Here is a 57,671-nt window from a genome sequence, read left to right on the forward strand (position 1 = left end):
GTCACACCCGTTCCCATCCCGAACACGGAAGTTAAGCTCTTCAGCGCCGATGGTAGTTGGGGGTTTCCCCCTGCAAGAGTAGGACGTCGCCGGGCGCAAGGTCATTGCCAATAGGTAGTGGCTTTTTTTGTGTTTAAAAAGTAATTATGCCATTAAATAGTGTAAAGCGCCTTGATTTTTAAAAATCAAGGCGCTTTTATTTATACTAAATTATAAAAACTCGAATTGTGGATAAGTTGCAACGTAGAGATTTTGCGTCTAGGCTCCAGTGCCTAGCCCCTCTAGTCGCTTCAGTGCGGAGGGATTGATGAACTGTATCTTCCTACTTGTCGGGGCTGAACAGGCGCTTGCGCTTTTGTTCTCTACTTGAATCAATTTCATAATTACCTATTACGTTTAAAAACCCGAACGATTATAGGACTATTCATTTAATCCATCGCCAATATTACCTACTACTTTCGTTGATTGGAGAGAAAGGCAGCGAGTCCAGCGAGAACAGCGCAAGCTGAAGAACCCACAGGAAGAGCCGTCAAGTAGAACGGCTTTTGCGACCAAAAGCAAAGCGTTGGGAGCAGCGAAACAGATGCCTTAATTTCTGCAAAAAAACGCAAAAATACGGCCAATCGAACCCTGCGCTGTTCGATTGGCTGAAGCCGTGCCCGCAGGAAGCGTAAATCAACCTTGTTCGGATATTAAGTCCAATATCTCTATTATGAAATTGATTCACTCGCATTGATATTGCTGGTAGTTGGAAAGTACTTGATTAAACGCATGGTAATGTTTGTGGGAATACTTAGTTGGAATAAGAATTATGGGGGCATAATTAGAAGTACAGTGGGGCATCGAGGGTATAAGAATAGATGAATATCTGTATAAACTGAGAACAGGCACCTTACAGTGGGACTGAGCGGCATAAAATCCGTAGTCAGAAGGGAAGTCAGCTTGATGGTGGAAGGAATCCTCCTTACTTATAGTAGGAACCTGTGAAGATATTGACTGAATCACTTCTAGAAGGCGCGGAAAAGTTATACAAACTGCTCCCTTCGTTGTCCTGTTCATACCACTATTATCAATATTCATTCAACTATTTGTCATTCTCCCCTTGAATTCACTTTCTAACAACGATAGGATAACAGTTATGCGACGAAAGGAGAAATAGCTATGCAAATGGTGCTGATCATATTCGCAATAAATATTGTCTACGTCACTTTCTTTACAGTACGCATGATTTTGACGATGAAAGGGTACAGGTATATTGCCGCTACCGTTAGTATGGTGGAGGTTGTTATTTATGTGGTAGGACTTGGTTTAGTTCTTGACAATCTTAACCAAATTCAAAACTTAGTTGCTTATGCATTAGGTTATGGGTGCGGTGTGATTATCGGTACCAAAATCGAAGAGAAGATGGCATTGGGTTACATTATGGTGAATGTGATTACTGCGGAGAAAAATTTGAAATTGCCAGCTATACTAAGAGAAAAGGGGTTTGGAGTGACAGATTGGTCCGCCAATGGTCTTGATGGTGATCGATCAGCCCTGCAGATTCTTACCCCACGTAAATCTGAACTGAACCTTTATGTGACAATTAAAGAGATTGATCCGAAGGCATTTATCATTGCATATGAGGCAAAAACGATACACGGTGGTTTCTGGTTGAAATCGGTGAAGAAAGGGAAGTTAGAAAAATGAGCCAAAAGAAAACAGTGTGGTTTGAAGTAGGAGAAGAAGAGAGTATCGATGATTGTTTGAAAAGAATGGCTGCTGATGGATACATGGTTGCTGGAAGGAAAGAAGAGCCGCTGTTTACGGAAGTGAATGGGCAATACGTTCCGGTACGGCAACTTATCAAGTTCAAAGGAATACTGACTGAGTGATAAAATGACAGAAATACGAACGATTAAAATAAAAAATATATTAACGTTCGGTTTTTAGCGTTGACGAAAGCGAAAAGTCTTGATAAAATGTGTATAGAGATAGAATCCCCATATATACTGAGGAATTGGCCTTAGTGTTTCTACCAGGGCACCGTAATGCCCGGACTATGCGGGAAAGCGACTTTTCAGGAAACGTAGCGAAAGGTGTGTGGATACCTATGGGTAAAATCATCTTAACGCATAAGTTAACGTCCTTGAATAATCTGCTTTTCATGCGTGGTGAAGAGCGGTTTATTCAAGGACGTTTTAGTTTTTTAAAAGGAAGTTCATCGATTTAGAATGACATAGGGCTTTTAGTTGGCTTATGTTCATATCGTTGAACTTTGATTATAAAGGAGCGGATTATAAGTGGAACCGAAAATCGGTGTGATCATGGGAAGCAAGAGTGACTGGGAAACAATGAAACATGCATGTGACATTTTGGACGAGCTTGCTGTTCCGTATGAGAAGAAAGTTGTCTCAGCGCATCGTACGCCTGATTTCATGTTTGAATACGCAGAACAAGCCCAGGGACGGGGAATACACGTGATTATCGCTGGAGCGGGTGGGGCAGCTCATCTTCCTGGAATGGTTGCTGCGAAAACATTACTTCCTGTGATTGGCGTGCCGGTTCAGTCTAAAGCGTTGAATGGGATGGATTCACTTCTGTCGATTGTTCAAATGCCTGGAGGCGTACCAGTTGCAACTGTTTCAATTGGTAAAGCGGGTGCTGTGAATGCTGGACTGCTTGCGGCTCAGTTCCTAGGGGTCAATAATCCTGAATTAATGAAGCGTCTTGAAGAACGTCGTCATCAAATGCGCGATATAGCATTGGAAAGTAGCGGTGATTTAGTATGAAAACCATTTTGCCTGGACAGACAATCGGAATTATCGGTGGGGGACAACTTGGTCGTATGATGGGGCTTGCCGCGAAGGAAGCCGGATTCAAAATCGCCGTACTGGATCCTGTTATGGATTCACCTTGTGGTCAAATTGCCGATATTCGAATCGTTGCTCCTTATAACGATGAAGCAGCACTTGAAGAGCTAGGCGAAGTCAGTGATGTCATTACGTATGAATTTGAAAATATCGATTATGAAGGTCTTAAAAGGCTTAGCCAAATTGCACACGTGCCACAGGGCGCTGAGCTTGTCCGGATTACACAGAACCGCATTAATGAAAAAGCGGAAATCACGGCATCGGGTGCACCTGTTGCCAACTATGTGACAGCACAGACGTATGAAGAGCTAACGTCAAAAATTGCAAGCGTAGGCTTCCCATGTATCGTCAAGACAGCATTTGGTGGTTATGACGGGAAAGGGCAAGTGAAGATTGCTTCAGAAGAAAGTTTACATGAAGCAGAACCGCTTTTTGCACATTCGGCGTGCATCGCAGAAGCATTTGTACCGTTCACAAAAGAAATTTCTGTTATTATCCAGCGCAATGCGGCAGGTCAATCCTATTGCCTACCTGTTGCTGAGAATATTCACGAGAACCATATCTTACACGAGTCCATTGTTCCTGCACGCGTAAGCCAGGGCGTTATCGCACAAGCTGAAGAGGCAGCGACGAAAATTGCTGATTATCTTGAACTTGTAGGGACATTGGCGGTTGAAATGTTTGTGCTGGAAAACGATGAAATTATCATTAATGAGTTAGCACCAAGACCTCATAATTCAGGACATTATTCAATTGAGGCTTGTAATGTATCACAATTCCATCAGCATGTCCGTGCAGTATGCGGTTGGCCACTTCGCAAGCCGAAACTATGGGCGCCATCCATTATGGTGAATGTACTTGGTCAACATGTTGCTCCACTCAAGAAAGTTGTTACGAATCATCCTGATTGGTCGATTCATCTATACGGTAAAGAAGAAGCAAAAGATAATCGTAAAATGGGCCATGTGACCATCATGACTGACGACATTGAAGAGCTGTTACAAGAGATTGAATCCACAGGTATTTGGGCTTAATAGGGGGATACTTATGATTGAGTGTTGCACACATCAGTCTATCGAAACCAATTTCAAACGGCTCCGTCTTGATTAAAATAAATTATTGACGCAGCTTTGCAAACAATCTAATTCCATTTGGGAGGAAAAAAGACATGACGAAAGTAAACGTATACGTAACACTCCGTGAAAGTGTTGTTGATCCACAAGGAATTGCAGCAAAAGAAGCGCTTCAAACGATGGGTTATCAGGAAGTCGAAAACGTCCGCATCGGAAAAATGATTGAACTTGAACTAGCTGGTTCAGCTATAGAAATCGATGCACGTGTCAAAGAAATGTGCGACAAGCTTTTAGTCAATAAAGTTATCGAAGATTACCGATACGAAATCGGGGAGGTCGCGGGCAAATGAAGTTCGCTATTCTAGTTTTCCCAGGATCGGGCTGCGATATCGACATGCATCACGCGGTAAATGAAGTACTGGGCAAAGACGCACACTATGTATGGCATACAGAAGCTAATCTTGACGGCTTTGACGCAGTCCTCATTCCAAGTGGCGCATCATATGGCGATTATCTTCGTCCGGGTGCTTTGGCGCAGAGTTCACAAGCGATTGTTAGCTTAAAGGAATTTGCAGCATCAGGTAAACCAGTTCTTGGTGTAGGTAACGGTTTCCAAATCCTTGCGGAAGCAGGTCTTCTACCAGGAGCATTCCTACGCAATAAAGGATTGAAATTCAGATCAGGCAAAGCGAAATTGACAGTCCAAAACACGGACTCTAATTTCACAGCTGGTTATGAGAATGGGCAAGAAATTACCATCCCATTTGCTCATGAATTCGGCAACTATTTTGTGGATGAAGATACTGTAGCAGATTTGAAGAATAATAACCGTATCGTCTTTACATATGCGGATGGCAATGCTGATGGTAGTACAGAAGCTATTGCGGGCGTTTTGAATGAACAAGGAAATGTACTTGGCATGATGCCGCTTCCTGAACGTGCTGTTGAGGAAATTATCGGAGGTACAGACGGATTGCCTCTATTCAATTCAATCTTGAAAAGGTGGAGTGAAAACAATGTCAGCCAAGCATGAACCGAACGCTCAGCAAATTAAAGATGAAAAGTTATACCTACAATTGGGGATGACTGACGAAGAATTCTTACGTGTAGAGGAAATGTTGGGTCGCCTTCCGAACTATACAGAAGCGGGTCTGTTCTCTGCTTTATGGTCAGAACATTGTTCATATAAAAGTTCTAAACCGGTACTTCGTAAATTCCCAACTGAAGGAACACGCGTCCTTCAAGGACCAGGTGAAGGTGCTGGGATTGTAGATATCGGTGATAACCAAGCGGTTGTATTCAAGATGGAATCACATAACTCACCGTCTGCAATCGAACCGTTTATCGGCGCGGCAACAGGTGCGGGTGGAGTTTTACGCGATGTCTTTTCTATGGGGGCACGCCCTGTAGCACTAGTTAACTCATTGCGTTTCGGGGATCTAACAGATGCACGTGATCGTTTTCTATTTGAAGAAGCGGTTGCAGGTATTGCTAGTTACGGAAATATCGTTGGTGTTCCGACGATTGCTGGCGAAGTCCAGTTCGACAACTGTTATTCCAAACGACCACTTGTAAATGCGATGGCTGTTGGTTTGTTAAATCATGAAGATATTCAAAAAGGTATTGCTTCCGGTATAGGGAATATAGTGATGTATGCAGGTGCTACAACGGGCCGTGATGGTATTAACGGCGCAACGATGTCTTCAGTTGAAGTAACAGTCGATGAAGAAGCGGAACTCCCAGTAATGCAAGCAGGGGATCCATACCTTGAAAAGCTTTTGATGGACGCATGTCTTGAACTTGTTAAATCAGAAGCGTTAATTGGGATTCAAGACATGGGAGCGGCGGGACTTACTTCGTCAGCGGCTGAAATGGCGTCAAAAGCAGGTTATGGTGTTGAATTAAATCTTGATCTTGTTCCACAACGTGAAGAAGGAATGACGGCGTATGAAATGATGCTGTCAGAATCACAGGAGCGTATGCTACTTGTTGTAAAACAAGGACGTGAACAAGAAGTTATAGATCTTTTTGCAAAATATCACGTCGAAGCGGTGTCAATTGGTAAAGTGACGGACGATAAAATGCTACGCTTACTTCATAAAGGTGAAGTGGTTGCGGAAGTTTTGGCAGACGCACTTGCGGAAGATGCACCGGTTTATCATAAAAAATCAGAGGAACCTGCTTACTTTAGAGAGTTCCAAGCAATGGAAAAGACAGAGCCTGTCGTTGCCGATTTGGATGAAACACTGAAAGCATTACTACAACGACCAACGATTGCTTCGAAAGAATGGGTTTATAACCAATTCGATACACAAGCACGTTCCAACACGATTGTTGCACCAGGTTCATCTGCAGGTGTTATCCGTGTCGGTGGCACGAATAAAGGACTTGCAATGACTTCTGATTGTAACTCACGTTTTGTCTATCTAGATCCAGAAACTGGCGGTAAAATTGCAGTAGCGGAAGCAGCACGTAATCTTATTTGTTCAGGCGCAGAGCCGATTGCGATTACAGATTGCCTAAACTTCGGTAGCGCGGACAAGCCGGAAGTATTCTGGCAGTTTGAGAAATCAGCTGAAGGAATTTCAGAAGCATGTCGTAAATTGAATGCACCAGTTATTAGTGGTAATGTGTCATTATCTAATGAAGTGAATGGTGTTCCAATTTACCCAACACCAACAATTGGTATGGTTGGTATCGTCCATGACCTATCTGAAACGACAACAACTGCATTCAAAAACGCAGGCGATGCGATTTACTTAATCGGTGAAGTGGCAACTGAATTTGGAGGCAGTGAACTTCAACAGATGACAGATGGTACAATTTCTGGTCAAGCACCAGCAATCGACCTTGACATTGAAGCAGCTCGTCAACAACAACTTCTTGCTGCCATCCAAAACAAACTCGTTCAATCTGCAACGGATCTATCCGAAGGTGGTTTCGCAGTTGCATTGTGTGAAAAAGCATTCGATGCAGAAGGACTTGGCGCGGAAGTTACAATCGCGGGTTCTGCTGTAACAGCATTGTTCAGTGAAACGCAATCACGTTTCCTTGTAACTGTAAAAGAAGAAAATATGGTAGCATTTGAAAAAGCTGTGGCAGATGCCGTGAAAATCGGTGTAGTAACGGATAGTAATCAAATCGTTATTCATGGTGAAAATGGAATGTTAATCAACGGGGCGGTTGAAGAATACCGTTCTGCTTGGAAAGGAGCTATCCAATGCTTGCTGAACTCAGAGGCTTAAACGAAGAGTGCGGTGTGTTTGGCATTTGGGGGCATGAAGATGCGGCGCAGATCAGTTATTATGGTCTGCACGCTCTACAACACCGGGGACAAGAAGGAGCCGGGATCGTTACGAAGGAAGGCAAAAAGTTTCATGTGATTAAAGGCGAAGGCCTTGTTAATGAAGTGTTTTCCGGTAATGAGATTAACGATTTAAAAGGAAATGCGGCAATTGCGCAAGTTCGCTATTCGACGGATAACGGCCGTGGAATTGAAAATGTTCAACCGCTTGTTTTTCGCTCAACAACAGGTAGCCTTTCGGTCGCTCACAATGGAAACATTGTGAATGCGGTCGAACTACGAGAGCATCTTGAACGCCAAGGTAGCATTTTTCAGACGAACTCTGATACAGAAGTGTTGGCGCATCTAATTAAGAGAAGCAGCGGATCTTTAACGCAGCGCGACCGTGTGAAAAAAGCATTGTCGATGTTAAAAGGTGCGTTTGCGTTTGTAATATTGACTGATGATGGATTGATGGTTGCGCAGGATCCGAACGGTCTACGTCCACTGTCCCTTGGGAAATTGGGAGATGCGTGGGTCGTAGCATCTGAGACATGTGCGTTCGATATTATTGGCGCGGAATGGATTCGTTCGGTAGAGCCGGGAGAACTAATCATTATTAATGATAAAGGCCTTCAGTCGGACCGATTTGCTCAAGCTGCGGACTCAGCTATGTGTTCGATGGAATACGTCTATTTTGCACGCCCCGATTCGGATATTGACGGTATTAATATTCACATGGCTCGGAAGCGTTGCGGTAAACAGCTTGCACGTGAAATAGCTCATATTGAAGCAGATGTTGTCACGGGTGTACCCGATTCAAGTATTTCGGCAGCTATAGGTTTTTCTGAGGAAAGTGGAATTCCCTATGAACTTGGTCTTATTAAAAATCGTTATGTCGGACGGACATTCATCCAACCGACACAGGAGATGCGCGAAAAAGGCGTGAAGATGAAACTTTCTCCAGTTCAGCAAGTTGTGAACGGTAAACGAGTTGTCATGGTGGATGATTCGATTGTTCGCGGCACCACATCGAAAAGGATTGTCAATCTGTTGAAAGAAGCAGGTGCGACGGAAGTTCACGTCGTCATTGCGTCCCCACCACTAGTCAGTCCATGTTTCTATGGCGTTGATATAAGTACCGATTCAGAATTGATCGCGACAAACAGGTCAATTGATGAAATTCGAGAACTTATTGGCGCAGATTCGCTTACATTCCTATCTGCTGATGGGATGCTTAAAGCTATTGGACGTTCAGATAGTATGAAAAATTGTGGGCAATGTTTGGCTTGTTTCACGGGAGAGTATCCTACAGAAATCTATTCAGATACAGTACTACCACATAAAAAAGAAATCGTTTGATAGGGAGGCTTTTACATGTCGAAGGCGTATGAAAGTGCAGGGGTAAATATTGAAGCTGGCTACGAGTCAGTTGAACGGATGAAGTCGCACGTTGCACGTACTGCACGTAAGGGTGTTGCGGGAACATTTGGCGGTTTCGGAGGCATGTTCGATCTTTCTGCACTCGATTATAAAGAGCCGGTTCTTATTTCAGGTACAGATGGTGTCGGAACAAAGTTGAAGCTAGCATTTATGGCTGATAAGCATGACACAATCGGTATTGACTGTGTCGCTATGTGTGTCAATGATATTGTCGCGCAAGGCGCAGAACCGCTTTACTTCCTTGATTACATCGCACTTGGAAAAGCTGTTCCTGCAAAGGTTGAAGCGATTGTTAAAGGAATTGCAGATGGTTGTGTACAATCAGGCGCAGCGCTAATCGGCGGAGAAACAGCAGAAATGCCGGGTCTTTATGAAATCGATGAGTACGATCTTGCTGGCTTTGCAGTTGGAGCTTGTGAAAAAAGTAAAATTGTCACAGGTGAAAAAGTGGCTGTAGGCGACGTCCTTGTTGGGATCGCTTCAAGCGGTATTCACTCAAACGGTTACTCACTGGTTCGTAAAATCGTTCTTGAAGATAATGGCTATGCAATTGATGGTGTTATCGATGGGTACGAGGATCTTGGAACAGTTGGCGATGCACTTCTTGAGCCGACGAAAATCTATGCGAAGCCTGTTCTACAAATGCACCAAGAATTGGACGTTCATTCAATGGGCCATATTACGGGTGGAGGATTCTTCGAAAACTTACCACGTATGTTTGCCGATGGATTTGGAACAGAAATTGACCTAGGTTCATGGCCAGTGCTTCCTGTATTCAACATGCTGAAAGAAAAAGGTCAGTTGTTGGATAAAGATCTATACAGCGTATTCAACATGGGTGTTGGTTTTGCCATTGCACTTCCAGCTGATCAAGCGGATCGTGCGATTGCCATTGCTGAACAACATGGCGAAAAAGCGTACAAAATCGGTCGCGTGGTAGCAGGTGTTGGTGTAACGTTCACAGGCGAGCATGATGGAAGTCTTTCCAAATGACAAACAAAATGAAAATTGCCGTTTTCGCATCAGGAAGCGGCAGTAATTTTGCAGCAATCGAAGAGGCCAGCCGTAACGGTGAGCTGAACGCTGAAATCGTCCTGATGGTGACGAATAAGCCGGAAGCTTTTGTTGTCGAGCGTGCCGAAAAAGCGGGCATCCCAGTTGCAGCATTACGACCAAAAGATTTCGACTCGAAAGATACATACGAAGAAGCGATTCTTGAAGCACTTCGCGAAGCAGGCGCGGAATGGCTTGTCTTGGCGGGCTATATGCGCCTTGTTGGGCAACCGCTATTGGCGGCGTACCCTTCCCGTATTGTGAATATCCATCCATCGCTGCTTCCATCATTTCCAGGAAAAGATGCGATTGAACAAGCCGTTGAGCATGGCGTGAAAGTAACGGGTGTCACCGTTCACCTTGTGGATGAGGGAATGGATACAGGACCGATTCTTGCACAACGTGCGGTGGATGTCATAGACGGCGATGCAGCCAAGACTGCCGAAGCGATCCATGCTGTTGAACATGATCTATATAAAGAAACATTAAATAGACTATTTAGCCGGTAACTTTTTACCGGCTTTACTTATATATTAGTTGAGCTTATGGATGTGAATACCAATCCAGCGAAGGCGCCTACTTGGGGTAGCCGGAGTAAGAAGACGGACAGTGGTTTTCTGTCTGGCGTCTTGCGGGAGGCATCCCCTAGCGCCAAGCGAATTTCAGAGGAATCAATAATTCAACTAACCTTAATAAAACATATATTTCAGTACTACCAAAAATGGAGGGTTTATTCGTGAAAAAACGTGCACTGCTTAGCGTATCGGACAAAAGTGGTATTTTGGAATTTGCAAAAGTGTTGGAAGGTCTTGGGTATGAGCTATTATCTACAGGTGGAACAATGAAGCACTTGGCGGACAATGGCGTCGCAGTAACAGCTGTCGACGCAGTAACAGGCTTCCCTGAAATTATGGAAGGCCGTGTAAAAACACTCAATCCAATGATTCACGGCGGACTTCTTGCAAAACAAGACGATCCATCTCACCAAGCACAAATGGAAGAACACGGCATTCAGCCAATCGATATCGTTTGTGTAAACTTATACCCGTTCAAAGAAACGATTTCAAAACCAGATGTTTCGACTGACGATGCAATCGAAAATATCGATATCGGTGGACCAGCTATGCTTCGTGCTTCTGCAAAAAACCATGCGTACGTGACAGTAATCGTCGACGCGGTAGATTACGAGCAAGTTATTGCCGAGCTAACAGCAGATGGCAAAACGACACTTGAAACACGCAGACGTCTTGCGGCGAAAGTATTCCGTCATACAGCAGCATACGATGCGCTCATTTCCGGTTATCTAACGGATCTTGCGGGCGAAGAATTCCCGGAGCAGGTTACGTATACATACGAACTAAAACAACCACTCCGTTATGGTGAGAACCCTCATCAAAAAGCAGCATTCTATAGCCGTCCACTTGGTTCTGATTTCTCCATTGCCTATGCAGAGCAATTGCACGGTAAAGAGTTGTCGTATAACAATATCCAAGATGCAAACGCAGCGATCCAAATCGTTAAAGAATTCGAAGGACCTGCTGCTGTTGCCGTGAAGCATATGAATCCTTGTGGTGTTGGAACGGGCGAAACGATCTTTGATGCGTTCAATAAAGCATACGAAGCAGACTCGACTTCTATCTTCGGTGGCATTATTGCCTTAAACCGTGAAGTAGATGCAGCAACTGCGGAGAAACTATCAGGTATTTTCCTTGAAATTATCATTGCACCTGCTTTCACGCAAGAGGCGATTGAGATCTTGACGCAGAAGAAAAACATTCGCTTGATGACGATTTCATTTGATCAATACAAAAAAGATAAATGGAACACAGTATCTGTTGAAGGCGGATTGTTAATGCAAGAACCAGATGCTTATGGTTTTGCAGATGCAACGATCAAAGTGGCAACGGACCGTGAACCGACGGAAGCTGAATGGGAAGCGATGAAATTGGGCTGGGCAGTTGTGAAGCATGTCAAGTCGAATGCCATCGTTGTATCTGATGACAACATGACATTAGGTGTTGGTGCTGGGCAAATGAACCGTGTTGGCGCAGCGAATATTGCACTTACACAAGCGGGTGAACGTGCGAAAGGTGCAGCACTTGCATCGGATGCATTTTTCCCAATGGATGATACGGTCGAAGCAGCAGCGAAAGCGGGCATTACGGCAATTATCCAACCTGGTGGATCTGTAAAAGACGAAGACTCTATTAAAAAAGCTAATGAATACGGGATTACGATGGTATTCACAGGCGTTCGTCATTTCAAACATTGAGGAGGAAATGGATTGAATATACTTGTTATCGGGAGTGGCGGCCGCGAGCACGCGATTGCTAGACAGTTCAATGTCTCCCCTTCAGTTAAGAAAGTATTTGTAGCACCAGGTAATGATGGTATGAAAAATGATGCGGAATGCGTACAAATTGATGCATTCGATTTTGCAGCATTGGTGTCGTTTGCAAAAGAAAATCATGTAGATCTGACATTTGTCGGTCCTGAACAACCGCTTGGTGAAGGAATCGTCGATTATTTTGCGGAACATGGTCTGAAGGCTTTTGGGCCGACAAAAGCGGCAGCGCTAATCGAAGGCAGTAAATCGTTCGCCAAAGATTTAATGGCCAAGTACAATATTCCGACAGCTGACTCTGGAACGTTTACCGATGCAGAAGAAGCGAAGGCGTATATTCGTGAAAACGGAGCGCCAATCGTTGTAAAAGCAGACGGTCTTGCGGCAGGGAAAGGTGTTATCGTTGCGATGACACTGGACGAAGCACTACATGCAGTTGACGATATGATTGGTAACCAGAAGTTTGGTGAATCTTCATCACGTGTCGTCATTGAGGAATTCTTGGAAGGTGAAGAATTCTCTTATATGTCATTCGTCCACGACGGACAGATTTACCCAATGGTAGTAGCACAAGACCATAAACGTGCCTATGACGGTGATCGCGGGCCGAATACTGGGGGGATGGGTGCCTATTCGCCAGTACCACAAATTTCGGACGCAGTCGTGCAAGAAGCTTATGACAAAGTGGTTGTTCCAACTGTTGAAGCTATGGCTGCGGAAGGGACTCCATTTACAGGAATTTTATATGCGGGGTTAATCCTCACAGATAAAGGACCGAAAGTCATTGAATTCAATGCTCGTTTCGGAGATCCAGAAACACAAGTCGTTCTTCCACGGATGGCATCTGATTTTGGTGAATTCATGGCAGCGCTAATGGATAGCAAACCATATGATCTTAAGTGGCATGACGAAGCAATGTTAGGCGTTGTCATTGCAGCGGACGGATATCCGGGAACCCCTGAAAAAGGTGCTGCATTGCCTAATCTGGATGCTTTGTTGGCGCAAGGTTTGGATGTCTTCCATGCAGGTACGAAAGCGAGTGGCACTGAATTTGTCGGCAACGGCGGTCGTGTACTTCTTGTCACTGCACAGGCAGATTCGTTAAAAGAAGCACAAGACAAAGTATACAAAGGATTGTCTGAGCTTGAATGGAACGGTTTCTTCTATAGAAGAGATATCGGCTGGCGTACGTTTGAATAAAAATAGCCCTCAAAATCATCAGATGATGGTTTGAGGGCTATTTTTATTAATGGAAAGCTATATACAAATCGTACTCAAGGAGCTATAAGATCTAGTATTTCATATGCTAAAGATAAAATCCTTTTTTTTTGTGATTCACAATTGGAATGGAGGTAAAGCGATGAATGAAAAATTAGAACTATGGGAACCGCTCACGGAAAATCCTTTTTGTAATTTAAAAAATCAATTGCATTTTTATGATATGAGTTGCTTGCATAATTTTATTTTAGTGTTTGAAGAAGCAGGAAGTTCAAGGTTGTATGTGTTTATATATGAAAATCTTAAAAAGGATACGGCTGTTATCTCGTTTCGTTTTTATCCATTATTAACACGTTCTGATTTCGATCAGTTAGCAATTAATTTTTGGAAGGAAAGAGAAGAAACTGGAGCTCATTCACTTTCATATGAACCGATGTTTTTTAAAGTTTGTTATTCAAGTTGGATTTCTGGGTATGATAGTATTTTTCCGGCAAGAGTACAGTTGAATCCAGAGGCTGAGCACCATGCATATGTGACTTCTGATTATTATATTGAAGTAATGAGTGAGCAAGAACCGATTGTGAGAATTATGGAGAAGGAAGAATGGAAAAAAATTCGTAATTCCCTATTGGATGTTATGTGAAAGATTTTATCGAACAGATATCGACGGATGTAGATTTGAATAAACAAGAAGACCATTTTCTTAGGAATGAGAGAATGGTCTTTTTCTGTTTTACAAAATATATAGTTGCAGGATTTTATTGGTTATTTATACTTAAGATAATACAAGAATAGAAAGGTGAAGAGAAGATGGGTTTGCGATTTACGAATGTTGAGAAGAGATTGAACGATTCACTCATATTCTCCGTATTTAATTTATCCGTAGATAGGGGTCAAATTACGGCAATTTACTCGAGTCTTAATGTGCGCAGCACGCTTCTACAGATGCTGACTAAGGAGATGCCTATTTTAAATGGTGAGATATACATAAGTAATGCTGAGATTTCGAAAGTCCATCTTTCGGATATTGGTTTTTCATTTCTTAATGAAGCGTTATATGAGCGATTGACGGTTGCGGAACAGATTGATCTTTATCGAAAACTTTACAATACAAATGAAGCAACTTCAGTGATTTTGCGAAAAGTTCATCTGGAAGAGAAAAGAAATGTCAGGATAAAGAAACTATCTTATTCTGAGCAAAGACGAATCCAATTTGGGAGGCTCCTTATTCAAAATCCTGACATACTCATTTTTGAAGAACCTGACCAAAACATCGACATTGAAACACAACGCGTATTGATGATTATGTTGGAAGAGTTGCGTGCGAAAGGGAAAAGTATACTCATTCTCACGGGTAATATGGAGAGTGCGGTTACTTTGGCAGATAAGGTATTTAAATTGGATGAAAGCGGTTTGCACGAAATTCAAATGGCAGAGGAAATTGAAGAGGATAACCCTACTATTGAAGTTGAGGAAGAACAATCTTCAGCTTTGGAAGCAAGCACCGAAATAGAAAAACCAGACATTCAACCAGTTCGATTTGAAAAAATTCCGACGAAGGTCAATGAAAAAATCGTCCTCTTTGATCCACCTGAAATAGATTATATTGAAAGCAATGATGGTCAGTCGTTCCTTCATATAAACGGGGAAGCATTTCCAACGATGTTCACGATGAACGAACTTGAAGGGCGTTTACAACTTTTTGGTTTCTTCCGTTGTCACCGTTCCTATATCGTCAATCTTCAAAAAGTCCGTGAAGTCATTACATGGACGAGAAATAGTTACAGTCTGATTTTGGATGATGAAAAAAAGTCCAACATCCCCCTCTCCAAAACGAAAATGGCCGAATTAAAAGTGATGTTGGGCCTGAAATAAGCTCCATTCACCCCCAAAAAGGCTCTTTTCACGGGAAATATGATGTTTTTGCGCCGAAAACGACCTAATCTAAAGGTGTAGCAACCAAACAACGACTTGCACATTTTAGGGGGAGTACAATGGAAAACATCATTGAAGTTCAATCATTGGAGAAAGTTTTCGCGAATCAGACGGCACTTGAGGACGTCAATTTCCACGTAAAAAAGGGAGAGATTTTTGGCTTTCTCGGTCCGAGTGGTTCGGGAAAAACGACAACAATTAAAATACTAACAGGTCAATTAAACCAGACGAGCGGAAAAGCAACTGTCTTCGGAGAACCGGTTTCGGGGATGAAAAAGGGAAATTCAAGAAAGAAAATCGGGGTACTGACAGACAACAGTGGCTTATATGGTAGGCTATCCATTTATGATAATTTGAAGCTCTATTGTGAGCTATATGAAGTACCGCAACAACGAATTGACGAAGTGTTAGCGATTGTTAATCTGACAAGCGAAAAGAAGAAAGTCGTTTCAAAGCTATCAAAAGGAATGCTTCAACGTGTAACACTGGCACGAACATTATTACATGAACCGGAGCTATTATTTCTCGATGAACCGACGTCTGCACTTGATCCGACGAATTCGCAACATATTCATGAAGGGTTGCGTGAATTGAAAGCACGGGGGACAACAATCTTCCTAACCACTCATGACATGAACGAAGCTGAGTTGCTTTGTGATCGAGTCGCATTTTTAAACAAAGGGAAAATTCGATTGATGGATGAACCAGGGAAATTAAGAAAACAGTATTCCGATTCAACAATGACGGTCGAGTTGAAAAACAATGAAAAAGTCGTGTTGAAGAGTACGGCTGAAGATGCCGGGCAATTGTTCAACTATATGTCGTCAAACAACGTCGTGGCCATTCATACAAACGAACCAACATTAGGCGATATTTTCGTCGAAGTGACAGGGAGGAAACTATCATGACATTTTCAATGAAACGCGTAAACGCTATTTTTCAGAAAGACTTCAAGGATATTTCAAGAAACTCAGCTGTTTCGATTACAGCGCTCATGCCCCTTATACTCGCTTTTATCTATGGGAAAATGGGTAATTTAACAATTGAAGCGCATTACTTGATTATTAATTTTACGATGGTGACTGTAGGTTCATTTGTCCAATGTAGTCTTCTTGCGGAAGAGAAAGAAAAGAACACGCTACGTGGGCTTATGCTTTCCCCTGCTTCAACGTTAGAAATTCTTGGCGGAAAAAGTTTGCTAAGCTTTATCGCAACAATGGTTGTAGTTGTACTTGGGGCTTTTTTAACGGGATATTCTCCTGAGAATCTGTTCGTTATCGTTGTAGCAATCATGTTAGGTTCTTTCTTTTTCATTGGTTTGGGGACACTTCTGGGACTGTTCGCTAAGTCAGTTATGGAAGCTTCAGTAATTGCTTTACCTTTTATATTTCTATTTAGCTTCGGATCGATGCTCACGGTATTTGCAGATAAATACCCTATCCTAAAAGCGGTGGATTATTTGCCGAATACACAACTGCAAGACATTGCAGTAAAGGTTGAAAGTGGCGTCGGGCTTGGTGGAGTATGGATGAATTTCGGTGTCATTGCACTTTGGGTTATTGGTGTTTTTGCATTGACAGTTATTGTGTTCAAGAAAAAAAGAATGGATTAAAGGTGAAAAATCCCTTTGCTAAATTTCACAAGCAAAGGGATAGTCCTGTTTACTCAGCGGTACAAATCCAACCACCGAACATATTCGTCGTGAAGAACTTGGCGATCCGACCAAATCTAGCTTCACGAAGCAAACCGACAATCTCCTCTTCAGGAATAAAGGAAAGTGCACGGACGGCTTCCTCCATCTCATCGACTTCTGTTTGTGTTAATGTTGTAGCATCAAGCCAGTATGCTTTCCAAAGTGCAAATAACTCATCGAATGCTGGATCATTTGGATTGCCGTACATAGTTGCCAAAACGAATGGTGCGCCAGGTGCTAGATGGTGCCTGATCTTTTTCAACAGCTGCCGTTTCTCGGCGATATCGCTAATGAAATGCAGGACAAGCATACATGTTGCTGCCTCGAACAATACGCCTTCCTCGACATCATCAACAGTACCTTCGATAAATTCCACGCGGTCTGTCATCTCTAAATCGTGCACTTTCATGCGGGCAAAATCGAGCATAGGCGGTGCAGGATCCACGGCGGTAAATGTCCAGTCAGGATTTGTCGGTCCTAACGTGGCGAGTTCAGTGCCACCACCGGCTCCGACGATTAAGACGTTTGCTTGCTGTGCTGTATGTGCACGAAGATAAGCCTGTACAAGCTTGAACATGGAATCGTAGGTAGGCAATGTCCGACGTACGCCTTTGTCATACTCTGCCGCCATTTCTTTATCAAACTTCATTTTTTCAGTCATGTCATCAAATCCAATCGATTGTAGTACTCTAGTATTTCGTCACAAGGCGGAAGAATCCTTTTCTGAATAAGCGCACAACAGTCTCTATTTATTTCCCCAATGCTATGCTAGGATAAATACAAGGGATACGTTACTGCAAAGGAGTGGTCTATATGTGGGAACATCAAGAAATTCAGGGACAAATACATATCATCAATGGTAAAAAAGCGCCGGATCTCATTATTACTAATGCCGAATATTTGCATGCGATCTATAAAACATGGATGACAGGCAACATTTGGATCGCCGGAGATCGTATCGTCTATGCGGGTAAGGAAATGCCGCCGATGACGGAAGGGGCGGAGATCGTCGATGCTGCGGGCAAGAAAATTGTATCCGGTTACATTGAGCCACATGTTCATCCGTTTCAGTTGTATAACCCGGTAACGTTTGCAGAGTATGCAGGTCGACTTGGAACGACGACGTTCATTTCAGATAACCTTGTCCTCTTTATGTCGCTCGATCATGCAACCTCTTTTTCTATGCTCGATCAATTCAATGAACTGCCGTTTTCATTTTACTGGTGGGCGCGGTTTGATTCGCAGACGGTCCTTCAGAACGAAAAGGAGCTATTCAACCCAACAGCTGTTAAACAGTGGATTGACCGTCCAGAAGTACTGATAGGCGGCGAATTGACAGGTTGGCCACGTCTGATGGCAGGAGATCCGAATATGTTTGCTTCTGTTCAAGCTACAAAAGTGGCGGGTAAGAAAATTGAAGGTCATTTTCCAGGGGCATCTGAACGTACACTAACAAGGATGCGACTTCTCGGGGCAGATGGCGATCATGAAGCGATGACAGTAGAGGAAGTGGAGTCGCGATTATTGCATGGCTTTGGGGTGACGCTTCGCCATTCATCGATACGTCCAGACCTACCGCATCTATTGAAGGCGATTGTCGACAAAGAGTTGAACGTGTTTGATCACTTAATGATGACAACAGATGGAGCAACGCCTTCATTCTATAGGGATGGCGTAATGGATAAGTGTATCCATGTTGCGCTTGAAGCAGGGGTATCGCCAATCGATGCCTATCAGATGGCGTCATATAATGTAGCGCGCTACCATGATATGACCGACTTGCACGGTATGATTGCGACGGGCCGGTATGCAACCTTAAACTTCCTTGAGGATGAATACAATCCGGTACCAACGGATGTTTTATCCAAAGGCAAGTGGTTGAAACGTGACGGTCAATCGACAGCACCATTCCCGACCATCGATTGGTCGGTGGTAGACAAGTTTGCGCCAGCATTTGATCTGGAGGAAGCTGATTTTACGTTTAACGACTCACTCGGTCTTGAAATGGTGAATGACGTCATTACGAAACCGTACAAGGTGACCATCGATACGTCGGTAGAAAAACTTGCGGATGATCACGATGAAAGTTTTTTAATGTTGGTTGATCGACAAGGAAAATGGCGCGTTAATACACTTCTTAAAGGATTTTCCACATCTGTTCAGGGCTTTGCTTCGTCATATTCTAACACGGGCGATATTATCTTAATTGGGAATGACAAAAAAGAAATGCTGAATGCTTTCAATGAAATCAAACGAATAGGCGGCGGCATGGTGCTCTTTGAGGAAGGCAGTATTGTTGCGACGGCTCCGTTGTCCATTGGCGGTGGGGTATCGGCAGAGCCAGTAGAGACAGTCATACAACAAGAGTTGGCACTGAAGAAAGCGCTAAAAGAGCGTGGATATCGACATGGCGATGCCGTGTATACATTCCTGTTCTTGCAATCTACTCATCTGCCATACATCCGCGTAACGCAAATGGGATTGTTTGATGTGATGAAAAATGAAATAATTATTCCGGTAACGGAAAGGTAGGGGGACGTAATGAAATTAAAAATGAGAGGATTGCTATTCTATTTAGCAATCGCCGTGTTGCTGCTAGCAGCATGTTCAAAAGACGACAAGGTAGAGGATCCTGTACCTGAGTTGGATGAGGTAGAGGAAAAAGAGGAGCCGATGGAAGAGGTATCTGACGAATTGGTTCGTTCGCCATTTACAGGTGTATTGTCGGAAGAAGAAAATACACGTCGTCCAGTATTAGCAACGATTAATAACCACCCACAGGCAAGGCCACAATCTGGAATTAGTGATGCAGATATCATCTATGAACTTGCTGCGGAGGGCAGTGTGACAAGGCTATTGGCTTTATTCCAAAGTGAATTACCTGCAGAAATTGGTCCGATTCGTAGCGCGAGGGATTATTTTGTCCATATCGCTAAAGGCCTGGATGCATTTTATGTAGCGCATGGTTATAGCCCTGATGCTAAACAATTGTTGGAAAATAATGTGATTGATAATGTCAATGGGATGCAGTATGATGGCACGCTATTCTGGCGTTCTAAAGATCGAAAGGCACCACATAACTCCTATATTTCTGAAGAAAATATAGTGGAGGCTGAGTTGAAGACGAATTCCGCAATGGACATTTCCGTCATCCCGTCATTTTCTTTCCATGAATCCATTGAAGATGCTAAAATAGGAGACAGTGTATCCTCTGTAACTGTTAAATACAGTTCAGATCCAAATTTTACGAGTGTCTATGCCTATGATGCGGAAAAAGGTACCTATGAACGGACAGTAAATGGCAACTTAACAATCGACAAAGCGAATGATAAACAAATTGAGTTATCTAATATCCTCGTTTTTGAAACAGCTCACCGTACCATCGATAGTGCCGGTAGACAGGCTGTCGATATCGAGTCGGGCGGTAAAGGCTTGCTGTTTCAAGCAGGTATTGCTAAAGAAATAGAGTGGGAAAATAGTGACGGCATTCTCATGCCAATGGAAAACGGCGTACCTGTGAAACTAGTTCCAGGGCAGACTTGGATTCATATCGTACCGACTAAACCGGGTATGGATACATCCGTCACATATACACCTTGAGTAAGACATTCAGGGAGGGGGAACGTTATGCAAATCGATAAAATCCGTGGGCATCAAACGGATCAGCTATTTAAAGCGATGCTCGAATTGAAAGACCTCGATGAATGCTATGAATTTTTTGATGACCTTTGTACAATTAGTGAGTTACAGTCGCTTGCACAGCGGCTGGAAGTGGCGCAAATGTTGAAATTGAAAAAGACCTATGACACGATTCAAAGCGAAACGGGGGCAAGCACAGCGACAATTTCACGCATTCGTCGTTGTGTCGATTATGGCTCCGGCGGTTATAGCAAAGTGCTGGATCGCTTGTATCCGGAAACGAAGGAAGAGCAAGACGAAACAATATAATCTATATATGTAAATTGAACTAAAGAATCTTGCCAACAACGCTCGGCTACCCCAGTAAGGCGCCTTCGCTGGAGATTAGGTGGAAATCATAAGTTCAACATAAATAGCAACCGGGCGAGGAAAGAACTCGTCCGGTTTTTTTGGTATACTATAGGAACGTACATTATCTTCATCCAGCAGAAGACCCCTGCTGAACGAAGATAATATGCCTCCGGCGGATGTCACGGATTTTAGGGGATTTTTCGAGCGAACTCGAAAAAAATCCGGACGCAATTTCGCTAAGGCGAAATTGATTAGAGAGATTGGGTGGTTGACTATGGACTTCACAAAATGGCGTCATGCCTTTAAATTAGATCCGGCTAAAACGGTGACAGAAGAACAGCTTGAATTGCTCGCGGAGTCAGGAACGGACGGCATTATTGTTGGTGGAACGGATGGTGTCACACTGGATAACGTACTCGATTTGCTCGTGCGAATTAGACGTTTCTCTGTTCCAGTTGCGCTTGAAATTTCAACGGTAGAGTCCGTCACACCAGGCTTCGATTATTACTTCATTCCAACTGTACTGAACTCGACAAAAGTCGAATGGATCAATGGCATCCATCATGCGGCCTTGCGTGAATATGGACATATGATGGATTGGGATGAAATCGTGACAGAAGGCTATTGCATCTTAAATCCTGAATGTAAGGCAGCACAATTGACGGGTGTGACAGCAGTGCCGGACGAAGAGGACGTGATCGCCTATGCCCGCATGGCGGAGCATCTCTTCAAAATGCCTGTATTCTATATGGAATATAGCGGTCAATACGGTGATCCTACAGTTGTTGAAGCGGCGTCGCGTGTGCTAGATAAGACGCGACTTTTTTATGGTGGCGGCATTACAAATGCAATAGAGGCAAAAGAAATGGCGAAAATAGCGGATACAGTGATTATCGGGAATGTAATTTACGAAGACTTGACAGCGGCACTGACTACGGTTGACGCGGTGAAATCGGTTTCCCGATAGGCCTATTTTGTGTATAATGAAAGAACAAATGTTCCGAAAGGACGATAATGATGAATAAAATAGCAGAAGACTTACTAACGGGCATGAACCCCGAACAAGCACGTGCAGTGAAAAAAACAGAAGGGGCACTCCTAATCATGGCTGGTGCAGGTTCTGGAAAAACACGTGTCCTCACTCATCGGATTGCCTATCTAGTCGTTGAGAAAAATATTTACCCTTCTAATATCCTAGCCATTACATTCACGAATAAGGCGGCACGCGAAATGCGCGACCGTATCGATGGACTGCTAGGCGCTGGTACAGGCGAGCGCATGTGGGTTTCGACGTTTCACTCCATGTGTGTCCGGATTTTGCGCCGTAACAGTGACCGCATCGGTATTTCGAAATCCTTTTCAATTCTAGACTCGGCCGATCAATTATCGGTCATTAAAAGTGTCTTGAAAACGTTGAACTTGGATGCGAAGCAGTACGATCCACGTACGATGCTGAACACGATTAGCTCGGCAAAAAATGAATGTATTGATGCTGCAACGTTTCGCAGTCAAATCAATCCGCAAAATCCGTACGAAAAAACGATTGCTGACGTCTATGATGGCTATGCCAAACGCTTGCGTCAAAATCAATCCATGGATTTCGATGATTTAATCATGATGACACTCGTGTTATTTGAACGTGTTCCAGACGTACTTGAATTTTATCAGAACAAATTCCAATACATTCATGTGGACGAGTATCAGGATACCAATAATGCCCAGTACAGGCTGGTTAATATGTTGGCGGATAAGTTTAAGAATTTATGTGTGGTAGGCGACTCTGATCAGTCCATTTATAGATGGCGCGGGGCGGATATTAGCAATATTTTATCCTTCGAGAAAGATTATAAAAATGCTGAAATGATCATGCTTGAACAAAACTATCGCTCGACAAAACGAATCTTGCAGGCGGCGAATGACGTCATTATCAATAACCAAAGCCGTTACGATAAGAAGCTGCGGACGGACAATGAAGAAGGCGAAGCAATATCCGTTTACAAAGCCAGCGATGAAAAGGACGAATCACAGTTTGTTGTCGGTAAAATTCTAGAGTTGAAAGAACAAGAAAACTTGAAGCTCGACGAGTTCGCCATCTTGTATCGGACCAATGCACAGTCGCGTGTTATCGAGGAATACCTTGTCAAATCAAACCTAGACTATACAATCGTCGGCGGGACAAAGTTCTATGATCGCAAAGAGATTAAAGACTTACTAGCCTATTTGCGTCTCATTGCCAACAACGAAGATGATCTTGCGCTTGCACGCATTATCAACGAACCGAAACGAAGCATTGGTGCTACATCTTTCGATAAAATGGCGCGTTTTGCGATGGATCATGATCGCTCTATTTTTGATGCGTTACAAGAAGTTGACTTTATGGGTATTACGCCAAGGGCAGCGAATGAAGTAGCCAAGTTCCATGAACTAATGACTGGATTTACAAAAATGCAGGAGTATTTATCGGTCACTGAATTGGTTGAGCAAGTGCTCGATAAGACAGGCTATCGTGAAATGCTACAGCGTGAAAAAACAATTGAATCGGAAAGTCGTCTTGAAAACATCGAGGAGTTTCTGTCCGTCACGGAGGCATTTGAAAAGCGTGCGGAAGAAGATACGGGTGATCGATCACTCGTCGCTTTCCTAACGGATCTTGCGTTAATCGCGGATATCGATTCACTTGATAAGGAAGAGAACCAGTCTAAGGAAAAAATCGTCCTCATGACGATGCACGCAGCAAAAGGCCTCGAATTCCCAGTCGTTTTCATAATTGGGATGGAGGAAAATGTCTTCCCACACTCTCGCTCATTAGCGGATGAAGAAGAGATGGAGGAAGAACGCCGGCTAGCCTACGTTGGCATTACGCGTGCGGAGCGAAAACTTTACTTGACCTCAGCATCGTATCGTACACTTTTCGGGAGAGGTAGCTATAATACGCCATCTCGATTTATTGGCGAAATTTCCGACGATATCTTAGATGTCCATTCTAGAAATTCAGGATTCTCATCTGGCAATAAAATCTCAGGACAACATACGACACCTGTACGCCCGGCAGTCAAAAAGCCGATCTACAAAACGAGCGGTGGAGACAAGATGGGCTGGAATCCTGGCGACAAAGCGGTCCATAAAGCGTGGGGGACTGGAATGGTTGTCAGCGTGAAAGGGACAGGCGAGGAAGTCGAATTGGACATCGCATTCCCGGATCCAGTCGGCATTAAGCGTCTGCTAGCAAAATTCGCACCGATTGAAAAAGCATAATCAATTACGCCTTGGCGTAATTGTGTCCAGATTTTGAATTGCGCATGCGCAATTAGCTCTCCTTAAAATCTGTGACATCCGCCAGAGGCTTTATCTTCTTTCAGCAGGTGTTTGAACACCCGCTGAACAGAAAAACGAATACATTTACCCGAGTACCTATAGAGGTGGGGGTCTTCAGCTCAATGAAGATAAGTAAAGGGGAGAAAAAAATTGATGGATCGAGTCGAACTCGAAAAACGAGTGGAACAATTGAATCAGCTACTGCATGAGTATGGTCATGCGTACTATGTGCTCGATAAGCCACTTATTTCTGACGCAGTCTATGACGACTATATGCGGGAGCTATTAGCGATTGAAGCTGAAAACCCGGATCTTGTATACCTTGACTCGCCATCGCAACGTGTTGGTGGAGAAGTGTTAGCGGGGTTCGGAAAGGTCACGCATGCATTTCCGATGCTTAGTCTGTCGAACGCCTTTGATGAAGGAGATTTACGTGATTTTGACAGACGTGCGCAAGAGGCTGTCGGGCATACGGTTTCTTATATTTGTGAACTTAAAATTGATGGGCTGGCGGTGTCACTTCGCTATGTGGACGGCAAGTTTGTCCAAGGCTCAACCCGTGGCGATGGGACAGTTGGTGAAGAGATTACGGCCAGCTTGAAGACAATCCGGACCATCCCACTTCGCCTGAAGGAAGCAGTTTCCATCGAAGTACGCGGTGAGGCGTATATGCCGAAAAAGTCATTTGCCCAGTTGAATGCGGCGCGTGATGAAGCCGGTGAAGAACCGTTCGCCAATCCGCGTAATGCAGCTGCCGGTTCACTTAGACAGCTTGACCCGAAAATAGCTGCCAGTCGTAATTTGGCTGTTTTTATCTATAGTATTGCGGGTGATGGTAGTGCGTATGGACAAGACAGCCATTCAGAGTCCTTGAACAATCTCGACTCACTCGGATTTGAAACAAATAAGGAACGACAAAATTGTGACTCGATTGAAGAAGTCATCGCATATATCGAAAAATGGACCGCCGTTCGTGCTGATTTAAATTATGAAATCGATGGAATTGTAGTGAAAGTCGATAATTTTGAAGACCAGGAACAGCTTGGTTTCACGGCGAAAAGTCCAAAATGGGCCATTGCGTATAAATTTCCGGCAGAAGAAGTCGTGACAACATTACTCGATATCGAGCTTAGTGTCGGTAGGACAGGTGTTGTCACTCCGACGGCTATTCTGGAACCGGTTTTGGTTGCAGGCTCGACGGTCGGACGTGCCTCCTTGCATAATGAAGACCTTATCAAAGAGAAGGATGTCAGAATCGGCGACACCGTTATTATCCGAAAAGCAGGCGACATTATTCCTGAGGTCGTTGCTCCTATCATTGAAAAACGTACGGGTAATGAAGTGCCTTATGAAATGCCAAAAGATTGTCCTGTATGTGACTCGGAACTAGTACGAATCGAAGGGGAAGTGGCACTACGATGCGTTAACCCGCAATGTCCAGCGCAGATGAAAGAGGCAATTATTCACTTCGTATCCCGTAATGCCATGAACATTGAAGGAATTGGTGAACGGGTTGTTGAACAATTGTACGTGGCAGATCTTGTTCATGACGTATCAGACTTATATACCCTGACAAAAGAGCAATTGATTGAACTGGAAAGAATGGGGGAGAAATCTGTCTCCAATCTTCTAACAGCAATTGAAGCATCTAAGGAGAATTCTTTGGAGAAAATGCTCTTTGGATTTGGGATTCGTCATGTAGGTGAAAAAGCGGCGACCATTCTTGCTGAAGAATTTGGTACACTGACAGCCTTAATGGAAGCCGATGTAGAACGGTTACTCACCATCCATGAAATTGGCGACAAAGTAGCCGACTCCATCAAGACGTATTTCAGTAATGAGGATGTTCTTGCCATGCTTGGAAAGTTGGAAACGTATGGAGTGAATATGACTTACAAAGGGCGTACCCGCCAAGATTTGCCGACAGATGGTCCGTTTGTAGGTAAAACGGTCGTTTTGACAGGGAAGTTAGCGATTTTGAGTCGTGGGGAAGCGAAAGAGCAGATTGAAGCATTTGGCGGAAAAGTCAGTGGTAGCGTCAGTAAAAAAACAGATCTTGTCATTGCGGGAGAAGATGCCGGTTCAAAATTAGCAAAAGCTGAAGAGCTTGGTATTACCGTTTGGGATGAAGCGAAATTGATAGAAGTGCTCGGTGAGGAGTCATGATGATGAAAAAGTTATTTATACTACCTGGACTAGCGGCCATTTTGTTCCTTGGAGGCTGTCTTCCTTCAATTGGAACAGAAAAAGAGAAAGATGTTCAGGAGTCCGAGGAAGGTGTCGTGGAAACGGTTATTATTCCAGATGTCCATCTGAAAGATGATATGTACCTGCCGCTTATCCCGTTCAAGAAAAGCGCAAGCCGTGGCTTAATCGTCAATAATATTCACACAAAATACGATATACAGGAAGTAGAAGAAGGTCTGTTACGACTCTCTACTAAAACGTTTGACCCCAAAACATACTTATTTCAAGAAGGACAATATATCGACAAGGACACGGCCTATTCGTGGTTGTCGAGAGGTTCTTCTGATGAGTTGGGGCTAAATCCACCAGCTATCGAAGGGTTGACTGAAGAGCAACTTGCAGAAGAAGCACCAATCTATCTTGCACATATCGTCGAGCAGAATTTTTTAGAGAAAAAAGACAATAATGTGCGCCTAGCAGGGATTTCAATCGGTCTTGCGCTTAATTCGATTAGTTACTCGAGAAGTGGGAAAGAGACGGAGATACCTGATAAGGAGATCGAACAGCAAGGTATGAAGATGGCTGAAGAAGTTGTTCGTCGCCTTCGTACGCAGCAAGGCCTTGCAGATATTCCGATTGTGGTTGGTTTATTTAAACAAGCAAGTCGCAATGCTATTGTTCCGGGCTCCTATTTTGCAACAGCTGTCGCAGATAAAGGGCAATCAGCACCTACAGGCTGGAAAGTCGTTGACGAGAAGTATGTGGTGTTTCCGGCCTCTTCAGATACCAATAATTATCGAGATATGAATGAAACGTTTACAAAATTCAAAGAAGATATCGATACTTATTACCCAAGCTTCGTCAACGTGATTGGTACTGGATTTTATAAAGATGGCAATCTCAAATCTATCCAAATTGAAGTGCCCATCCAATTTTTCGGTAAGAGTGAAACGATTGGCTTCACGCAGTATATAACGGACCGTGTTAAGAATTATTTCCCGAATGTGCATACCGAAGTGAGTATAACATCCATCAATGGCCCAGAAGCATTGATTGTTAAAGAAGCGGGAGAGAAAGAACCCTACGTTCATATTTATGGCTATTGAAGAACATAACTTTTCTTCATTAAAGTTAGATGTTATGATGAATCGTACAATGCAAGGACAAGGAGGAGAGAACATGACACAATTAACAAAAGAACAAGTGAAACATCACGCGACACTGGCATGGATAGCTATTACGGATGAAGAAGCAGAAGCATATGTATCACAACTTGGTGGCATTGTTGAATTCGTGAAAGAGTTAGAAGAAGTAGATACAGAACAGGTCGAGCCAATGACACATCCCCTACAAATATTCAATGTAATGCGTAAAGATGTGCCAGCAGATGTATTAGATCGTGAAGAAATGCTAAAAGGTGTAAAAGAACACGAAGCTGGGCAAATCAAAGTACCAAACATCCTTTGATGAATGGATTTAAGGAGGAAAATAGATGACGTTATTTACTAAAACGGCAACGGAACTTCAGTCGTTGTTACATAATCGGGAAGTGTCTGTCAAAGAATTGACAGATGAGTCACTAGCTCGTATTGCGAAACTAGACGGAGATGTACAAGCATTTTTGTCGACAGACAAAGAGCAGGCACTTGCCAAAGCAACAGAATTGGACAACCAGCCACTCGAGGGTCGGGGACCGCTTTTTGGTTTGTCTATCGGAATAAAAGACAATATCGTTACCAAAGGAACTGTCACAACATGTGCGAGTAAAATGTTGGAAAACTTTGTCCCTGTATATGATGCGACTGTCGTTGAGAACATCAACGCTGCTGGTATGATCACAATGGGCAAACTCAACATGGACGAATTTGGAATGGGATCGACAACAGAAAGATCTGCATTCCAAACGACGCATAATCCATGGAATCTTGACTATGTACCTGGAGGTTCATCAGGCGGTTCAGCGGCGGCAGTAGCGGCTGGAGAAGTAGCGTTTGCTCTTGGTTCTGATACTGGTGGTTCAGTCCGTCAACCAGCTGCATTCTGTGGTGTGGTAGGGATGAAGCCGACATATGGTCGTGTATCACGTTCAGGTCTTGTTGCATTTGCATCATCAATGGACCAAGTGGGACCGATTACGCGTACCGTTGAAGATAACGCATTGCTATTGAATGCAATTGCTGGTTTGGATCATAGAGATTCTTCGACCTCTCCACTAGCGGTTCCAGATTTCAGAGCTGCATTGACAGGCGATATTAAAGGTTTGAAAATTGGTGTTCCAGCAGAATATCTTGGTGCTGGCGTATCTGATGAAGCGAAAAATGCCGTCTTGGAAGCGTTAAAAGTACTTGAATCATTGGGAGCTGAGTGGGAAGAAGTATCACTTCCAAATTCGAAATATGCTTCTCAAGCGTACTACGTTATTTCTTCAGCTGAGGCATCATCGAATCTTGCTCGCTTTGATGGCATTCGCTATGGCTACAGAGCTGAAGGTACGAAGAACTTAGAGGAATTATACAAACGTTCACGTTCTGAGGGCTTTGGTGAAGAAGTAAAACGTCGCATTTTACTCGGGATGTATTCAATAGGTGCAGATCATCACGAGGGTCTATATACGAAATCATTAAAAGTACGGACACTTGTGGCGCAAGACTTTGCCAAGCTATTTGAAAAATACGATGTCATTATCGGGCCATCTTCGGCGACACCAGCTTATAAGATTGGTGAATTGATCCACGATCCGTTGACGTTGTATGCGAATGATATCCTAACTGTTCCGATTAACCTTGCAGGTATCCCAGCGATTTCAGTGCCATGCGGATTCTCGAATGGTCTACCACTAGGTCTACAAATCATCGGGAAGCATTATGATGAAGCGACGCTTTACAAAGTGGCACACGCTTACGAGCAAGCAACTGACTTCCATACACAAACGCCAGCTCTATGGGAGGTAAAATAATGACGAACTTTGAAACGATTGTTGGGCTTGAAGTCCACGTAGAATTGAAAACAGATACGAAAATTATGTCACCGGCTCCTGCCCATTTTGGTGCAGAACCGAATATGAATATCCACGTGACGGATTTAGCTTACCCGGGTGTTTTACCGACACTCAATGAACGGGCTGTTGAATTCGGCATGAAAGCATCGATGGCGCTTAACTGTACAGTGGCACCGATCATGAACTTTGACCGCAAGCACTATTTCTATCCGGATAATCCGAAAGCTTACCAAATCTCGCAAGATAAGCGTCCAGTTGGACAGAACGGCTGGGTAGAAATTGAAGTCGACGGCAAAAAGAAGAAAATCCGTATTGAGCGTGTTCACCTTGAGGAAGATGCAGGGAAACTGACGCATTCCGATGATGGTTACTCGCTTGTGGATTTAAATAGACAAGGAACACCATTGATTGAAATCGTGACGGAAGCAGACGTCCGCTCACCGGAAGAAGCGTATGCATTCCTTGAAAAGCTAAAGGCAATCATCCAATATACGGGCGTTTCTGATGTTCGGATGGAAGAAGGGTCACTTCGTTGTGACGCGAATATTTCGATTCGTCCATTTGGACAAGAAGAGTTCGGTACGAAAACGGAATTGAAAAACTTGAACTCATTCAACTTCGTTCGTCGTGGGATTGCTTATGAAGTAGAACGACAAGAAAAAGTATTGCTATCTGGCGGAACGATTCAGCAAGAAACGCGCCGTTACGAAGAAGCGACAGGCGCAACTAGCTTGATGCGTGTGAAAGGTAGCGCGAAAGATTACCGTTTCATTAATGATCCAGATTTATCTGAGATTCATATCGATCAAGAATGGATGGACCGTGTACGTGCGGAAATTCCTGAGTTGCCAGATGCGCGGAAAGAGCGCTATGTTACTGAATTCGACCTACCAGAGTACGACGCGAAAGTATTGACGTTGACAAAAGTAATGGCTGATTTCTTTGAAGCAACCGTTGCAGCTGGAGCAGATGCGAAACTCGCTTCTAACTGGTTGATGGGCGAAGTGTCTGCCTACTTGAACGCAGAGCAAAAAGAACTTAGTGAGACAGCGTTAACGCCTGAAGGTCTTGCAAGTATGGTTAAATTGATTGCAGACGGCACGATTTCATCGAAAATCGCGAAAAAAGTATTCAAGGAATTGGTTGAAAACGGCGGCAACGCGGCAGACATCGTCAAAGCAAAAGGACTTGTCCAAATCTCTGACGAAGGCACGCTACGTACAATCGTTACTGAAACATTGGATGCAAACGAACAATCGATTGAAGACTACAAAAACGGGAAAGACCGTGCAGTTGGCTTCCTCGTTGGTCAAATTATGAAAGCGACGAAAGGGCAAGCAAACCCACCACTCGTCAATAAAATCCTTCTTGAAGAAATCGCGAAGCGATAACAAAGAAAAGCGCAAGATGCCTGAAAGGGGCGACAGGCATAAGACGGGCCGGCGACGCGGCGTCCATTGCCGCATAGGCGGACTGACTTATGACCCGAGCCCCTGGCACCTGGAGCTAGACAAAATAACAGGACGCCCTGTACAGGACTTTAAGAAGTCTTTGTACGGGGCGTCTTACTGTGGTCTAGGAATTTGATTCGTATGAAGGGACAACGTACAATTAGCATAAAGGAGTGCGTTGCCAAATGAAAACTGAAAAACAATTTTTTGATGAAGCGATTTCGCTCGAGCAATATATGGATCAGATGGACAAGCATAAGGAACATAGTTTTCGCATTTATGAACAATTTGAAGTGCCACAGGACGATGAATTCATCGCACTACTGAAAGAAAAAAAGCCCAGTGTTCTTGTGATTACGGAAGATTGGTGTGGCGATGCCATGATGAACAATCCAGTATTCAGGAGAATTGCAGAGGCGGCAGCGCTTGACGTTCGTGCGGTCTACCGTGATGCAGATACGGACTTAATCGACAGGCATTTAACAAATGGTGGGCGGTCGATTCCGATCTACTTACTACTCGATAGCGACGGAGAAGTGGAAGCCAAATGGGGACCGCGTGCTGCGACCATTCAAGAGTATGTAATGGATTTGCGTAAGGATTTACCACCTGCTGATGCTCCGGACTACAAAGAGAAGCAACAGGCTTTCATTGAGCAGATTACTGCGGAGTATACGTCTAAGCCAGAACATTGGCTGACAGTGTATGAAGATATTCGAAAAACATTTTTACCTATTTTGCAAAAGCAATCCTAATTTTTAAAACGAATTCATATAGCTAGTAATAATGAAGTCAATCCAAAAAATTATTTGTACGAATAGAGGGAGTTTCGGATGAAACGAGCACGAATAATTTACAATCCGACGTCGGGGCGAGAGATATTTCGCAAACATTTAGGTGAGGTACTTATAAAGTTTGAAAAGGCGGGGTATGAGACATCGTGTCACGCGACGATCTGTGAGGGTGATGCAACGGAAGCGGCGAAACAAGCTGTAGAACGTGGCTTCGACCTTGTGATTGCAGCAGGAGGAGATGGCACGCTCAATGAAGTTGTAGCAGGTGTTAGCGCATTTGAGAATCGCCCTAAAATCGGGCTCATCCCTACAGGGACAACGAATGACTTCGCACGCGCGTTAAAAATTCCTCGGGATATCGATACTGCGGTTGACATCATAATCCGTGGTGAAACAATCCCAGTCGATGTCGGGCTCATGAATAATCGTCATTTCATCAATATTGCGGGTGGCGGCAGAATGACCGAATTGACGTATGACGTGCCCAGTAAGTTGAAAACCGTTCTAGGCCAACTTGCGTATTACTTAAAAGGGGTAGAAATGTTGCCATCTATTCATTCTTCACATGTGAGGATTGAGTATGATGGTCAAGTGTTTGACGATGAAGCGATGATGTTTCTCGTCGGATTGACAAATTCAATCGGTGGCTTTGAAAAATTGGCACCCAACTCAAGTATCAACGATGGGAAGTTCACGTTGCTTATTTTGAAGAAATGTAATATTGCCGAATTCATCCGTGTTGTGTCATTGGCTCTCCGCGGTGAGCATCTAGGCGATCCACTCGTCATTTCGAGTGCGGCCGAGAAGATTACCATCACATCATCGGAGGAAGTCCTGCTCAATCTAGACGGGGAGTATGGCGGTGTTCTTCCTGCGACGTTCCAAAATCTTTATCGTCATATTGACATGTTCGCACCGTTAGATGAGTTAAGAGAAGAAGATCGGATTTAAGGAAATACTAATTTGGAAAAGCTGTATGAATGCCATTTAAGGGCATTCATACAGCTTTTTTAATTTACGTTAAGGACTGCAGAATGGAGTAGCTAGACTCATTACAAGTTGAAATTATTAAAAAGACGCATTTTTTAGATGTATAGAGGGTATAAGAAGTAGTAAGGATATAACTAGGTGAAGTAAGTTAAGCCAATGGCCGATGTTAAAAACTTTGAAAGGCTTGAATTGCATAAGGAGAATTGATTGGAAAGGGCGTGCCTTGATGTATAAAAAACAAGAAAAACGACTGATATGGCTGGCGTTTGTTATTGCGGGCATTATGTCGTTGTCCATTTTGGGGCGAATTTTTGGAGGTTGAGGGGGAATTATAGATGGGAAATGAAGAAGCAGTCTTTTTTTCACGTATCTTAACAGAAACGACCTTATCTTTTCATATTATTTACGCGACAATCGGCGTTGGGATCCCACTGATGATTATGATTGCTCAATGGGTAGGTATTAAGAAGAATGACGAACATTATATCTTACTTGCCCGACGTTGGGCACGTGGTTTTGTCATTACAGTTGCTGTCGGTGTTGTAACAGGAACTGCCATTGGCTTGCAGTTATCCTTGTTATGGCCGAATTTCATGGAACTCGCAGGGAATGTTATTGCACTTCCGCTGTTCATGGAAACATTCGCATTCTTTTTTGAAGCTATTTTCCTCGGCATTTATTTGTATACATGGGATCGTTTTGAAAACCAGAAGAAACATTTACTATTATTGATACCTGTTGCAATCGGGGCTTCATTCTCGGCGGTGTTTATTACGATCGTAAATGCGTTCATGAACGCGCCACAAGGGTTTGATATCGTGAACGGTGAGCTTATCAATATCAATCCATTGCTTGCCATGTTCAACCCTGCGATGCCAACGAAAGTGGCGCACGTCGTAGTAACTTCCTATATGACAGCTGCATTTGTGCTGGCGTCGGTTGCAGCATTCCGCTTGTTGAAAGGCTCGAATCATGTTTACCATAAAAAAGCGTTGTACCTAACGATGAAAGTCGGCCTTGTGTTTTCGGTTGCGGCAGCTATCATCGGTGATTTTTCGGGGAAATATTTAGCGGAATACCAACCGGAGAAATTAGCCGCGGCTGAATGGCATTTCGAAACGGAGGGGAATGCACCGCTTATCCTCTATGGTGTGTTGGATGACGGAGAAGTGAAGTACGCTATTAAAATTCCGTTTGCGTTATCGATACTAGCACATAGTAATCCAACCGCAGAAGTAATCGGACTTGACGAATTTGCGGAGGAAGATACACCACCGTTATACATCCATTACTTATTCGACACCATGGTGACAATTGGTATTTGGATGACAGTGCTGTCCGGTGTGTTCTGGCTAGGTACAAAACTACGTTGGAAAATGGTCACGAGGAGATGGTTCCGCTGGCTGATTGTGTTCGGAGGACCACTCTCCATCTTAGCGATTGAAGCAGGTTGGTGGATGGCTGAAGTGGGCAGGCAGCCGTGGATTTTACGAGGCATCCTGCGTACGCAGGATGCGGCTACGACGAGTGGTCAGGTTAGTACCATGCTTATTCTGTTCTGTTTACTTTATCTCGTTTTAGGAGTCGGCAGTGTCGTCGTGCTTCGAAGGATGTTCCGAAAAAATCCGGTCGAACGTGAAATAGAAGACCGTGAGATGGAGAAAGGCGGTGATATGCTATGACGCTCGAAATACTCGGTATTTCCGTTCTGTGGACTTTCCTATTTGGGTATATTCTCGTGGGTGCCATTGACTTTGGGGCAGGGTTCTTTAATGCGTATAGCTTATTGACAGGCCGTCAACGTATTTTAACGAATATCATTCAACGATATCTATCCCCCGTTTGGGAAGTGACGAATGTTTTTCTTGTGTTCTTTTTCGTAGGGATTATCGGTTTCTTTCCGAAGACGGCTTTTTATTATGGGACGACGTTACTCGTACCTGTCAGTATCGGGGTAATCCTCCTAGCGATTCGTGGTTCATATTATGCATTTGAAACGTACGGGGCACGCGGTCATAAAGGTTATTCCTTTATGTATGGTCTTGCAGGTATTCTCATTCCAGCTTCGCTTTCCATCGTCTTGACGATTTCAGAAGGCGGTTTTATAGAAATGGTGGACGGTAATCCAGTCCTCGATTATTGGGTGTTGTTTACGAGTCCGCTGACGTGGGCGGTGGTCGTACTAAGTATTGCAGCAACGTTGTATATTTCTGCTGTATTTTTGACATGGTATGCCAACAAAGCCGGCGATGTAGAAGCAACGAAACTGCTTCGCAAGTATGCGCTCATTTGGGCATTGCCGACAATGATTACAGCAGGTGGCATCATCGTTGAACTAAGAAACCACAATCCAGTGCATTACAGCAATATCCAGCTATTCTGGCCGATGTTTTTAGTGTCGTTCCTCTTGTTTGTTGGAACGGTTTGGTTGCTTTGGATACGTCGCAAATACGGGCTGGCATTCATATTGCTAGTGGGGCAATTTGCATTTGCTTTCTTCGGTTATGGCGCATCCCATTATCCATATTTGCTATATCCGTATTTAACGATTTACGATAGCTTTACGAATCCAGCCATGGCTATTTCATTGATTGTCGTGTTCATCATGGGACTCGGATTACTAATTCCGTCACTATATTTACTCATGCGCTTGTTCTTGTTCGATAAAGACTACGTTCGCGGAAAAGGTAAACACCACGCATAAGGAGGGATGATTCATGACACATTTTCTCATGTTTTACGCACCATTCATCGTGCTCATTGGCTCGCTTGTCATCGCATTTGTCGTCGCTCCGATGGATGGATCAGTACGAAAACAGGTTAAGGAAGAGAAGTAATGCCACGAGAAATTGTGTTGAATTTCCTTGCGTTTTTTCAGGAAGTTCATTATTATGAATAGAAATAATGAAAAGCGATGAAGAGGAAAAGTAAAATGTGGCGTCCTATAGAGAGCTTCTGTCGGTGGAAATGAAGCGGATTAATCGTTTGAACATGATCTCTGAGCTGCGTACTGAACGTGATCTCACTAGTAGGCTACGACAAGATTTGACACTTGTTACAAATGTCAAAGTATAAAAGCAGTTTTGCTTTGTACTTTTGGAGGCAGACAATGTGAGTTGTTTGTGTAACTAAGGTGGTACCACGAGTTTTAAACCTCGTCCTTATCGATTTTTTTCGATAGGGGCGAGGTTTTTTTGCGTTTATTTATTTAAAGAAATGGAGAGGTTAACATGAGTATTTTTATTGGAGGAGCATGGCCGTATGCCAACGGTTCGTTGCACTTAGGGCACATCGCAGCATTATTACCGGGGGATATTTTAGCACGTTATTATCGATTGAAAGGTGACAAGGTGTTGTATGTATCAGGGAGTGACTGTAACGGAACGCCTATTTCAATCCGGGCAGACCAAGAAAGGGTCACAGTTAAAGAAATAGCAGACCGATTCCATAACGAGTTTACAGATTGCTTTACGAAATTAGGATTCACATATGATTTATATACAAGAACGGATAGCCCACATCATCATCAAACCGTACAAAAAATCTTTTTAACGTTGCTTGAAAATGGCTATTTATATAAAAAAGAAATTGAGCAAATGTATTGTCAGCATGACCAAAAGTTTCTTCCAGACCGCTACGTGGAAGGGGAATGTCCGACCTGTGGGGCGAAGTCACGAGGCGATCAATGTGATAATTGTTCCACGATTTTGGATCCCTTAGATTTGATCAAACCTGTATGTAAACTTTGTGGCCATACGCCAGAGAAGAGAACAACCGAGCATTTTTATTTTGAATTAAGTCAATTTCAACATGAACTGGATGCCGTTGTCGAGACTGCCAAACTCCATAAAGTATGGAGGGATAATGCGATTCAATTATCTAAACGCTATTTGAAAGAAGGACTACAAGATCGTGCAGTCTCCAGAGATATCGCAAATGGTGTCAGTATCCCTGTTAAAGGTTTCGAAGATAAAAAAGTGTATGTGTGGATTGAAGCTGTTTCTGGGTATTATTCGGCAAGTATGGAATGGGCGGCTCAAACGGGGAAAGATGTCAACGAATTTTGGAGTGAAGATACGATTTCTTACTACGTCCATGGCAAGGATAATATCCCGTTTCACTCCATCATTTGGCCGGCGATTCTGTTAGGGATCAAAAATCCAGCATTACCGACACATATCGTTTCCAATGAGTATTTGACGCTTGAAAAAAAGAAGTTATCGACAAGTAACAACTGGGCAGTGTGGGTTCCGTATATTTTAGAACATTATCACTCCGATTCAATTCGTTACTTTTTAACAACCAATGCGCCAGAAAATCGGGACACTGATTTTTCATGGAGAGAATTTATATCCAGTCATAACGCTGAACTCCTTGGCGCGTATGGCAATTTTATCAACCGGACATTGAAATTCCTGGAGAAATCATACGAAGGACAAATTTCAACCGGGGAAATAGATGTAGCGATTGAAGGGAGTATTGAACAGTTATATGTCCGTGTCGGCAAGCTAATTGAAGAGGGGCATTTCAAGCAGGCATTGGATGGTGTTTTTGAGTTCATTCGCTCTGCCAATAAATATTTTGACCACGAACAACCGTGGAAGCAACTCACAGAGGATAAAGCGGCTTGTGATAATACATTACTGACATGTGTCCATATCATTGCCAATACCGCTCAGTTACTATCGCCATTCCTGCCAACTACGAGTGATGAAGTGAAAGGAATGCTGAACTTAGCGGACTTCGAGTGGCAAGTGATCAAGAAATCATCCTATCAGTTTACGGGGGTAAAGCCTTTATTCGATCGGATTGATACGAAGAAAATCGAAGAAGAGCTAGCTAAATTAGAAGAAGAAAGTAAACCTTCATGAACCTCCCCACTTAAAACATTCCGTTTTTGAAGTGAGGGTTTCCTACTACATCGCCAAAACTGCTCCAACAAAGCATATGGGTGGCATATACTTTTTGTGACGTATCACAGAAGTCTGTTTCGACAAATTCGATAGGCAACAGTCGTTCCGCCTTTTTGACGGGGCGACAGGGCCGGAACTAGCCGTCTACTACTTTTTGCACTTAGGCAATCCGTAGATACTTTGTCTTGTTTAGGGCAACATCAAGGAGACGAATTTCACCGTAGAACGTTTTGGTGAAAAAGTTTGAAGCACCGTGAATGTCTCGATGATTGGTGTAGCCACAGGAACAACGATAGTTTCTCGAAGACACTTTTTTGCGTCTCGCACAACAAGGGCATTGTTGTGTTGTAAAGCTCTCATCATGCTTTTTGAATTTGATGCCTTCTGCTTTTAGCTTGTATGCTAAATAGTTCGCAACTTTGCCGAAAGACCAATTGGATAGTTTCTGACTTGTTTTGCGGTGTCGTACTTTTTTCTTTTTGCGGCGTGACGTATTGCGCTGGACGCCGTCAACATCGCCAAATGCGACTTCACCCACTTCATTTGCTATGCACCAATCCACAAAATTACGCGTGGATTTATGCAAGGCATCTTGCAACTGTTTGACGCTTTTGGATAGGACATATTGCTTGGCGCGATTGTATTTTTTCCATTGCTTCGAATACTTTTTACATCGTGCCATTTTCCTTTGGAGTTCAGCCAGTTTTTTATTGCGTAGTTGGTGGAAAGAACGGACTTTTCGTCCCGTAATGATAATGTTTTCACCATTTTCGGCAACTGCCGCAATCGTATGGACTTCGCCGACATCGATGGCGGCACGGTTCTCGAAAGAATGATCTTGTACTTGTTGTCCATCTTCAAAAGACAGTGACAACATGAGTCCACGGTCATAAATTAGCTCAATTTCTTTGATTTGCCCTTTCGGTAATGCTTTGATCCATACGATGAGTGGTTCTTGTCTTTTGCCCTCAAAATCACCCATAGACAGCTGGATTTTACCGTTTTCAAATAGCTTGAAGCCGTTATTCGCCCATTTTATGTTGAAATTTTTCTTTTGTTTGTATGGATATTTCGTGTTGCAGCCTACTTTTCTGGCATTTTTTGCACCTGTACGCGCAAAGATGTATTTGTGGCAAACTGCTTGAATGGACTGTGAGTGGATAGGGAATTTCCCTTTTGTACCTTTTTGCAACTGACTTTTTGTGATCCATTTGCCTGTTGCTAACTGAGTTTCTTTTGCAAGGAGTAGACAGTGATTCCAGACGTCCGCAGATACGCGGTTACATTCATATAGTCGATGGATGGTTTCTTGTCCTGCACGAAACGCGGTTTTCATGCACCGAATCATCGTATTCACCCCTTTTTGAAGTTTCATTACTTTGTCTACCCGATATAACATAAACGAAACAAATGTTTCGTCGGTAATGCGCAATTATTCATGTTCTGACTGGTGCCAGCCGAAATTCATCCCCCACTTTCACTGGGCTACGCCCGTAACGTTTAGAAGTGGGAGACTTCTTTCGGTGGGCTGTTACAGACGGGTGTACCTGTTTCTATGGTAAACTAGAGACATCTGAAATGTGGAGGAAAAATGATGTCTTTTAGTGTAAATAGAAATGAAAAATTGAATGTCTTTGTAGAGGACTTAACGCATGATGGCTCGGGTGTTGCGAAGGTAGAAGGTTATCCGCTGTTCATCCCGGGTGCGTTGCCTGGTGAAGAGGTATATATACAAGTTGGTAAAACGTTGAAAAACTATGGCTTTGCACGTTTGTTGAAGGTGACGAAGGCATCGCCAGACCGTGTTGAGCCACCTTGCCATGTGTTCTCAGAGTGTGGCGGTTGTCAGATGCAGCATTTGTCCTATGAAGGGCAGCTTGTACAAAAACGGAAAACCGTACGTGACGTAATGGACCGTGTTGCGAAGCTACCGCATGTGCCGGTTCACCCTGTCAAAGGAATGGACGACCCTTGGCGCTACCGCAATAAATCACAGATTCCTTTCAGTGAGCGCGATGGCAAAGTCGTTTCCGGCTTTTACAAATCACGCACACATCATATCGTAGACACGGATATCTGTCTCATCCAAAGTCACGAAGCAGATGACCTAATGGCGATGTTGAAATATGAACTACACGCGATGGGCATGGATGCTTATGATGAAAGAACACATCTAGGTATGCTTCGGCACTTAATCGTCCGTAAAGGGCGCACAACAGGCGAAGTGATGGTCGTGTTAGTGACGCGCAAAAAGAAATTCACGCAAAAAGATGCGGCCATTGAATTGATTAAGCGTGTCGTTCCAGGCGTGACATCTATCATGCAAAACGTCAATGATCAGAAAACCAACGTCATTTTTGGCGATGAAACCATTTTATTGCACGGAAAACCAGTGATTGTCGATTCGATCGGCAACATCGATTTCGAAATATCTGCCCGTTCATTCTACCAAGTGAATCCTGAACAAACGGAAGTATTATACGGACAGGCACTCGACTATGCACAATTGACAGGGAATGAATCTGTTATTGATGCCTATTGCGGTATCGGTACAATCTCCTTGTTCATTGCACAACGAGCGAAAGAAGTGTATGGGGTTGAAATCGTCCCTCAAGCTATAGAAGACGCTAAACGTAATGCGGAATTGAATGGCATCGACAATGCTTATTTCGAAGCAGGGGCGGCAGAAGTCGTCATTCCGAAGTGGTACGCTGACGGTAAACGATTCGACGTATTAGTCGTCGACCCACCGCGCAAAGGCTGTGACGAAGAGCTTTTGAATACGATTTTAGAGTACAAGCCGAAACGCGTTGTATATGTTTCATGTAACCCGGGGACACTTGCGCGCGATTTACGCATCCTTGAAGATGGTGGCTATCGTACGCAGGAAGTGCAGCCGGTGGATATGTTCCCGCATAGCAGTCATGTTGAATGTGTGGCTTGGTTGGAGATTTGATTTGAAATATAACAAAGGTAAGGAATTGACGAAAATCGATTCTTTGCCTTTTTTATCGAGTAGGATTGATCCGGGGTGCTTGGTTAAAACTCCTAATTACCTGTAATTTATCTGTAATGCGCTGGCTTCTATGAAACGCTCATCAAGTAGAAGGGAAGGCAAAGAATGAAAAATATTTTTGACCTCAAGCATACGATTGAAATTTTAGCACGTATCGATAAGTTGGGCGCCCATTCACAACCATCTTGGGGGAAGATGAATGTTGGTCAGATGCTGGCTCACTGCTCTGCATTCCAGGACATTGCTTCTGGGGATTCTTTCCCAAAGAGAGGATGGCTAGGGATCGTGATTGGCGGATTTGTGAAATCGATTATGTATAATGACAAGCCATTGCCACACGATATGTCAACAATTCCAACCATTTTATTTACAGACGAAAGAGATTTTGAGAAGGAAAAAGTATTATTGAAACAAAAAATCGACTTATTTCAACGCAATGGACCGGAGAAGTGTACGACTCATCCTCATCCCTTTTTCGGTAAGCTAACTGCCGAGCAGTGGGGCATAGGTATCTATAAGCACTTGGACCATCATTTAACGCAGTTTGGTGTTTAGTTTTCTCGGTCTCAAACAATAAGGAGGAAATGGATATGACAAAAAGAAATAAGGAATTGTCACCAGAACAACGTGAAGAATTACTCGAAGTACTGAAAGCTCGTTTTGAAAAAAACATGAATCGCCATGCAGAACTTGAATGGGCTAAAATTCAAGAAAAGCTAGAAGCGAGTGCCGAAAAACTCTGGTCGCTAAATGAGATGGAAATAACCGGTGGTGAACCGGATGTTGTCGATCATGATGAACAGTCAGGCGAATATATTTTTTATGATTGTTCAGCAGAAAGCCCTAAAGGCCGTCGAAGTTTTTGTTACGATCTGGAAGCGTTGGAATCAAGGAAAAAACATAAACCAGAAAATAACGCGATTGATATGGCTGCGGACATGGGTATTGCGCTTTTAACAGAAGAACAATACCGGGGATTGCAGGAACTTGGGAATTTCGATTTGAAAACGTCAAGCTGGGTGGAAACACCTGCTAACATTAGAAAACTCGGTGGGGCGATCTTTTGTGATTGTCGCTATGACACTGTCTTTGTGTATCACAATGGAGCAGATTCTTACTATGCTGCCCGGGGTTTCCGTGGCTCGCTAAGGGTCTAAATTTAGGTGGCACAAAGACATCCTTAAAGTGAAAAATGTTAGTTAACGTGAAGAGAAGTTAAAAGAGAGAAGATACATCGCGAATAGTGATGTATCTTTTTTTTATTTCGTGCATATTCAAAAAACTTATTGTATTAAAATTCATATAGATGTATAATCATGAAAACATTGTAATTACAGGAGTGATACTAATGGAGAGAAAAAATACAATTATTATCGGTGCTGCAGGAAGAGACTTTCACAATTTTAATACAGTATATCGTGATAACGAATTATATAATGTTGTTGCTTTCACGGCAACGCAAATACCTGATATAGATGGACGTAAATATCCAAGTGAATTAGCGGGTGAACTATATCCAGAAGGAATTCCGATTTATTCACAAGAACAATTACCACAGTTGATTGAAGAATTAGATGTGGATGAATGTGTGTTTGCTTATAGTGATATTAGTTATGAAGATGTGATGGGGATTGGTGCGATTGTCAATGCAGCAGGTGCTAACTTCACACTACTTGGACCAAAAGGCACGCAGTTAAAAAGCAATAAACCGGTTATTTCTGTTTGCGCAGTGCGAACTGGAACGGGTAAAAGTCAAACGTCACGAAAAATTATTGAAACGTTATTGGAGCATGATTTAAAAGTCGTGGCAGTGAGACATCCGATGCCTTATGGTGATTTAAATGCCCAGCGCGTTCAGCGTTTTGCGACAGTAGAGGACTTAAAGAAACATAATTGTACGATTGAAGAAATGGAAGAGTATGAACCACATGTGGATCGTGGAAATATTGTCTATGCGGGTGTGGATTATGCAGATATTTTAGCGGCAGCTGAAAATGATCCGGATGGTTGTGATGTAATTCTTTGGGACGGAGGAAATAATGATTTCTCTTTCTTCAAGCCAGATTTAGCGGTTACTGTCTTGGATCCGCATCGTCCAGGTCACGAGTTGAAATACTATCCTGGTGAAGTGAGTTTACGAACAGCTGACGTTGCGATCATTAATAAAATTGATAGTGCAACAGCAGAAGCGATTCAAATCGTAGAAAATAATATTCAATTTGCGAGTCCTACTAGCACCATTATTAAAGCGGAGTCGAAGATTACGGTAGACAATCCGGAAAGTATTGTTGGTAAACGTGTATTAGTTGTTGAAGACGGGCCTACATTGACACACGGAGAGATGAAAATTGGTGCGGGTACGGTTGCGGCTGAACGTTTAGGCGCGAAGGAAATCATTGACGCACGTCCGTTTGCGGTAGGTTCATTAATCGAAACGTTTAACAAATATCAACATATTCAAAACGTCCTTCCAGCGATGGGGTACGGCGAACAGCAATTGAAGGATCTTGAAGAAACCATCAATAATGCTGACTGTGATGCCGTGATCATTGGAACACCGATGGATTTATCTCGAATTATTTCGATTAATAAGCCGTATACGCGTGTACATTATGATTTAGATGAAGTTGGTAGCCCAAATTTAAGCGGAATTTTAAAAGGGTTTATCGAGCAACATAAGCTTGTACAGTCAACATCTGATATGAAATAACAAACGACAGCGCAGGGATTCCCAAGTGAATCTCTGCGCCTTTTTTAGGTTGAAGGGATGAATTCTCCGTACCGGCTAATCAAACTCGCTCAATTGTGACACAGGTACCAACAATAAATTGAAATCTGCCCTCAAAGCTATTAAACTTTGGTAAAGTGAATAAGAATCTATTGATAACTACAGAACTGGAATGGTGAATAAATCTTGAAAACATTTAAAAAGGTGTATGTCGAAATCATAAGTGTGTGTAATCTGGCTTGTAGCTTCTGTCCTCCAACGATTCGAGAAGCAAAAATTATCAAACTAGATGCATTTAATGACATCTTAGATCAGATAAGGCCACACACGAAGTATATTTATCTTCATGTTAAAGGTGAACCTCTTATGCATCCACGAATCGATCAATTATTGGATGCTGCCCACGCCAAGGGATTCAAGGTGAATATCACGACGAATGGGACGCTTATTAAAAAAAATGCTAAGAAATTACTGGGTAAACCAGCTCTGCGTCAAATAAACTTTTCGCTACACAGCTTTGACGGACATGAGGGCTCTGAAAATCGAGAAAAGTACTTGGGCGATATTCTTGAATTTGTACGTGAGGCTAAGGAATATAATACGATTATTTCGTATCGCTTATGGAATCTTCAACAAGAACATGCAAATGACTTAGCGAAGAGAAGAAACCGTGAAACATTAGAAATTCTGGAGAATGAGTATAACTTAGACTTCAAGATTGAAGAAAAAGTACAGCCAGGTAAAGGCGTGAAAATTACGAAGAACGTTTATCTCAATCAGGACCATGAATTCCGTTGGCCTAGTCTACTGGCGCCTGAGGATGAAGGCAAAGGATTTTGTCATGCGCTTCGCAGTCAAGCAGCCATTTTGGTAGATGGAACAGTTGTCCCTTGTTGTCTTGATGGAGAAGGCGTCATTAACTTGGGTAATGTCAAAGAGAAATCTTTTGCTGAAATTGTTGACGGAGAACGAGCAAATAATCTGGTTGATGGTTTTTCTAGAAGAGAAGCGGTTGAAGAATTGTGTAGGAAGTGCGGATACAGACAGAAATTTGGCGTTTAACCAAGTGTACTACTAATCAATAAAGGTTCTATTACAATTTTAAGTTGTGATAGGGCCTTATTTTATCATTATGAAAGGTGTCAGGTATCCATTGGATTTTGAACCATTCGAACATTTTTTTATGGAGACACAATGTTGCTGTAGGGACTATCCCCATACAAAAATCACCTTCTCCAATAGCTATATAACTCGAGAGAAAACCATCGCATTTATCATCCATTATGAGCGATGGTTTTCTTCTAGGTTATGTATTTTGCTAACAGCACAGGCAATTTATAAAATCTGAAATTCCCTAGTTGCTTTTATTCCTCCACATAATCGACTTCTTGTTTAATTTGTTCTATACGTTTTTTTCCCCAATCATACATCATTTCAACGATTGGTAGTAATGTCATCCCAAGTTCTGTCATTGAATATTCGACTTTCGGAGGAACTTCTGGAATCACTTCTCTATGAACAATTCCATCTTCTATCAAGTCACGTAATTGGTTTGATAATATTTTGTGGGATACTTTTGGGAAAAGCCTTTGAAGTTCGCTGAATCGATGTGTCCCTTCTACACCTAAATGCCACAAAATAACGACTTTCCATTTCCCACTAATAATCGATAATGTAAGTTCTTTTTCACAATGATAATCACGATTTAATATTCTTTCTTGGATCTCATTTCTTAATGTATCTGACATGGATAGTAACTCCTTTTTTATAGTAGTAACCATTTGGTAACCTCCGCACAAAAAAGTGCGTTCTTCACAATAGAGAAAACTGTAGGTAGAATGAAGTTAGTCTTAAAGATGAATTATATCCGAGTAAAACCGCGTAATTAAGTATACCATCAGAACAGTTTTATCAAACGTGGCTTACTCAAGTATTAATTTTTTTAGTCTATTACACTTTATTTCGTCAAAAATAAATCTAACTCATCTAAAGGAGCAAAAAACATGCAAACAATCTCAGGAAAAGTAGCATTAATTACAGGGGCAGGGCGTGGAATTGGACGTGCAACAGCAGTAGCTTTCGCGCAGGAAGGTATTCACGTAGGTCTTGTTGGACGTACGCTTGAAAATTTACAACAAGTTGCAGAGGAACTTAAACAGTATGATGTGAAGGTAGCAATCGCTTGCGCGAATGTAGCGGATTTAGACTCTATCACTGCAGCTGTTGAATCAATTCGTGGTGAGCTTGGTGCAATCGATATTTTAGTAAATAATGCCGGCATTTCAAAATTCGGTAGCTTCATGGACTTAACGCCTGAAGAATGGACAAATATTATCGATGTCAACGTTAATGGTGTGTATTATACAACGCGTGCGGTATTACCAGAAATGATAGAGCGTAACACAGGCGATATCATTAATATCTCATCAACAGCTGGCCAAAAAGGTGCACCAATTACAAGTGCATACTCGGCTTCAAAAGCTGCAGTTATCGGACTAAGTGAGTCATTAATGCTTGAAGTGCGTAAGAAAAATATTCGCGTTACTACGTTAACGCCAAGTACGGTTGCAACAGATATGGCTGTTGAGCTAAATTTAACAGACGGTAATCCAGAAACAGTGATGCAAGCAGAAGATTTAGCAGACTTAATGGTTGCCCAGCTCAAACTTCATCCACGTGTTGTATTAAAACATGCTGGACTTTGGTCGACGAACCCTTAATAGAACTATTCAAAATATCAAGGCGCTATCCGATGTATGTTGGATGGCGTCTTCCTTTTTAGAAGAAAAAGCTCTAATGGAGGATATAAAATATATAACTTTAACTAGGGGATGAAGAGTATTTCTTCCTTGGTTTAGTTTTCAAGATGTGCGCCAATCGTTTTATCAAGGTCCGTGCAACTAAGCATGGGCCTATTTTGTATGTGTCTACGAGCATAAAATTTTCCTTTACAAAAGCTTCATTAGAGATTTACACGCATGTAACCTATTAAATTTGGATATAACATACAATTTGATTTGTACATAAAGAAGATTTTGACTACTCAAAAGGAAATGTTTGTAAAAACGAAAATTGTTTTTCGAGCCAGAGCTTGCGGTTCCGAAAAAGGTAGGGGATTGTGCACTCTGGTTAGGCAAATTTATTTTTCAAAGGGTACCAGTACATTGGGGGGTGGTGCGTACGGAGTGAAATGGTCTTTACTGAACACATTAGGCTTTCCAGATCATGTATAAGTGGATGCATAAAACTAAAAAAGTTTCTTCATAGGATTCAAGTATTTCCATGAGACAACCACATGCATATGAAAATGAAAAAAATAGTAGAAATGAGGATTGCCCAATGAACAATAAACGAAATCGAAAAATGTTGCGTCTAATCAGTTATGTCGCGTTAGTCATGATGTCGATTGTTAGCTTGTCCGCTACATCTTTCATACCTGTCGTTAAGGCGGCTTCCGATCAGACGTTAACCATGGACAATCTTCAGTATCTTCAAGGGGATGCTATCAGCCTATCGTATACAGGGGCGGGTGCTAGCGGGACGGATTGGGTCGGCATCTATCAAACCGGAGATGTTCCTCCAGCTTCTGGCGTATCGCTGAGATGGAGTTATTTAAAGTCTGGAGACGGAAAAGTTAATGTGAACAATGGGCTAGCCCCAGGTACTTACGATGCGCTTTATATGCTTGATGACGGCTATACGATAGTAGATCGCAAGACATTCGAAGTCGTTCAACGCGTCCTTGTTAATGGCGTGACGCTAGATCAACAGACTGTCATCATGACGGAAGGCGAAACCCAAACAGTAACGGCTACTGTTACACCTGCTAATGCAAACGATACCCAAGTTGCGTGGGAAAGTAGCAATCCTGCTGTAGTATCTATCACTTCAACAGACGGTAGCGTTGCGCTAGTTGGCAATAGCGCTGGATCGGCAATGGTGACAGTAACAACGGCTGATGGAAATTTTATGGCTACAGCCAATGTGACAGTAGAGTCAGATTTGACGTTACAAAACATAATCGAAAGTGCTGAGGCCAAGTACGATGCAGCAGTGGAAGGCAACGAGGATGGTCTGTATGCAGCTGGCTCGAAAGCTCAATTGCAGTCGGCTATTGATGCGGCCAATGAGATTGTAAATGATGCGAATGCTACAGAGGAGCAGGTGAAAAGTGCGAAAGCTGCATTGAAATCGGCTATTCAGGTGTTTGACAATCAGAAAATAAGCGCAGATGTCAATGGAGATGAAAGAATCACTGTTGGGGATTTGGCTATCGTTGCAGGTGGATTCGGTAAACAACCAGAGCAAGAGGGCTGGAATGAAAAAGCCGATGTGAATCACGATGATAAGGTTGATCGTGTAGACCTCGAAATCGTAGCCAAAGCGATTCTACGATAAATATATTTTGCAAACGATTTGAAAGTAACGTTTGTGGGGGAGAATCTATGGCCTTTCACACGATGATGCTGGCGTAAATCGAACATTTAGCTGTACAACAGCCCGTACTTACATTAGGAGGTTACCCAATAATGAAAAGAATTGTATCATGTACGCTAGCAATGACGATGATGTTCGGTATGTTATCACCTGCCGTAAACGCGGAAAACCTTAAAAATGTCGACAGTACCACTGCAACGACAATGAACAACATGTTAAATGACGACTCCCTGATGGCATCGATTACATTCGATAACGACTTAAAGAACGATGTAGACCAAGAAGAGTTGATTAGAAAAGGAAATTATAGTTTCGTAGACGGTGTAGTGCCTGGGAACAAGGCGCTGCGTATCGAAAATGGAAACGGCAATAACGTCAGTACGAAGCAAAGCTTAGGTTTTGGTGAGGATAGTTTTACTGTATCTTTTTGGTATAAGGGCGATACGAACGATAATCAGGTCATCTTATCCAACAAGGATTTTAGTAGTGGCTCTAACGCGGGTTGGGCGATTTACACATCAGCTAATGCGGTCAAAATGAATCTCGGATTCCCGACCGCAAAAGAAAAGAACATATCCTTTGGTCGCGACACATTTGAAGCAGCCAAATGGCGCTATGTAACCTATGTGGTAGACAGAGAGAAAATGCTCGCATCGATGTATATTGATGGTTACCAAATGGCCGAAACGACGCTGAAGTACGGATCATTAGATACATCGAACGGATTACATATCGGTTCGGATGGAGTGGGCAACCTTGGCGGAAATGCATTCGCTATCGATGAGCTGAAGATTTGGAAAGGTGCAATCAGCAGCGATGCAGTTAAAACGAATTATCATCGTTACGATGTCAATCAAGTAGATTTGACTGCACTAAGCGACACAATCGCAAAAGCGAAATCAATCCTAGCAGACGGCCTCGACAAGGGCTTCAGCGAAACTGATTTTAATTATTTGCAAAAAGTGTATACGACAGCAAATACAGTTGCAACAACGCAAAAAGAACAGTTATTTACACAGGAAACGCTCAATTATTATGAACGTGAACTAACCAACGCAATCTTCATTTATGAAAAAAGTAACAAAACAGAAACGCCGGCTGATTTAAATGTGATTGTGGATAGCGACGCCGAAATCAGTGGTAATCCCGATGCAATCGCGCGTGTGGAAGGAAATTTCAGAAAAGAACTGAAAATATTCCCGCAAGCTGATGTAATGTTTCTGACTGGAGATGTTACAGGTGGTAACAATGCCATCGAATATAAGTGGATGGGTGATTTGACAGGCGTATACGAAAAACTTGAAAGTGAAGGGTTATTTGATAATACCGAGTTTTATATGATAAGGGGTAATCATGATATGGGCGGCGCCGAAAAATTAATTCCTGAAGGTTCGGCGGGTGCGTGGAATGAAGAAACGAACTCATACGATAACAATTTCTTTAACGATGCTTATCGGGTTAAAGTAAAAGGATACAATTTTGTAGGTTTTGACGGCAATTATGACAATGAAAACACGTCAGGCAAAGCTAAAAAATTTCTTGATGACATCAAAAAAGAAGAGGATTACGATCCAACAAAACCTCTATTTGTCTCTTCCCACTTTCCAGTAAGTGGAACGACGTGGTCGTCAGCATGGAGTAGTGGAGCAAGTAATAATGTGGGTAAATATATTGCGAATAATGATTTGTCTCAGGTGCTATATATGTCAGGTCATACGCATTTCGACCCGACCGACGAACGTTCTCTCTATCAAGGTGAGGCTACGTATCTTGAAGCCGGTTCGACGTCATATTCCAGTTATATTGATGGCGGTCCGTACGGCGGATATATAGAAGGTTCGTATATCAATTACAAAACTGCACCTCGCATCGCGAATTTCTTAGAGGTATACGACACAAAAGTTATCCTCAAACAGTATAATTTAAACACAGAAGAGTTTGTAGGGGTACCTTTTGTAATGAACGTCGGTGAAGGAAAAGATGCTTTTACGTATAACAAGAGCGATTCCAGAGAACTCATCGCTCCGCAATTTGATGAGGCTATTACAATCAAATCCTTCGAAAACAACGAGCTTACTTTTACGATGAAGCAAGCCGAAGATAATGTACGTGTGTTGGAATACAATGTACAGCTGATCAACAAGCTTACGGGGGAAGTTGACAAATCATTCAACAGTCTCTCGCTTCCGTTAGACAAGCCTTTCGATGAGCACAGGGAATACAAGATTACAGGGGTGTCGTCAATTATTCCGTACACACTCCGCGTATTCACTGCGGATTCCATGTATAATCGCTCGTCACAGGACATCGACATTACGCCTGAAGATGTTAATTTAAAGAGCATCACTGCACCTGCTGACAAAACAGGGGTAGCAATCGGAGCGGCGAAGACAGCAGATGCCCTTGGATTGCCAAGGACCGTATCCGTGGTTACCGATGGTGGTATTGGCGAAGCCAAAGTAGCATGGGATGTAGAGGCGTCAAACTATGATCCTGATCAAACGACTGTACAGACCTTTACTGTAAATGGCGCTATCACACTGCCAATTGGTGTGGAAAATCCAAATGACTTACCTTTGACAACAAGCATGAACGTAACGGTTAATAAAATCGCTCAGTCACAAATGACAGCAACGGCGACAAGTGAGGAAACAGAAGGTGAAGATAATTCAGCATCCAATGCAATTGACGGCAATACACAAAGCTTTTGGCATTCCAAGTGGGATAAATCTGATGTACTTCCACAATCGATTACAGTAAACCTCGGAGGAACGTACAACATTAACCAGTTAGCGTATTTGCCAAGGCAGTCCGGTCTTAATGGGACTATAACGGCCTATACGATCTATGTAAGTACAGATGGAGTGACTTTTACCGAAGTTGCAAGTGGAAATTGGGCGAAAGACGCTGCTGAGAAAGTAGCAACTTTTGATCCGACAGACGCATCCCATATCAAGCTCGAAGCGACAGCGGCTGAAAATGGCTGGGTATCGGCTGCAGAAATCAATGTATTGTTAGAATCGACACCTTCGGAAAAGCCACAAACAGTTATAACTGGACCTGAAAAGGTGGCTACTGGCGAAACGTTCAATCTGAAGATGGGACTGAACGGCGAACACCAATCGCTGTTTGCTCAAGATTTGACGCTGCACTATGATCCGAAGGTTTTGAAGCTCGATTCGATTACATCGCTGTCGGACGAATTCCAAGTCATCGAACAAAAGGAGACAGCGCCGGGACAAATTCGAGTCATGGCTGCTAGCATGGGGGCGGACGTTCCTACGCAAGGTGATTTGCTCGCATTCCATTTTACGGGCAAAACGAGTACGCAAGCTTCTGATAAAACGATAATATCGATAGATAACGTTGTGATTGCAAACGAACAAGGGAAAGAGCAGCAGGTAGGTGGTGCCTCCCATGGTGTAACAGTGTCAAAGAGGAACGGTAATGTCGATGAAATTCCGTCAGTACCAACTCTAACACCAGAACCAAAGCCGACACCTAAACCAGAACCAACACCAGAACCAAAAGATCATGTATTCAAAAGTAATGTTATAAATGAAGAAAACTTAATTGAGGCGATTAAGACTAAGGTAGAGGAAGCTAAGAAATCTAATGATCAGATTAACCTGGCTGACTTGAAAGGACATTGGGCAGAAAAGAACGTTGCTACGTTCGTGAAACTGAATGTGGTCGCTGGGTTTAAGGATGGAACGTTCCGTCCGAACAATCAAATCACACGCGCTGAGTTTGCAGCGATTATTGGTCGCGTATTCGAAGTTAACGGCAGTGCTAATGGTGGGGTTAAATTGAAAGATATTAACAATCATTGGGCTAAAAATGAGATTAACAAACTGGTAGCTGCAGGAGTGATTACCGGACACAAAGACGGTACCTTCAGGCCGGATAGAACGATTAGCCGTGAAGAAATGGTCATCATTCTGTCCCGCATTGTCAACTTAAGTGAAGTTTCCAAAGATGATGCAAAAGGGGACTTCACAGATATGTCTAACGTAAGTTCTTTCGCCGCGAATCAAATCAAACATGCCGCAAAAGCTGGCATTATCAGCGGAAGGTCAAATGGGACATTTGATCCGAAAGGCAACTCGACACGTGCAGAGGCACTGACAGTCATTTTAAATGCATTGAGCTTGAATGAGCAAATTAAAACACATTTGAACAGCTTGAACTAATCCACTTTACCTGAGGGGGTTAGATGTAACAAGCAACGAGACGGTGTTATGTAAAATCATTGAAAAGGTTGATCAACCAGAAAAGGTACAGCTCCTCAAGAATTTTGAGAGATCTGTATCTTTTTCTGTATAATGATGAATATAAGAACCGAAAGAAGTTCAAAAGTTGCCATCATGCACCCCTTACATAATGAATGAAACCTTTTAGCTGTAAGATTCGTATACTAACCAAACGTAAATGAATGAGGAGGTCTACACATGTCATTTTTCAATAAAGTACTTGGAAGTTTTGGTATAGGTGGAGCAAAGGTAGATACGAAATTGGAAAAGTCGGAGTATACTGCTGGTGATATGATGACAGGGAAAGTTGAAATATATGGTGGCAAAATCGAGCAGCAAATTGACTCTATTTATTTAACGGTATATACGACTTATATTCGTGAGTCGAATGATAAAAAATATACTGATGTCGCTACAGTAATTAAACATAAGATTAACGAACCCATTTCAATTGGGCCGGACGAAACGAAATCGATTCCATTTTCTATGGAGCTACCTGCTGAAACGCCAATTACCTACGGGAAAACCAAGGTGTGGGTTGAAACTGGCCTGGCTATTAAAAACGCTGTGGACCCGGAAGATCGGGATTATATAGATATCCGCCCAACCCAACTTGCAGCACGCATCTTAGGAGAAGTGGAACGACTAGGATTTAAATTGCGAAAAGCGGAGTGTGAGCAGGCTTCTAGGAATATGCGTCATCGCTATCCGTTTGTTCAGGAATTTGAATTTGTTCCGACAAGTGGTGCTTTCCGTGGGCGTCTAGACGAATTAGAAGTCGTGTTCCTTTCGCAAACTGATCAATCTGCAGAACTACTTTTGCAAGTTGACCGAAAAGTTAGGGGGCTAGGAAGTTTTCTAGCAGAGGCACTTGAAATGGATGAAAGTCATATTAGACTATCTGTCACAGCGCAAGATTTACCGAATCTTGATGAGAAGTTAAAAAAAGTTATCGCAAACCATATGTGAGGGAATGTAGGTTTTTTAGTGCCAGTCACGCATTTAATCTAAAATAAGAGAAATTCAAGCGAGGTATGTATCCATCTATGAAAAAGATGCGCTATGAAAATACGGATAAAAGTGCAGCACTTGCTACATTTAAAGATTTACGACAGTGGCGAAAAGAACGTAAAAGCAAACAGAAAGATTTATCATACCAAGTGCCGTTGGTAGAAAAAACGGAAGAGGCATTTTTACAACGAAACCGGATAATTCCGACCATCACATGGATTGGGCATTCCACTTTTTTGATTCAACTAAATGGACTCAACATCCTAACAGATCCGGTTTGGGCAAATCGTCTGGGTACGGATAAACGACTAACACCCCCAGGACTTCCAATAGGGGATTTACCGCCCATCGACGTTGTTCTCATTTCACATAGCCATTACGACCATCTTAGCTATTCCTCTATTAAAAGGCTAAAAGGTGATCCGACCTTTTTGGTCCCAATTGGACTTGGGAATTGGTTTCAAAGAAAAGGGTTCCGCAAAACTGTGGAATTTAACTGGTGGGATGAGCAGCAACTGAATGGGGTAACGATTGCCTTTGTACCAGCCCAACATTGGTCGAAAAGAACGCTAACAGATACCAATCACTCCCATTGGGGCGGATGGGTGATTCAGGATGCAAGGCAAACCATCTATTTCGCAGGAGATAGTGGGTATTTCAATGGATTTCGTGATATCGGGGATAAGTACGCCATTGATTATTGCTTGATGCCGATTGGTGCGTATGAGCCGGAATGGTTCATGGCTGCCCAGCACGTTAGTCCGGAAGACGCTGTGAAAGCCTTCATCGATACACGTTCAAAAGTGATGATCCCGATGCATTATGGTGCATACCGATTAGCCGATGATACACCGAAGGAAGCACTTGATCGATTGCTGGCTGAATGGGAAAATAGAAAGCTAGCTAGTGAGAAGTTAGCGATTATGAAACTTGGAGAAACCATTAAGATAGAGGCTTCTTCTACTTGAAAGGAGAAGGAATGAACTGAAAGTTAAAATTGAAAATGAAATGATTACATGTAATGTGCAGTATGGAAATAGGAAGAAATTATCGATACATATAGATCCGTTTGGTTTTATAACGGTTAAAGCACCTAAAGGCACAAGTGAAGAACTAATTGTCAGTGCAATAGAAAGCAAAGGGAAATGGATACTAGAGAAAATCCATGCAATTGGTGTTGCCAGGGAAACCCCTAAGGCAAGGGAGTATCATACGCAAGGAAAGTTCTTACACTTAGGGAAAGAGTGTTTTCTTCATGAATTAATCGAGATTAATGAGTTAGATGAAGAGATGCTTAAACGAAATCTTAAGAAGTTCTATATCAATAGCTGTAAGGCGGTTGTAGGAGAACGAATAAAAATATATCAAAAACAGCTGAAAGTAAAGCCTAAAACGATTGAAATCATAGAGTCTAGGATAAAGTGGGGGAGCTGTAGTTCGGATAGAAATTTGACCTTTAACTATCGGTTAGCAATGGCTCCCATTGAAGTGATCGATTATGTAATCATTCATGAACTCTGTCATATTACCCATATGAATCACGATCGATCATTTTGGAGACGTGTTGGAAGTATCATGCCAGACTATAAAGAAAAAGAAGCGTATTTAGCAAGGCATGGACAGTCGATGTCATTATAAGAAACGGTTACATTTTGAGAAAAATGTGACCGTTTTTTTGTATTCGGAAAATAAATCTCTCCTCCCCCTTCTGAAAGCAGCTGTAGTTGTTGGTGTTTTACTGATTTATTTAGGGGTCCTAAATCCAAGAACTCTACTATTACGAATTAACACACTTCTAAAAAGCAATCATAAATGTCGAATGTTGTCGAGGGAAGTAATATAATAGACTGATAGTGGGAATTATAAAGGTATATTGTCTTGGTAACGAAATTTTGTAATAGTGGATAAAAGTATCACTTAGTTGCCGATATAAAAGGTACCTTTCTTCTCGTAAGGGAAAGCCAAGGGGAATTGAAAATGTTTAGATCAGATGACTAACTTACACGTATATGGACAAAAGACTGGTGCGACAGGGGCTTACAAAAGTGAACTTAAAAAATGCGTATGAGACGCAATTAGAAACGAGCATAAAGATAGCACTTGAAAAGGACCAGTTTCGATTATCGTATCAACCAAAAGTTGATGTAGTAACAGGAAAAATTGTAGGGGTAGAGGCATTAATCCGATGGGAGCATCCTGAAAGAGGAATCATCCCTCCATTGGATTTCATACCCATTGCCGAAGAAACGGGGCTAATCATCCCGATTGGTGAGTGGGTATTGCGAACCGCCTGTAAACAAAATAGGATTTGGCAAGAAGCAGGTCTCCCCCCATTCGTAATCGCGGTCAATCTTTCTGCCCGGCAACTGTATCAAACAGATTTGGTTCAAATGGTTCAAGATGTACTCGGCGAAACGAAACTGGCTCCCGAATATTTGGAGCTTGAAATTACAGAAAGTATGATGATGGACGTTCAGCATGTTCTTCCAATCGTAAAAGAATTAAAACGAATGGGTGTCCGACTCAGTCTGGACGACTTTGGAACGGGTTATAGTTCTCTTCACTATTTGAAGGAGTTTCCGATTGATGAAATCAAGATAGACAAATCTTTTGTTCGTGTTTGCACTTCGGATGCAAAGGATGCCACGATTACCAAGGCCATTATTGCAATGGCCCATCAGCTTAAACTGAGCGTTGTGGCTGAAGGTGTGGAAACAAAAGAACAATTAGTTTTTCTCCAACAGCATCTATGCAATAAGGCGCAGGGTTTTTTGTTTAGCAAACCTATATTGCCAGAAGAATTTGTGCAAAACTTTGAGAAAATAGAACGAATCGCCAAACAAGAGGGGATTCCACAAGAGTTAAGTAGACAAAAGTGGTTGGAAGAGGCCTTGGAAAATGCTCGCCAAGAGTTGCAAGATACGGTCAGGCAGCAACAAGGAATGATTTTCAAGTTTACTGAACGAAATGGAAAATTCATTCATACGCTTAGCTCTGGAGAATTGCTGAATAAAATAGGACTTGGCCCGCAAACACTCATTGGAAGAGACCTTTATGAGGTACTTCCATTTCATGAGGCTGAAAGAAAGTCCTATTATTACCGCAAGGCGTGGGAAGGCGAAGAAAACGTCAGCTACGAAGGGAAACTCAATGGTGTTTGGTATCTTGCTTCACTCCGCCCTATTCGAAAGGCTGGAAAAGTCGTTGAGGTGATTGCTTCTTGTGTGGATATTACCAAACGAATAGAAAGTGAAGAACGTTTTCAGAAGATCGCCGCCTTTTCGCCAATGGGGATAGGTATTTTTAGTGATGGGCAAATTCTTTATACGAACCTATCCGCTTTGAAAATTTTACGGGAAGACAATGTGGTAGGGAAATCAATATATAATTTTCTACCGACGGATACCTCCGCGATTGCTGAACAGCGATTGGCAATCTCTGGAAGAGAGCCTTCAACGGTTGAGATGAACCTCAAACTCCATGATGGGGAAATAGTTGAGGTGGAACTGACAACAGTTCCTATCAATTATGAAGGTAGTCCATCGATTTTAGTGCTATTTAGTGACGAAACGAAAAGAAAAAAGACTGAACAAACGTTTCGAAACTCGATAAAAAAACTGGAGGACGTGAATCTAGCTTTAGATGAATCCTCTATTTTAGCTATCACAAACAAAAAAGGAATTATTCAATTCGTGAATGATAAATTTTGTGAAATCTCCAAGTACCCAAGGGAAGAATTAATGGGGAAAGATCATAAAATCTTAAATTCTGGCTACCATCCGAAGGGATTTTTTAAAGAAATGTGGCGAACGATTGGTCGTGGAAAGACTTGGAAAGGGGAAATTCGAAATAAAGCGAAAGACGGTAGTTTTTACTGGGTTCATACTACCGTTGTGCCCTTCTTAAACAGTAATGGAAAGCCTTACCAATATGTGTCTATACGAACGGATATCACCGAACGAAAACAAGTGGAAGAGGCGCTTCGACTTAGTGAAGAACGGTATCGGCTAATCACAGACAATATGACGGATCTCGTATGTATTATCGATGGGAATGGATTTTGTAAATATGCCTCCCCTTCTCATTTTGCTGTCTTAGGTTTTCCAATCGGTGTGTATGGCCAGAAAGATGGGAGAGACTTGATACATGCAGATGATGTTGAACAAATGAACATACAATTTAAGAAGATGGTCGATACAAAAAAAGGTGGAACTGTTGAATTACGTTGCAAAGATGCAAATGATAATTGGATGTGGTTGGAAGCGAGAGCCACTCCGATTTTCGATAAAGAAGGAGTCTTTGAACATTTTCTCATCGTTTCGAGAGAGATATCTGAAAGAAAAATGTATGAAGAGAAGTTAACGTACATGGCCTATCATGATATGTTGACAGATTTACCAAATCGTAGACTGTTTCTAAAAATATTAAAGAAATCATTAGAAGAAGCCATTCAATATCAGCGGAAAATGGCAGTGATTTATCTAGATATGGATGGTTTTAAACAGATTAATGACACGTTTGGTCATGATGTGGGGGATGAGGTTCTCAAACAATTTGTTCAAAGAGTTCAAGGGGAACTTAGTGAGGGCGCTACCTTTGCAAGACAAGGGGGAGACGAGTTCATGGTCGTACTTCCCGATTTACAAGCAGAACAAGATGCAATAGACATTGCTGAACGGATTATCATCTCGCTT

The 57,671-nt window shown here is 42.7% G+C and carries 47 protein-coding genes, 1 rRNA gene, 1 riboswitch and 1 other annotated feature (1 of these 50 running past the window's edge); of the genes, 45 read left to right on the forward strand and 3 right to left on the reverse strand.

What is annotated here, in order from left to right:
* From rrf to ACIQ0H_RS19445, 17 genes are all read left to right on the forward strand, one after another.
* Nucleotides 1-95: ribosomal RNA gene (gene rrf / locus ACIQ0H_RS19365) — 5S ribosomal RNA — on the forward strand; the annotation flags it as partial.
* A gap of 1,066 nt (nucleotides 96-1,161) precedes the next feature.
* The gene (locus tag ACIQ0H_RS19370; protein WP_403418486.1) at nucleotides 1,162-1,689 is read left to right on the forward strand and encodes a DUF2179 domain-containing protein; all 528 of its coding nucleotides are present in this window, start codon (nucleotides 1,162-1,164) and stop codon (nucleotides 1,687-1,689) included.
* Nucleotides 1,686-1,874 carry an NETI motif-containing protein gene (locus tag ACIQ0H_RS19375; RefSeq protein ID WP_403418489.1) on the forward strand — a complete coding sequence of 63 codons (189 nt, stop codon included), beginning with the start codon at nucleotides 1,686-1,688 and terminating at the stop codon, nucleotides 1,872-1,874. The genes ACIQ0H_RS19370 and ACIQ0H_RS19375 overlap by 4 nt, the downstream gene beginning before the upstream one ends.
* Before the next feature lie 88 nt (nucleotides 1,875-1,962).
* A riboswitch (purine riboswitch) is annotated at nucleotides 1,963-2,062 on the forward strand.
* A 220-nt stretch (nucleotides 2,063-2,282) separates the two neighbouring features.
* Entirely contained in the window at nucleotides 2,283-2,771 is a 489-nt protein-coding gene (gene purE, locus ACIQ0H_RS19380; protein ID WP_403418492.1) for a 5-(carboxyamino)imidazole ribonucleotide mutase, read from the forward strand.
* Entirely contained in the window at nucleotides 2,768-3,886 is a 1,119-nt protein-coding gene (purK, locus tag ACIQ0H_RS19385; RefSeq protein ID WP_403418495.1) for a 5-(carboxyamino)imidazole ribonucleotide synthase, read from the forward strand. The genes purE and purK overlap by 4 nt, the downstream gene beginning before the upstream one ends.
* A gap of 134 nt (nucleotides 3,887-4,020) precedes the next feature.
* Nucleotides 4,021-4,275, forward strand: a complete 255-nt coding sequence (gene purS / locus ACIQ0H_RS19390) for a phosphoribosylformylglycinamidine synthase subunit PurS (RefSeq protein ID WP_403418498.1) — start codon at nucleotides 4,021-4,023, stop codon at nucleotides 4,273-4,275.
* Nucleotides 4,272-4,958 carry a phosphoribosylformylglycinamidine synthase subunit PurQ gene (purQ, locus tag ACIQ0H_RS19395; protein WP_403418501.1) on the forward strand — a complete coding sequence of 229 codons (687 nt, stop codon included), beginning with the start codon at nucleotides 4,272-4,274 and terminating at the stop codon, nucleotides 4,956-4,958. The genes purS and purQ overlap by 4 nt, the downstream gene beginning before the upstream one ends.
* Nucleotides 4,942-7,170: a phosphoribosylformylglycinamidine synthase subunit PurL gene (purL, locus tag ACIQ0H_RS19400; RefSeq protein WP_403418810.1), complete on the forward strand. Its 2,229-nt coding sequence runs from the start codon at nucleotides 4,942-4,944 to the stop codon at nucleotides 7,168-7,170. The genes purQ and purL overlap by 17 nt, the downstream gene beginning before the upstream one ends.
* Nucleotides 7,146-8,570 (forward strand): amidophosphoribosyltransferase, encoded by a 1,425-nt coding sequence (gene purF, locus ACIQ0H_RS19405; protein ID WP_403418504.1) that lies wholly within the window; start codon nucleotides 7,146-7,148, stop codon nucleotides 8,568-8,570. Before purL ends, purF begins: the two co-directional genes overlap by 25 nt.
* A gap of 15 nt (nucleotides 8,571-8,585) precedes the next feature.
* The gene (gene purM / locus ACIQ0H_RS19410) at nucleotides 8,586-9,644 is read left to right on the forward strand and encodes a phosphoribosylformylglycinamidine cyclo-ligase (RefSeq protein ID WP_403418507.1); all 1,059 of its coding nucleotides are present in this window, start codon (nucleotides 8,586-8,588) and stop codon (nucleotides 9,642-9,644) included.
* A complete protein-coding gene (gene purN / locus ACIQ0H_RS19415; protein WP_403418510.1) occupies nucleotides 9,641-10,213 on the forward strand; it encodes a phosphoribosylglycinamide formyltransferase in 573 nt (190 codons plus the stop codon). Before purM ends, purN begins: the two co-directional genes overlap by 4 nt.
* Nucleotides 10,214-10,440: 227 nt before the next feature.
* Nucleotides 10,441-11,976, forward strand: a complete 1,536-nt coding sequence (gene purH, locus ACIQ0H_RS19420; protein ID WP_403418513.1) for a bifunctional phosphoribosylaminoimidazolecarboxamide formyltransferase/IMP cyclohydrolase — start codon at nucleotides 10,441-10,443, stop codon at nucleotides 11,974-11,976.
* Nucleotides 11,977-11,988: 12 nt separating this feature from the next.
* Complete coding sequence (purD, locus tag ACIQ0H_RS19425) at nucleotides 11,989-13,248, forward strand: phosphoribosylamine--glycine ligase (protein WP_403418516.1); 1,260 nt, start codon at nucleotides 11,989-11,991, stop codon at nucleotides 13,246-13,248.
* Between the two features lie 160 nt (nucleotides 13,249-13,408).
* On the forward strand, nucleotides 13,409-13,909 hold the full coding sequence (locus ACIQ0H_RS19430; protein WP_403418518.1) for a hypothetical protein: 501 nt from the start codon (nucleotides 13,409-13,411) through the stop codon (nucleotides 13,907-13,909).
* A gap of 167 nt (nucleotides 13,910-14,076) precedes the next feature.
* Nucleotides 14,077-15,141 carry a LytTR family transcriptional regulator DNA-binding domain-containing protein gene (locus ACIQ0H_RS19435; protein ID WP_403418521.1) on the forward strand — a complete coding sequence of 355 codons (1,065 nt, stop codon included), beginning with the start codon at nucleotides 14,077-14,079 and terminating at the stop codon, nucleotides 15,139-15,141.
* Nucleotides 15,142-15,260: 119 nt separating this feature from the next.
* Nucleotides 15,261-16,109: an ABC transporter ATP-binding protein gene (locus ACIQ0H_RS19440; RefSeq protein WP_403418524.1), complete on the forward strand. Its 849-nt coding sequence runs from the start codon at nucleotides 15,261-15,263 to the stop codon at nucleotides 16,107-16,109.
* Nucleotides 16,106-16,813, forward strand: a complete 708-nt coding sequence (locus ACIQ0H_RS19445) for an ABC transporter permease (RefSeq protein ID WP_403418527.1) — start codon at nucleotides 16,106-16,108, stop codon at nucleotides 16,811-16,813. Before ACIQ0H_RS19440 ends, ACIQ0H_RS19445 begins: the two co-directional genes overlap by 4 nt.
* A gap of 49 nt (nucleotides 16,814-16,862) precedes the next feature.
* Here ACIQ0H_RS19445 and ACIQ0H_RS19450 read toward each other — a convergent pair whose 3' ends face one another.
* Nucleotides 16,863-17,555: a class I SAM-dependent methyltransferase gene (locus ACIQ0H_RS19450; protein ID WP_403418530.1), complete on the reverse strand. Its 693-nt coding sequence runs from the start codon at nucleotides 17,553-17,555 to the stop codon at nucleotides 16,863-16,865.
* 152 nt (nucleotides 17,556-17,707) lie between these two features.
* On the opposite strand from ACIQ0H_RS19450, the gene ACIQ0H_RS19455 reads away from it, so the two are divergent.
* The 16 genes from ACIQ0H_RS19455 to metG all read left to right on the forward strand — a co-directional run bounded on the left by ACIQ0H_RS19455 (nucleotide 17,708) and on the right by metG (nucleotide 37,490).
* Complete coding sequence (locus ACIQ0H_RS19455) at nucleotides 17,708-19,426, forward strand: adenine deaminase C-terminal domain-containing protein (RefSeq protein WP_403418533.1); 1,719 nt, start codon at nucleotides 17,708-17,710, stop codon at nucleotides 19,424-19,426.
* A gap of 9 nt (nucleotides 19,427-19,435) precedes the next feature.
* Nucleotides 19,436-20,494, forward strand: coding sequence for a DUF3048 domain-containing protein (locus ACIQ0H_RS19460; RefSeq protein WP_403418536.1), 1,059 nt, complete (start codon nucleotides 19,436-19,438; stop codon nucleotides 20,492-20,494).
* A 27-nt stretch (nucleotides 20,495-20,521) separates the two neighbouring features.
* Nucleotides 20,522-20,842 (forward strand): YerC/YecD family TrpR-related protein, encoded by a 321-nt coding sequence (locus ACIQ0H_RS19465; protein ID WP_403418537.1) that lies wholly within the window; start codon nucleotides 20,522-20,524, stop codon nucleotides 20,840-20,842.
* Nucleotides 20,843-21,158: 316 nt separating this feature from the next.
* Nucleotides 21,159-21,851, forward strand: coding sequence for a heptaprenylglyceryl phosphate synthase (gene pcrB, locus ACIQ0H_RS19470; protein ID WP_403418540.1), 693 nt, complete (start codon nucleotides 21,159-21,161; stop codon nucleotides 21,849-21,851).
* 50 nt (nucleotides 21,852-21,901) lie between these two features.
* A complete protein-coding gene (gene pcrA / locus ACIQ0H_RS19475) occupies nucleotides 21,902-24,139 on the forward strand; it encodes a DNA helicase PcrA (protein ID WP_403418543.1) in 2,238 nt (745 codons plus the stop codon).
* Between the two features lie 213 nt (nucleotides 24,140-24,352).
* The gene (gene ligA / locus ACIQ0H_RS19480) at nucleotides 24,353-26,365 is read left to right on the forward strand and encodes an NAD-dependent DNA ligase LigA (protein WP_403418545.1); all 2,013 of its coding nucleotides are present in this window, start codon (nucleotides 24,353-24,355) and stop codon (nucleotides 26,363-26,365) included.
* A 2-nt stretch (nucleotides 26,366-26,367) separates the two neighbouring features.
* Entirely contained in the window at nucleotides 26,368-27,492 is a 1,125-nt protein-coding gene (locus tag ACIQ0H_RS19485) for a CamS family sex pheromone protein (RefSeq protein WP_403418548.1), read from the forward strand.
* Between the two features lie 73 nt (nucleotides 27,493-27,565).
* Entirely contained in the window at nucleotides 27,566-27,853 is a 288-nt protein-coding gene (gatC, locus tag ACIQ0H_RS19490) for an Asp-tRNA(Asn)/Glu-tRNA(Gln) amidotransferase subunit GatC (protein ID WP_403418551.1), read from the forward strand.
* 25 nt (nucleotides 27,854-27,878) lie between these two features.
* Nucleotides 27,879-29,342, forward strand: coding sequence for an Asp-tRNA(Asn)/Glu-tRNA(Gln) amidotransferase subunit GatA (gene gatA / locus ACIQ0H_RS19495; protein WP_403418554.1), 1,464 nt, complete (start codon nucleotides 27,879-27,881; stop codon nucleotides 29,340-29,342).
* The gene (gene gatB / locus ACIQ0H_RS19500) at nucleotides 29,342-30,775 is read left to right on the forward strand and encodes an Asp-tRNA(Asn)/Glu-tRNA(Gln) amidotransferase subunit GatB (protein WP_403418557.1); all 1,434 of its coding nucleotides are present in this window, start codon (nucleotides 29,342-29,344) and stop codon (nucleotides 30,773-30,775) included. The genes gatA and gatB overlap by 1 nt, the downstream gene beginning before the upstream one ends.
* 245 nt (nucleotides 30,776-31,020) lie before the next feature.
* A complete protein-coding gene (locus tag ACIQ0H_RS19505) occupies nucleotides 31,021-31,590 on the forward strand; it encodes a thioredoxin family protein (protein ID WP_403418560.1) in 570 nt (189 codons plus the stop codon).
* Between the two features lie 78 nt (nucleotides 31,591-31,668).
* Nucleotides 31,669-32,580 carry a diacylglycerol kinase gene (locus ACIQ0H_RS19510; protein WP_403418563.1) on the forward strand — a complete coding sequence of 304 codons (912 nt, stop codon included), beginning with the start codon at nucleotides 31,669-31,671 and terminating at the stop codon, nucleotides 32,578-32,580.
* 374 nt (nucleotides 32,581-32,954) lie between these two features.
* On the forward strand, nucleotides 32,955-34,301 hold the full coding sequence (locus ACIQ0H_RS19515; RefSeq protein WP_403418566.1) for a cytochrome ubiquinol oxidase subunit I: 1,347 nt from the start codon (nucleotides 32,955-32,957) through the stop codon (nucleotides 34,299-34,301).
* Nucleotides 34,298-35,323 carry a cytochrome d ubiquinol oxidase subunit II gene (locus ACIQ0H_RS19520; RefSeq protein WP_403418569.1) on the forward strand — a complete coding sequence of 342 codons (1,026 nt, stop codon included), beginning with the start codon at nucleotides 34,298-34,300 and terminating at the stop codon, nucleotides 35,321-35,323. Before ACIQ0H_RS19515 ends, ACIQ0H_RS19520 begins: the two co-directional genes overlap by 4 nt.
* Nucleotides 35,324-35,336: 13 nt before the next feature.
* The gene (gene cydS / locus ACIQ0H_RS19525) at nucleotides 35,337-35,456 is read left to right on the forward strand and encodes a cytochrome bd oxidase small subunit CydS family protein (RefSeq protein WP_403418572.1); all 120 of its coding nucleotides are present in this window, start codon (nucleotides 35,337-35,339) and stop codon (nucleotides 35,454-35,456) included.
* Nucleotides 35,457-35,524: 68 nt separating this feature from the next.
* Nucleotides 35,525-35,785, forward strand: a binding site (T-box leader).
* A gap of 64 nt (nucleotides 35,786-35,849) precedes the next feature.
* Nucleotides 35,850-37,490, forward strand: coding sequence for a methionine--tRNA ligase (gene metG / locus ACIQ0H_RS19530; RefSeq protein ID WP_403418575.1), 1,641 nt, complete (start codon nucleotides 35,850-35,852; stop codon nucleotides 37,488-37,490).
* Nucleotides 37,491-37,692: 202 nt separating this feature from the next.
* Here metG and ACIQ0H_RS19535 read toward each other — a convergent pair whose 3' ends face one another.
* The gene (locus ACIQ0H_RS19535; RefSeq protein ID WP_403418578.1) at nucleotides 37,693-38,880 is read right to left on the reverse strand and encodes an RNA-guided endonuclease InsQ/TnpB family protein; all 1,188 of its coding nucleotides are present in this window, start codon (nucleotides 38,878-38,880) and stop codon (nucleotides 37,693-37,695) included.
* Between the two features lie 246 nt (nucleotides 38,881-39,126).
* Here ACIQ0H_RS19535 and rlmD point away from each other — a divergent pair, with 246 nt between their 5' ends.
* The 5 genes from rlmD (at nucleotide 39,127) to ACIQ0H_RS19560 (ending at nucleotide 44,338) form a co-directional block, all read left to right on the forward strand.
* Nucleotides 39,127-40,488, forward strand: a complete 1,362-nt coding sequence (rlmD, locus tag ACIQ0H_RS19540; RefSeq protein ID WP_403418581.1) for a 23S rRNA (uracil(1939)-C(5))-methyltransferase RlmD — start codon at nucleotides 39,127-39,129, stop codon at nucleotides 40,486-40,488.
* A 165-nt stretch (nucleotides 40,489-40,653) separates the two neighbouring features.
* Nucleotides 40,654-41,103 (forward strand): DUF1569 domain-containing protein, encoded by a 450-nt coding sequence (locus tag ACIQ0H_RS19545; protein WP_403418584.1) that lies wholly within the window; start codon nucleotides 40,654-40,656, stop codon nucleotides 41,101-41,103.
* A 35-nt stretch (nucleotides 41,104-41,138) separates the two neighbouring features.
* A complete protein-coding gene (locus ACIQ0H_RS19550) occupies nucleotides 41,139-41,705 on the forward strand; it encodes a DUF4256 domain-containing protein (protein ID WP_403418587.1) in 567 nt (188 codons plus the stop codon).
* 191 nt (nucleotides 41,706-41,896) lie between these two features.
* Nucleotides 41,897-43,258, forward strand: a complete 1,362-nt coding sequence (locus ACIQ0H_RS19555; RefSeq protein ID WP_403418590.1) for a cyclic 2,3-diphosphoglycerate synthase — start codon at nucleotides 41,897-41,899, stop codon at nucleotides 43,256-43,258.
* Between the two features lie 204 nt (nucleotides 43,259-43,462).
* Nucleotides 43,463-44,338 (forward strand): radical SAM/SPASM domain-containing protein, encoded by an 876-nt coding sequence (locus ACIQ0H_RS19560; RefSeq protein WP_403418592.1) that lies wholly within the window; start codon nucleotides 43,463-43,465, stop codon nucleotides 44,336-44,338.
* A 302-nt stretch (nucleotides 44,339-44,640) separates the two neighbouring features.
* On the opposite strand, the gene ACIQ0H_RS19565 is transcribed toward ACIQ0H_RS19560, so the two are convergent.
* Nucleotides 44,641-45,024 carry a winged helix-turn-helix transcriptional regulator gene (locus ACIQ0H_RS19565; RefSeq protein ID WP_403418812.1) on the reverse strand — a complete coding sequence of 128 codons (384 nt, stop codon included), beginning with the start codon at nucleotides 45,022-45,024 and terminating at the stop codon, nucleotides 44,641-44,643.
* Between the two features lie 255 nt (nucleotides 45,025-45,279).
* On the opposite strand from ACIQ0H_RS19565, the gene ACIQ0H_RS19570 reads away from it, so the two are divergent.
* The 7 genes from ACIQ0H_RS19570 to ACIQ0H_RS19600 all read left to right on the forward strand — a co-directional run.
* Nucleotides 45,280-45,996, forward strand: a complete 717-nt coding sequence (locus ACIQ0H_RS19570) for a 3-ketoacyl-ACP reductase (RefSeq protein ID WP_403418595.1) — start codon at nucleotides 45,280-45,282, stop codon at nucleotides 45,994-45,996.
* A 619-nt stretch (nucleotides 45,997-46,615) separates the two neighbouring features.
* Nucleotides 46,616-47,674, forward strand: a complete 1,059-nt coding sequence (locus ACIQ0H_RS19575) for an Ig-like domain-containing protein (RefSeq protein ID WP_403418598.1) — start codon at nucleotides 46,616-46,618, stop codon at nucleotides 47,672-47,674.
* A 131-nt stretch (nucleotides 47,675-47,805) separates the two neighbouring features.
* On the forward strand, nucleotides 47,806-51,906 hold the full coding sequence (locus ACIQ0H_RS19580) for an S-layer homology domain-containing protein (RefSeq protein ID WP_403418601.1): 4,101 nt from the start codon (nucleotides 47,806-47,808) through the stop codon (nucleotides 51,904-51,906).
* 258 nt (nucleotides 51,907-52,164) lie between these two features.
* On the forward strand, nucleotides 52,165-52,935 hold the full coding sequence (locus ACIQ0H_RS19585; RefSeq protein ID WP_403418604.1) for a sporulation protein: 771 nt from the start codon (nucleotides 52,165-52,167) through the stop codon (nucleotides 52,933-52,935).
* Nucleotides 52,936-53,012: 77 nt separating this feature from the next.
* Nucleotides 53,013-53,945, forward strand: a complete 933-nt coding sequence (locus ACIQ0H_RS19590; RefSeq protein ID WP_403418607.1) for an MBL fold metallo-hydrolase — start codon at nucleotides 53,013-53,015, stop codon at nucleotides 53,943-53,945.
* A gap of 40 nt (nucleotides 53,946-53,985) precedes the next feature.
* Nucleotides 53,986-54,615, forward strand: coding sequence for a M48 family metallopeptidase (locus tag ACIQ0H_RS19595; protein ID WP_403418610.1), 630 nt, complete (start codon nucleotides 53,986-53,988; stop codon nucleotides 54,613-54,615).
* 407 nt (nucleotides 54,616-55,022) lie between these two features.
* A protein-coding gene (locus tag ACIQ0H_RS19600) for an EAL domain-containing protein (RefSeq protein ID WP_403418613.1) crosses the window boundary here: on the forward strand, nucleotides 55,023-57,671 show its 5' portion. 174 nt of this gene lie beyond the right edge of the window; 2,649 of the gene's 2,823 nt are visible here — the first part of the coding sequence; its start codon is at nucleotides 55,023-55,025; its stop codon lies off the right edge, out of view.

The sequence above is a fragment of the Sporosarcina sp. NPDC096371 genome (assembly GCF_044762865.1).
Classification (GTDB): domain Bacteria; phylum Bacillota; class Bacilli; order Bacillales_A; family Planococcaceae; genus Sporosarcina.

What these genes read in the sequence shown, in the direction of transcription:
- ACIQ0H_RS19370 (WP_403418486.1), top strand. Translation starts at nt 1,162, where the DNA reads ATGCAAATGGTGCTGATCATATTCGCAATAAATATTGTCTACGTCACT.
- ACIQ0H_RS19375 (WP_403418489.1), top strand. Translation starts at nt 1,686, where the DNA reads ATGAGCCAAAAGAAAACAGTGTGGTTTGAAGTAGGAGAAGAAGAGAGT.
- purK (WP_403418495.1), top strand. Translation starts at nt 2,768, where the DNA reads ATGAAAACCATTTTGCCTGGACAGACAATCGGAATTATCGGTGGGGGA.
- purS (WP_403418498.1), top strand. Translation starts at nt 4,021, where the DNA reads ATGACGAAAGTAAACGTATACGTAACACTCCGTGAAAGTGTTGTTGAT.
- purQ (WP_403418501.1), top strand. Translation starts at nt 4,272, where the DNA reads ATGAAGTTCGCTATTCTAGTTTTCCCAGGATCGGGCTGCGATATCGAC.
- purL (WP_403418810.1), top strand. Translation starts at nt 4,942, where the DNA reads ATGTCAGCCAAGCATGAACCGAACGCTCAGCAAATTAAAGATGAAAAG.
- purF (WP_403418504.1), top strand. Translation starts at nt 7,146, where the DNA reads ATGCTTGCTGAACTCAGAGGCTTAAACGAAGAGTGCGGTGTGTTTGGC.
- purM (WP_403418507.1), top strand. Translation starts at nt 8,586, where the DNA reads ATGTCGAAGGCGTATGAAAGTGCAGGGGTAAATATTGAAGCTGGCTAC.
- purN (WP_403418510.1), top strand. Translation starts at nt 9,641, where the DNA reads ATGACAAACAAAATGAAAATTGCCGTTTTCGCATCAGGAAGCGGCAGT.
- ACIQ0H_RS19430 (WP_403418518.1), top strand. Translation starts at nt 13,409, where the DNA reads ATGAATGAAAAATTAGAACTATGGGAACCGCTCACGGAAAATCCTTTT.
- ACIQ0H_RS19435 (WP_403418521.1), top strand. Translation starts at nt 14,077, where the DNA reads ATGGGTTTGCGATTTACGAATGTTGAGAAGAGATTGAACGATTCACTC.
- ACIQ0H_RS19440 (WP_403418524.1), top strand. Translation starts at nt 15,261, where the DNA reads ATGGAAAACATCATTGAAGTTCAATCATTGGAGAAAGTTTTCGCGAAT.
- ACIQ0H_RS19445 (WP_403418527.1), top strand. Translation starts at nt 16,106, where the DNA reads ATGACATTTTCAATGAAACGCGTAAACGCTATTTTTCAGAAAGACTTC.
- ACIQ0H_RS19450 (WP_403418530.1), bottom strand. Translation starts at nt 17,555, where the DNA reads ATGACTGAAAAAATGAAGTTTGATAAAGAAATGGCGGCAGAGTATGAC.
- ACIQ0H_RS19455 (WP_403418533.1), top strand. Translation starts at nt 17,708, where the DNA reads ATGTGGGAACATCAAGAAATTCAGGGACAAATACATATCATCAATGGT.
- ACIQ0H_RS19460 (WP_403418536.1), top strand. Translation starts at nt 19,436, where the DNA reads ATGAAATTAAAAATGAGAGGATTGCTATTCTATTTAGCAATCGCCGTG.
- ACIQ0H_RS19465 (WP_403418537.1), top strand. Translation starts at nt 20,522, where the DNA reads ATGCAAATCGATAAAATCCGTGGGCATCAAACGGATCAGCTATTTAAA.
- pcrB (WP_403418540.1), top strand. Translation starts at nt 21,159, where the DNA reads ATGGACTTCACAAAATGGCGTCATGCCTTTAAATTAGATCCGGCTAAA.
- pcrA (WP_403418543.1), top strand. Translation starts at nt 21,902, where the DNA reads ATGAATAAAATAGCAGAAGACTTACTAACGGGCATGAACCCCGAACAA.
- ligA (WP_403418545.1), top strand. Translation starts at nt 24,353, where the DNA reads ATGGATCGAGTCGAACTCGAAAAACGAGTGGAACAATTGAATCAGCTA.
- ACIQ0H_RS19485 (WP_403418548.1), top strand. Translation starts at nt 26,368, where the DNA reads ATGAAAAAGTTATTTATACTACCTGGACTAGCGGCCATTTTGTTCCTT.
- gatC (WP_403418551.1), top strand. Translation starts at nt 27,566, where the DNA reads ATGACACAATTAACAAAAGAACAAGTGAAACATCACGCGACACTGGCA.
- gatA (WP_403418554.1), top strand. Translation starts at nt 27,879, where the DNA reads ATGACGTTATTTACTAAAACGGCAACGGAACTTCAGTCGTTGTTACAT.
- gatB (WP_403418557.1), top strand. Translation starts at nt 29,342, where the DNA reads ATGACGAACTTTGAAACGATTGTTGGGCTTGAAGTCCACGTAGAATTG.
- ACIQ0H_RS19505 (WP_403418560.1), top strand. Translation starts at nt 31,021, where the DNA reads ATGAAAACTGAAAAACAATTTTTTGATGAAGCGATTTCGCTCGAGCAA.
- ACIQ0H_RS19510 (WP_403418563.1), top strand. Translation starts at nt 31,669, where the DNA reads ATGAAACGAGCACGAATAATTTACAATCCGACGTCGGGGCGAGAGATA.
- ACIQ0H_RS19515 (WP_403418566.1), top strand. Translation starts at nt 32,955, where the DNA reads ATGGGAAATGAAGAAGCAGTCTTTTTTTCACGTATCTTAACAGAAACG.
- ACIQ0H_RS19520 (WP_403418569.1), top strand. Translation starts at nt 34,298, where the DNA reads ATGACGCTCGAAATACTCGGTATTTCCGTTCTGTGGACTTTCCTATTT.
- cydS (WP_403418572.1), top strand. Translation starts at nt 35,337, where the DNA reads ATGACACATTTTCTCATGTTTTACGCACCATTCATCGTGCTCATTGGC.
- metG (WP_403418575.1), top strand. Translation starts at nt 35,850, where the DNA reads ATGAGTATTTTTATTGGAGGAGCATGGCCGTATGCCAACGGTTCGTTG.
- ACIQ0H_RS19535 (WP_403418578.1), bottom strand. Translation starts at nt 38,880, where the DNA reads ATGATTCGGTGCATGAAAACCGCGTTTCGTGCAGGACAAGAAACCATC.
- rlmD (WP_403418581.1), top strand. Translation starts at nt 39,127, where the DNA reads ATGTCTTTTAGTGTAAATAGAAATGAAAAATTGAATGTCTTTGTAGAG.
- ACIQ0H_RS19545 (WP_403418584.1), top strand. Translation starts at nt 40,654, where the DNA reads ATGAAAAATATTTTTGACCTCAAGCATACGATTGAAATTTTAGCACGT.
- ACIQ0H_RS19550 (WP_403418587.1), top strand. Translation starts at nt 41,139, where the DNA reads ATGACAAAAAGAAATAAGGAATTGTCACCAGAACAACGTGAAGAATTA.
- ACIQ0H_RS19555 (WP_403418590.1), top strand. Translation starts at nt 41,897, where the DNA reads ATGGAGAGAAAAAATACAATTATTATCGGTGCTGCAGGAAGAGACTTT.
- ACIQ0H_RS19565 (WP_403418812.1), bottom strand. Translation starts at nt 45,024, where the DNA reads ATGTCAGATACATTAAGAAATGAGATCCAAGAAAGAATATTAAATCGT.
- ACIQ0H_RS19570 (WP_403418595.1), top strand. Translation starts at nt 45,280, where the DNA reads ATGCAAACAATCTCAGGAAAAGTAGCATTAATTACAGGGGCAGGGCGT.
- ACIQ0H_RS19575 (WP_403418598.1), top strand. Translation starts at nt 46,616, where the DNA reads ATGAACAATAAACGAAATCGAAAAATGTTGCGTCTAATCAGTTATGTC.
- ACIQ0H_RS19580 (WP_403418601.1), top strand. Translation starts at nt 47,806, where the DNA reads ATGAAAAGAATTGTATCATGTACGCTAGCAATGACGATGATGTTCGGT.
- ACIQ0H_RS19585 (WP_403418604.1), top strand. Translation starts at nt 52,165, where the DNA reads ATGTCATTTTTCAATAAAGTACTTGGAAGTTTTGGTATAGGTGGAGCA.
- ACIQ0H_RS19590 (WP_403418607.1), top strand. Translation starts at nt 53,013, where the DNA reads ATGAAAAAGATGCGCTATGAAAATACGGATAAAAGTGCAGCACTTGCT.
- ACIQ0H_RS19595 (WP_403418610.1), top strand. Translation starts at nt 53,986, where the DNA reads ATGATTACATGTAATGTGCAGTATGGAAATAGGAAGAAATTATCGATA.